Here is a 41479-nt window from a genome sequence, read left to right on the forward strand (position 1 = left end):
ATATATACGCGTATTGGCAATCCTACTCTAGCTGCATTCGAGCAGAAGTTATCAGATTTAGAAGGCGGTGTAGGAGCGGTTGCAACAGCTTCTGGGCAGGCAGCCATTATGCTAGCAGTTTTAAATATTTGTAGTAGTGGAGATCATCTTCTTTGTTCTTCAACAGTTTACGGGGGGACGTTTAATTTATTTGGAGTAAGTTTACGTAAGCTTGGCATTGATGTTACGTTCTTTAATCCAAATTTAGCAGCAGATGAAATTGTGGCACTTGCTAATGATAAGACGAAACTCATCTATGCAGAATCGTTAGGAAATCCAGCAATGAACGTTTTAAATTTCAAAGAATTTTCAGATGCAGCCAAAGAGCTGGAAGTACCTTTTATCGTTGATAACACATTAGCGACTCCTTATTTATGCCAAGCGTTCGAACATGGAGCAAATATTATTGTTCATTCTACGACGAAATATATTGATGGGCATGCAAGCTCTTTAGGTGGCATTGTAATTGACGGAGGAAATTTTGATTGGACAAAAGGGAAATATCCTGAGCTTGTTGAACCAGATCCAAGTTATCACGGCGTAAGCTATGTTCAAAACTTTGGGGCAGCAGCTTATATTGTGAAAGCACGTGTTCAGCTGTTAAGAGACTATGGAAATTGTATGAGCCCATTCAATGCGTATATTAGCAATATTGGCTTAGAAACACTGCATTTACGAATGGAGCGTCATAGCGAAAATGCTCTCGCAGTTGCCAAGTGGCTTGCTAACCATGAACGTATTGAATGGGTGAGTTATCCGGGGTTAGATAGTAATGAAAATTACTCGTTAGCACAAAAGTATTTGAAAAAAGGTGCTAGTGGAGTTTTAACTTTCGGTATTAAAGGTGGATTAGAAGCAGCAAAAGAATTTATCGCAAATGTAAAACTAGCGACTCTCGTAACGCATGTAGCTGATGCAAGAACTTGTGTTATACATCCTGCTAGTACGACGCATAGACAATTAAGTGCTGAAGATCAGCGTTTAGCTGGTGTTACATCTGATTTAATTCGTTTATCGGTTGGTATAGAAGATGTTTCTGATATTATTGCAGATTTAGAAGCGGCATTAGTCGGAGGCAAACAACATGCCGATCATAATTGATAAAGACTTACCAGCTCGTAAAGTATTGCAAAAAGAAAATATTTTTGTAATGACGAAGGAACGAGCAGAAACACAAGATATTCGGGCATTGAAAATTGCTATATTAAATTTAATGCCAACGAAGCAAGACACAGAGGCACAATTACTTCGATTAATTGGAAATACACCGTTGCAATTAGATGTTCATTTGCTTCATATGGAATCACATCTTTCTCGTAATGTAGCGCAGGACCATTTAACAAGCTTTTATAAAACGTTTCGTGATATTGAAAATGAAAAATTTGATGGGCTCATTATTACAGGAGCACCAGTTGAAACTCTTTCTTTTGAAGAAGTAGATTATTGGGAAGAGCTTAAACGTATTATGGAGTATTCAAAAACGAATGTAACATCCACGCTTCATATTTGCTGGGGGGCACAGGCTGGTTTGTATCATCATTACGGCGTTCCGAAGTATCCCCTTAAGGAAAAAATGTTCGGCGTATTTGAACATGAAGTCTGTGAGCAACATGTGAAACTGTTACAGGGGTTTGATGAGTTGTTTTTTGCCCCGCATTCCCGTCATACAGAAGTACGAGAGAGTGATATTAGAGGGGTGAAAGAATTAACGTTGTTAGCAAACTCTGAAGAAGCTGGTGTTCATCTTGTTATTGGGCAAGAAGGAAGGCAAGTTTTCGCCCTCGGACATAGTGAATATAGTTGTGAGACGTTAAAGCAAGAATATGAACGAGATCGTGACAAAGGGTTAAATATTGACGTGCCAAAAAATTATTTTAAACATAATAATCCAGATGAAAAGCCGCTTGTTAGGTGGAGGAGTCATGGGAATTTATTATTCTCTAATTGGTTGAATTATTACGTGTATCAAGAAACCCCTTATGTATTGTAAAAAAAGATTGTGTAACACGTGGCAACGTTTTCTTTGTAAGGATTACTCTTTATTTTTCCGAATCTTCAAAATGCATTGTTTTTCAGACTTTTTACTCATATAATTTCATCTAAACACAATTTTTGAGGGGTGGACAGTATTATGAAAGAAATTCAGGTTGGTCTATTAGGTCTTGGGACAGTTGGTAGCGGTGTAGTTCGTATTATTACAGATCATCAAGAGCGACTTATACACCAAGTAGGTTGTCCAGTGAAGGTAACGAAAGTATTGGTGCAAAACATTGAGAAAGAGAGAGAGGTAGAGGTACCTTCTACTCTATTAACACAAAATGCAAATGAAATTTTAGATAATCCAAATATTGATGTTGTCATCGAAGTGATGGGTGGCATTGATGATGCAAAGGCATATATTTTACAAGCTTTACAAAGTGGGAAGCACGTTGTGACTGCAAATAAAGATTTAATGGCGTTACACGGAGCGGAACTATTAGCAGTAGCAAAGGATAATAAGGCTGATTTGTTTTATGAAGCAAGTGTAGCTGGAGGAATCCCGATTTTGCGAAGCATCGTAGAAGGACTTTCTTCAGATCTTATTACGAAAGTAATGGGAATTGTAAATGGAACGACAAATTTTATTTTGACGAAAATGTCAGATGAAGGGAGAGCATATAACGACGTGTTAAAAGAAGCCCAACAACTTGGATTTGCAGAAGCAGATCCAACATCAGATGTAGAAGGTTTAGACGCGGCAAGAAAAATGACGATTTTAGCTACTCTCGGTTTCTCTACAAACGTAGAGCTTGGAGATGTGAAAGTAAAAGGAATTACTTCTATTACAGAAGAAGATATTGAATATAGTAAGAGCTTAGGTTATACAATTAAATTAATTGGTCTTGCAAAGAGAGATGGCGAAAAATTAGAGGTTACAGTTGAACCGACTTTACTTCCCAATACACATCCTCTTGCGGCAGTGCAAAATGAATATAATGCTGTGTATGTGTACGGTGAAGCGGTAGGAGAAACGATGTTTTATGGGCCGGGAGCAGGAAGCTTACCGACAGCAACAGCGGTTGTTTCGGATTTGGTTGCTGTGATGCAAAATATTAGACTAGGGGTAACAGGAAATAGTGCTGTAGTCCCGCAATATCAAAAAGTATTAAAAGAGCCAGACGAAATTGTCGTGAAAAAGTTTTTAAGACTGCATGTAAAAGATGAAATTGGTGTATTTGCAAAAATTACTTCATTGTTCTCTGAGCGCGGAGTTAGCTTTGAGAAAATTATTCAAATGCCGCTTGAAGAGAAAGGAAAGGCTGAAATTGTGATTGTAACGCATCGTGCGTCTCTTGCTGATTATGATTATATTCTACATACGTTGCAAGGGTATGAAGAAATAGATTGTTTGAAAGCGAACTATCGAATTGAAGGGGATGCTAAGTAGTATCTCTTACCATAAAACAGAAAGAGCCTATTAAGCAGCTTGCTTAATAGGCTCTTTTTTATTTAAAATCTGCGTACCAATTTGAATAAATGCTTGAATGATCCAACCTGTTGTAAAGGATAAGATAATTGTTCCAAAATAGATGGGTCCATCTAATAAGAAGCTTAATGTTAAAAATAGAAAAGCCAATGAAATCTCTGTTTTTCTAAACGTCCATTTTCTCTTCTCAGCAACTGTTAAAACGAAAGCTTCTTGAGGTGCTGCGCAAAGGTTTGTTGAGACATAAAGGCCAATGCCAGCTCCGACAAATAGATTTCCACAAATAAGTGTTATATATTTTGGAAGAGAGCGGATAGCGTCCATAATAATTGTAATGGAACCAATCCAGTCAACAAAAAGAGAAATAAGAATCATCGTTACAATTGTGCCAATTGTAATTTGTTTTTTATTCCAAAAGAGTACGATAAGTGTAAAAGCAAAGTTAATCATGAAAATCCAAAAACCAATACTTATCCCGAAATTCTGATATAGTGCAATAAAGAAGGAATCGTAAGGGCTAAGTCCAAAGGAAGTAATTGTCGTCATCATATTAATACCGATGGCGAGAATGAGTAAACCGCCAATAAAAAATATATATTCTAACTTGAATCGAAGCATAGTTGCATATCCTTTCTAAATGTATTTGCTAGGAAAGGATATATTGTGGAAAGCTTACCAGGTCAAGTGAGAATTTTTGAGGGGAAGGGGAAAATGAGATGACGAATATAAGAAAGATTGCTGAACTTGCCGGGGTATCGGTTTCAACCGTTTCACGTGTACTAAATAATCATCCATACGTGAATGAACAGAAACGAAAAGAAATTTTAGCGATTATAGAGGAATTGAATTATACGCAAAATGTGAACGCGATTCATTTAGTGAAAGGAAAAACGAATGTAATTGGCGTTTTATTGCCACACGTAAATGATCAATATTATAGTGCTATTATTGAGGGGATATCAAAAGAAACGGCAAAGAATAATTATAATATGATGCTTTGCCAGACAAATTACAGCGAAGAAAGAGAACTAGAAATTTTACATATGTTAAAAATGAAAAAGCTTGATGGGGTTATTATATGTTCCCGTGCCAATAGTAAGGAGAAACTTGAAGAATATACGAAATTCGGACCGATTGTTATGTGTGAAGAAATAGATTCGAAGTGCATTTCAAGTGTGCATATTGATTACTACAAAGTATTTTCGCATGGGATGAAAAGCTTAATAGATGTCGGTCATACACGTATTGGATATTGCATTGGAAGAAGTAATAGCATTAATAGCCAAAGACGAAAAAAGGCGTATGCAGATTCGCTTCAACAGAGTACCGTAACACCGTTAGAGACTTGGAAATTTGAAGAGTGTTTTACGGTGGAAGATGGACGTAACGTAATCAGAGAATGGGCTCGTATGTCTGTAAAACCGACGGCGTTTCTTGTATCTTGTAATCATATTGCAGCGGGAATGGTAACAGAAGCAAAAAAACAAGGAATTCGAATTCCAGAAGATATGACGATTATCGGATGTGACGATCAAGAGGTAGCAGATATATTAGGTATAACAACAATTTCCCATCCTAGTAAAAATGTCGGGATAAAAGCGTTTGAATTATTATATGAAAAGATTAATGCAGAGAAATTAGATGTGAAACATATAGAGTTATTACCAAAGTTAGTAAATAGAGAAACGACGTGATAGGGAAGGTGTGAAAATCGCTTTTCAAAATTTCGTTTGGTATAATTATGGACAATCTAAGAGGGCTAAAAGGGGTTTTGACATGAGATCAAAAGTAGTAAAAGTAATCCTACTCATTACAATTGCATCTTTTTGTTTATTTGCATATGGCTTTGTTTCAGGTGTAAATGATGTATTAAATCCGAAAGCTTCAAGTTTAATTAAGAAAACGGATGTAGTAGCAAAAGAGAAAAAGAAAACGGGAACATTGCAAGTCGTTAGTTTAGGTGATTCGTTAACGCGCGGCGTCGGTGATAAAGAAGGCATTGGCTATATTGGACGAATGAAAGAAGATTTACAAAAAGATTATAAGCAAAAGGTTGCACTAACTAACTTGGCAGTGAGTGGTGCGAGAATGCCCGATTTATTAAAACAAATTGAAAGCAGCGGTGCTCAATATTCAATTAAGCAAGCAGATGTGATCGTTTTAACCATTGGCGGAAATGATTTATTTCCAGGCTGGGAATCGCTTGGAAAGATAGATTTAGAAACATACCGTCCTGATACGGAAACGTTCCAAAATGAAGCTAAGAAAATTATAGAACAAATTCGTAAGTTAAATACAGATAGCCCTATTTTTTGGCTAGGTTTATATAATCCTTTTGAAGATGTAGAAGATTTAAAAGGGTCTTCAAACATTGTTGTGGATTGGAACGCTTCTTTAGAGAAGTTAGCGTTAAATGATAAAAATGTATATATTACACCGACATTTGATTTATTCCAAAACCGTGGAAAAGATTTATTATACTCTGATCATTTTCACCCGAATGAAGTAGGGTACACATATATGGCAGAACGATTAGTTCAAAATGTTGTGAGTAAGTTAAAACTAGAACAAGGAGGGGTAACATGACGACGATACTTTCCGTGCGAGACTTGAAGAAGGTAATTGGAAAGAAGACTCTTGTAGAGAATATTTCCTTTGATGTAAAGCAAGGAGAAGTGTTCGGGTTCCTAGGACCGAATGGTGCTGGAAAGACGACTACCATTCGAATGTTAGTCGGATTGATTAAGGCGACAGAAGGTACGATTTCTATCGGTGGTTATTCAATTAAGGAAAATTTCAGAGAAGCGATGCGTCAAATTGGGAGTATCGTTGAAAACCCAGAACTGTATACATATTTAACAGGATGGGAAAATTTAAAGCAATTTGCTCGTATGTTAGGTGATATATCAGATGAACGTATTATTGAAATTGCTCAAATGGTTCATTTGGATGAAAGAATTCATGACAAGGTAAAAACGTACTCACTCGGTATGAAACAGCGCCTTGGAATTGCGCAGGCGCTCCTTGGGAATCCGAAGTTGCTCATATTAGATGAGCCAACGAATGGTTTAGATCCAGCCGGGATTAGAGAACTTAGAGAATTTGTACATACGCTTGTGAAAGAAGAAAATATGAGCGTGTTTATTTCAAGTCACTTGCTAAGTGAAGTACAAATGATATGTGATCGTGTCGCAATTATTCATAAAGGAAAAATGATAACAGTTGCCAAGGTTGAAGAGTTAATTAAAACAGCAAGTGATCGTGTAGAATGGATTGTTACACCAATTTCTAAGGCGAAAGATATGCTAGAAGCGGCCGAGGAAGTAAGAGAAGTGAGTGTAGAAGGCGAGCGATTACTATGCCGCATGGATATTGCATCTATAAGTAGTTGGAATAAACACTTTGTAGAAAATGAGATAGATGTGCATAGCGTTAAGGAGCTTGTATTTACGCTAGAAGATTTATTTATTGAACTCACAAGGGGTGAGCAGCATGCGTGAATTTGCGAATCTAGTTTTAAATGAATCAGAAAAGATTTACCGTAAGAAACGTATTTTTGTTGTCATGCTTATTTTAGCAATATTGATCCCGCTTTTTGTGTATGCGCAGTATCGTGAAATAGAAACGACACAAAAAAGACTCGGTACAACGGATTGGAAAGTTTCATTACAACAGCAAATTGTTGATTCTCAGAACCGGTTGAACAATTCTAGGTTGCCAGAAGAATGGCGTGATTGGTTAAAAGTAAGAGTTGAGCAACAACAATATTATTTAGATCATGATATTAACCCGATGGCGCCGGGCGCACCGACTTTTGTCAGAGCATTTATTGAACAAGGAATTACATTGTTTATTCCGCTTCTCGTGATGATTGTCGCTATTGATATCGTTTCAGGAGAACGAAGTGATGGGACGATGAAGATGTTACTTACGCGGCCGATTCGGCGCTGGAAAATACTACTTAGTAAATACGTGACGATGTTATTTTTCATTTCGCTCATACTGCTTCTTGTAGGTTTGTTTGCTTACATATTATCAGGGCTTGTATTTGGGTACTCGGGATGGAATTTACCTGTTTTAACTGGATTTGTCATTGATAAGGAAACGTTAAATACGAACTTTGTGCACCTTATTCCGCAGTGGCAATACATCTTAATGGCGTATGGACTGGCCTGGTTTGTTGCTATCGTTGTCGGAACTATATCGTTTATGGTTTCTGTTTTAATTCGCAATACACCAGCTGGTATGGGTGTTATGTTAGCTGCATTAATTGCAGGTGGTATTTTAAGTTCATTTGCAACGTCTTGGGAAGGCGCAAAATATATTTTTAGTGTGAACCTATCATTAACGGATTATTTATCAGGAAAATTACCTGCATTACAAGGTTTATCGATGGGATTTTCTTTGATGAATTTAACTGTTTGGGCAGTTGTTTCCCTTATTATTTCGTTCATAGTATTTACAAAACAGGATATGTTGAATTAATTAGACAGGAAGTGACAGTATGGAAAATGTTTTAAAAAATGATTGGGGGCCGTTATTGGCACCAGAATTTGAGAAAGAATATTATCGCGAATTGACTAATTTTTTGAAAGAAGAATACAGTACACATGTTGTTTATCCAAAGATAGAAGATATTTTTAACGCTCTAGAGTATACAAGTTATGAAAATACAAAGGTCGTTATTTTAGGACAAGATCCATACCATGGACCGGATCAAGCGCATGGTTTAAGCTTTTCTGTGCAACCCGGTATTAAAACGCCACCGTCGTTGTTAAATATGTATAAAGAACTTCGAGATGAATATGGGTATGGCATTCCAAATAACGGTTATTTAGTAAAGTGGGCAGAGCAAGGAGTTTTATTATTAAATACTGTATTAACAGTTCGGCAAGGTGAAGCAAATTCTCATAAAGGAAAAGGATGGGAGCATTTCACTGATCGTGTAATTGAGCTATTAAATGAACGTGAAAAACCAGTTATTTTCATATTGTGGGGACGCCATGCACAGGCGAAGAAGAAGTTAATTACGAATCCAAATCATCATATTATCGAATCTGTACATCCAAGCCCATTGTCAGCAAGACGTGGTTTCTTTGGAAGTAAGCCGTACTCTAAAGTAAATACGATTTTAGCTAATATGGATGAGAGAGAAATTGATTGGGAAATTCCAAATTTGTAAAGTGAAACTTTAATCAGTGGGGGTTTTGTTCACCCCCTACTGATTATCAGCCCTCACCAATCGGGGTAAATAGAAAAGGTAGTTAACAGTCGTTAACTACCTTTTTATTATCATTGTTGCTCGTTTTTTAATTTTGCATCTAGTACAAAAGTACCAAATGGGATAACTGATGAAACGAATGCCCCAAGTGCCCATAAAATTGATTTACGGTGTACGATTGTTACTTGAATGACTGCAAAGATGAATAGAATAAATAGAACACCATGAGCCATGCCTGTAATTTTAACAGCTGTTGCAAATCCTGCGAAGTATTTCAATGGCATTGCTACAAATAATAGTAATAGGAAAGAAATCCCCTCAACTAGTCCAATTGCTCTTAATCGTCCGATTGGTGTAGATAACATGTAAAGTAGCCTCCTTTAACGTATGCTTGTTTATAGTAAATTTGTATTCTTTTTCAAAATAAAATAGTCTATTTTGTTTCATTATATACAAAAAGAAAGTTTACACTACGAGAATAGTGCAAAGTTCAAAATATAGTCACAAAAGCACGAGAATTTAAATAAAAACCTATTTGAAGTGTTTGACTTCAAATAGGTTTTATGAATGAAAATATTAAACAAGTACTTCTGTTTTTAAAACGAATTTCTCTACAACTTTTGCAACGCCATCGTTCATATTTGTATCTGTTACATAGTTTGCAATTTCTTTAATATCATCTGGTGCATTACCCATTGCAACGCCAAGACCTGCGAATTCAATCATCGCTTGGTCGTTATAGCTATCGCCCATTGCGATAACTTCTTCGCGTTTAATACCAAGTTTTTGGATGAGTTGGTTTAGGCTTGTTCCTTTTGTAACACCATATTCAGTAAATTCTAAGAAGAATGGTTTTGAACGCATCACGCTTAATTGGCCTTCTAGTTGTTTTTGTAGTTTCTTTTCTACTTCAACAAGGCGTTCAGCTTCTTTGTTCATTAATACTTTTACTACAGGCTCTGTTACAGCGGCTTTAAAATCATCTACTACAACGATTGGCATACCAGTAATGTCGCCCTCAATTTCAGTATACGGATTATTTTCTTCTGTTACGATATCATCGCCAATGTAAGTATGGATCCATACATCTTCAGTTTTACTAATTTCAAATAGGTTGTGAACGATTTCAGGAGATAGTGTGCTACTAAAGATTTCTTCATTTGTTTTACAGTTAATAATTTTTGCTCCGTTAAAGGATAGAATGAAGCTACCGTATTCTTCTAATCGAAGTTCTTTTGCAACATTGCGCATACCAAACGTTGGGCGCCCAGAAGCAAGTACAACTTTAACGCCGCGCTCCTGTGCTGTCATTAAAGCTTCTTTCGTACGAGGTGAAATTGTATGGTCATCGCGTAATAAAGTATCATCTAAATCTAAAACAATCATTTTATAAGTCATATAGAAAATTCCTTTCTTTAATTGAAATCAAAATACATGTTCATGAAGATGTTGCGGAATAATAGTAAGACATCAAACCTCTTTGAAAAGAAGTAGATAAATTATTATGAGTGTGTTGCTCATAATATTGGTTAATAATCATTGGGGATGAATAAAACCCCAATGATTAAAGTTTGATTTTATCGTAACAACTCTAAAGGTAGAGTGCAATAATGGAAGTTTTCCAATTTACGATAGTTGTTTTGCTGTGGAACGAGAAAATAGTATTTCTAGCAAGATTGCCATTACAGATCCAAGAACGAGACCGTTACTTAAAAAAGATGCTAGAAATGGTGGAAGTGTGGAATATGCTCCTGCTGGAACAAACATAACCCCGACTCCTGTAAAGATGGAAAGACCGGCTACTTTAAATAATCGTTCTTTATCCTGGACAGTTTCGTATTCTCGAAAGGCGAGGCCAATCATGCTTGCGAATACAGGATAAATAGCGGCATAACCAACTGCAACTGGGATTGCTGCAAAGAATGAAGTGATTTTTGGGAATATACTAACGGCAATAATAAAGCTTGATCCTAATATAAATGGAAGGCGTTTATAAATATTAGTCGTTGCAATAAATCCTGCTGATCCAGAAATGGCAACAGGTCCAATAGCTGAAAATAGACCGCCTAGCAATTGATTTATTCCCGTTATAATGCCAGCTTGTTTAAATCGATCTGGAGCTGCATCTGTTTCGTACTTAGAAACAACCTTTTGTACAACACGAATACTTGCTAACATATTTGTTAGAAGTAATAGTGTAACGAAAATGACTGTGATTGCCATGTTCCATTCAACGCGAGGCATTCCGAAAACGAATAGAGATGGAAGACGAATTATATCTGTTACAGGTGTTACAGGATTAGATAATCCGAAGCATGCAAATAAAATCCAGCCGCAGACAATACTGAAGAGAACGGAATATTGTCCAATAATAGGTAGCTTCATAATGAAAAAGGATAGTAAAATAACAATGAGTGAAAGAATAAATACTTTTGGTTGTACTTCTGTATGTTGTCCATCAAGACCAAACATTCCTTTTAAGAAGGAGCCACTGAGTTGCGTGACAAGAAGAAATAAATATGTTCCAATAACTGTCGGTGTAAAGTAGCGAACTAGTTTATCAATGAGTCCAAAAACGCTAAGAATAATGCAAATAATACCGCTTAATAAGAAAGCATATTGAAGAACTTTAAGTGTCTCATTGCTTGATCCAAATAATATGACACCTAAACTTGCGTAAAGGGAGAAAATTCCCCACCAAAGGCCAGCAGGACCTTCTTGAATAGGAAGTTTATGCCCAAATATAGCTTGCAAGAGACCAGCAAAGCCTAGAACAAATAATGTTCTTTGTACGAATGCGATAGCTTCAGCGCCATCAAGACCATAACTAGTTGCGACACTAATTGGTACAATAAGGCTTCCCGCTAAAATAAATAGTGCCCATTGTAAGGCGGAAAGAAATGTCTTCATTATATCAACCTCTTTCATAGATTCCGTATCTAGTATATACGTATTTTATTTCCACTGGCAAAGATTGTAGATAGAGAAAAGAGTTGAAACACGATATGAATGCACGTAAGCAATTATGGATAGCTGTTGTATGTATGACCTTTGTTGTAATTTTAGGAACACTAGGATTTATGACAATTGAAGAGATTAGTTTGTTTCAAGCATTTTGGATGACGATGATTACTGTATTGACTGTTGGATACGGAGATGCCGTTCCTGTAACGCAAGCAGGGAAAGTATTTGCGCTCCTTATTATTCCTGTTGGTGTTGGTATTGTTACATATGCAATTGGAGTAGTGGCAGCTATAATTATTGAAGGGAATTTATTTCATGCAGTGCGGAGGAAGAAGATGGATAAACAAATAGCACAGTTACAAAATCACATTATAGTATGTGGTTGCGGTAGAGTGGGGCTTCAAGTTGTACATGAATTGCAAGAAAAGAAAATTCCATTTGTTGTTGTCGATAAAGATGAAAGCATATTAGAGAAGGAAAAGCTTTTGTATATACATGGAGATGCGACGGAGGATCAAGTTTTACATCATGCTGGAATTTCAAAAGCGGCTGGTTTAGTTGCTATTGTTGCAAATGATGCTGAAAATGTATTTATTACATTAACGGCAAGAGGATTAAACGATGCAATTAAAATTGTAGCAAGAGCGGAAAAGCAAGAAACCGAAGAAAAATTAAGGCGTGCTGGTGCAAATAAGGTTATTAATCCATCTAGTATGGCAGGAATTCATATTGCAAAAGGTATTGCGAATCCGCTAACAGTTCATTATATTGATACAGTACTGTATGGAATAGAGCAATCATTTGTAATTGAAGAAATTTCAGTCGGAAACGATTCTATCTTAGTCAATAAATCGTTACTAGAGAGTGATGTGAGAAATCAATTTGATGTAACAATTTTAGCGATTTTGAGAAGTGGAGATATTATACATAATCCGACGGGGCAGGAAAAATTGCAAGAACATGATATGATAATAGTATTTGGTTCAGTAGAGAAGCTGGGGCAATTTGAGAAAGAACTACAAAGTACGAGGTGATAAGGAATGCAAATATCGAGCGATAAGATTTTAAATAAAATGGCGAATGAAATTGCAAAGGCAAAAAGTAGTGAAGGACAAAAATCAAAAGATCATTTATTAGTTGTGCGTGCTTTATGCGATTTACTATTAGATGAACAGGTTGAATCTTCTACGTATAGAGAGCCGCAAATTCAATCGCAAGTAATTGGATCGCAGCCTATAACAACAGTTCAACCAGTCCAACCAGTTATACCGGTTTCTGGAGAACCTGTGTATATAAAAGAAGAAGGTGCAAATGGTAATTCTTTATTTGATTTTTAAGGATTAAATCGTTTGGCTTATATGAAAAAATTGCTTATGATAAAAGTAAAAAAGGGGAATTAAGATGAAAATTTTCTTTTTACTAGGTTGTATTGCAGCGGGGCTATCTGTTGCGTTAGGAGCCTTTGGGGCACATGGTTTAGAAAATAAAATTTCTGCGAAAATGTTAGAAGTTTGGAAAACAGGCGTTACATATCAAATGTTTCATGCAGGTGGACTATTCGTAGTTGCTCTATTGATGGATAAGATTCAATCATCACTTTTAACTACTGCTGGTTGGCTTATGGTAGCTGGGATTATTATGTTCTCAGGTAGTCTTTACGCACTAAGTACGACAGGTATTAAGTTCTTTGGTCCAATTACACCTCTTGGTGGTGTAGCGTTTATTGTGGCGTGGATTTTAGTAGGAACTGCAGTAGTAAAAGGGTTATAAAAAAACAAAAGCTGGCATTTGCCAGCTTTTTTTTATGGTCTCGGAGCATAAGTTGCTTGTTGACTAGGTAAATACGTAATCTCTTCTGGGAATTCTACATAATCTAAGTAGATCATTAATAGTAAAAAACGTTTCCCTGATTGTGGTTCACTAATAACGATATGATCACGTCCGGCCGCTTCGATAATCCCTGTATAAGATTGTGTACCGAGCGAGCTACCACGCTCATAAGTCATTACAACTGTAGCTTGCTTTCCTTTATTTAAGCGAAGAATGTTTTCAATGTATGATTGCTCGAGCGGTAACATCCCTTGAGAAACTGCAAGTTGAGCCTGAGCAGCTTGTTGTTGCATTGCTTGCTGTTGTTGCTGTTGCTGCGCGGTCATTTGTTGTGGTTGTACGTAAGTGCCTGATGGTTGATAAAAACCTGTTCCATAGTACGGGTTTTGTTGCTGTGCCATTCAAAAATCCCTCCTCATTTTCATTGCCTAATATACGCTTGGACAGTCTCCGGCAGATGGCTGGAAGAAGCAGTGCTTTTTAAAGCGACCAGAATTTTGTTGGTCATACCAAGTTGGCGGACAAGGACCTTCAGGCCTAAAAAACCATAAGGCAAAGTTAGCGGGCCAAAAACGTTGTCCTTGAATGGTCCGTCTTGCTAATGCGATATCTTGCTCCCTCGCTCGCTGATAAAAATATCCTTTTTGAGTTGCCTCAAAACCACCAGGATTTTGATAAACCATTTGACGTAAATTACGTATCTTTTTAAAATCTAAACAATTTCCACGGACACGATTTACCCCAACGTTTCCGACCATTAGCATTCCTTGTTGCCCTTCTCCTTCGGCTTCAGCACGCATCAGTCTAGCTAATAACTTTACATCTTCTTCGTTATAAGCAATAACACCCATTATGTGTCACCTCTCTTTGTGGAATACCTTTTGGAAAGAGGTTTATCCCGCTTTAATGGGCAGTAAGACTCCCACCTTAAAATTTGGCTGGAGCAAAGAAGGTGGGTGGGAGATCAAACTGCCCCTAAACGCCCGATTGGTGAAGGCTAATAATCAGTGGGGGATGAACAAAACCCCCACTGATTAAAGTTTCACTTTATCTCTAGATGAAGTGTGGAACAATTACTAGTTCATACGTATGAGGAAAAGGACTCAGATATGACAACCAAACGAAGTTTTACATTGAGAGAGGAAAATAAAAAAGCTAGCGTGTGCTAGCTTTTTATCATTAAAATATTTTGGACCATAAGTTTGAGAAGAAATCACCAACGGAACGCATTGTTAATACGAACCAATTTGCTTTTTCTACTTCTTCTGTCGTTTTTGCAGCAACCTTCATGCTCTTATTTCCATCTAAGAAACCATATTTATCAGTTGATTCTAAAACGATGGAACCCACCTTTGTATCTTTCTTAATAGGAGCAATTAAATGTCCATCTTCAGCGAGTGACTTATCTGCTTCAGTAGAAATTTTGTAAGGTGATTTGTCACCCTTTTTCGCAATTACTGTTATTTCTTTTTCAGGTGCAACAGTTACTTGATCTGCTTTCCCTTTTACTACAGAGATTGTATTATTTTTATCAATTTTCAGCTTTTGTTTTTCGAAGCTATTAAATCCATATTCAATTAATGCACGAGATTCTGTGAAACGCTCGTCCATTGATTTTGTCTTAATAATAACGGAAATAAGACGTAAATCACCACGTTTTGCTGTAATAGTGAATCCATATCCAGCCGTATCAGAACTTCCTGTTTTCAAACCATCTGACCCTTCATAAGCGAAAGCAGCACCTGGTAGCATCCAGTTCCAGTTTTCCATACGAATTGGCTTCGGATGATTATCCGGGAAGTTTCTAAATCTTTGTTTTGTATCCTCTAGCATTTCTGGATACTTTGTAATAATTGTTTTTGAAAGAATACCCATATCGCGAGCTGACATGGAGTTTTCTCCATTCGGATCAGTTCCTTCAGGATGTTTCCCTTTTAAATCAGCGTTATTTAACCCAGTAGCGTTTACAAATTTATATTTCTTTAACCCTAGTTTTTTTGCATGGTCATTTGCAAGATTTAAGAAGTTTTTTTCGCTTCCTGCAAGAAGTTCTGCTAAAGCAATACTAGATCCATTCGCAGAGAAGATAACGATAGAATGATATAATTCTTTTACAGTATATTGACGTCCTTTTTCAAACGGTACGTTAGAGAATTCGTTATTACGAGAGACTTCATAAGCATAATCAGAAATATTTACTTTTGTATCCCAAGTAATTTTCCCTTCTTTAATTGCCTCTAAAATAGCATAAACAACAATTAATTTTGACATACTAGCGATAGCTAGTAATTCATCTGGATTTTGCTCATGCAGTATTTTTCCTGTAGCTGCATCAAATAGAAGTGCAGCGGCTGCCTCAATATGTATTTTTTCTTCCGCATGGGATGTTGTTACTGCTAAGGAAGAAATTGACAATACGAGCAATAGTAAAATAGACAAGATTTTCTTCATATAGATTATCACCTTCGCATCGTTATTTAGCATATAGCTCGTATCATTTTAGCATAATTTTATATATAAAAAGGTTACAATTTTACAAGAAATTTGAAAAGAATTTGTCGATTTTTGTTCAAATTTGCGGAGAAAAGGAGTTTTTTGAGGAGAAATATAGAGGGAAATAAAAAAAGGAACGAATTTCGTTCCTTTTTTACTATTTATCCAGCTATTGGCCAGGCAGCCCGATTGATGAGGGCTGATTAAAGTTTCACTTTATATGTGTAAAAATTTCTCTATTTTTTCGTTCGGTAAAATGTTTCCAACGAAAAATGTTCCGAATTCACCATAACGAGCACTTACTTCATCGAAGCGCATTTCATATATAAGTTTCTTAAATTGAAGAACATCATCAGCGAATAATGTTACGCCCCACTCGAAATCGTCGAATCCGACTGATCCTGAAATAACTTGGCGTACTTTACCTGCGTACTGGCGCCCAATTTTACTATGACTGTACATCATTTTTTTACGTTCTTCCATAGGAAGCATGTACCAGTTGTCATCACCTTGGCGACGCTTGTCCATTGGATAGAAGCAAATGTGATTTGCTTTTGGTAGGTCTGGATATAAGCGAGCTAAGATTTGTGGGTTTTGGTATGGATCTTCATCAGCTGGAAGATAGTTGCTTAGTTCAACAACAGATACGTAAGAATATGCAGGAACCATATATTCAGCTAATGTTGTTTTATTTAATTCTGTTTCAATTTCATTTAACTCTTCCATTGTTGGACGTAAAATCATAAGCATAATATCAGCTTTTTGACCAACAACTGTATACATTGCGTGACTACCTTTTTTTGCAGTAGCTACTTCGTTCCATTTTTCAACGACATTTAAAAATTCAGACACAGCTTGTCCGCGTTCGTCGCTAGATAATGTTTTCCATGCAGCCCAATCAATAGAACGTAAATCATGTAGACAATACCAGCCATCTAACGTTGTTGTTGCTTCACTCATTCTATTCACCTCAGTTAATGATAGTTTTACACGTTAACTATAGCATATATAGTTTTAAAATCATCTATATAAAATTTCGGCACATAAAATTGTCACATTTATATTTATTAGAAAACGGGAGAAAATAAGGCTTAAGTAGGACATATTTTTCGGCTGAATTTTATGAAAATATAATCATTTTCATTTTATCTATTTTTTGGGAGCTATAAGTTTAAAATATAGAGGAAAAGCAGTATTCTTAAAGATAGAGTTTTTTAACATATGTAGGAGGGTTTATTCGTGAGCAACTTATTTACAACAGTAAAAGAAAAAGTTCAAGGAAAAGGCATTTCTATCGTACTTCCTGAAGGAACTGATGAAAGAATTTTAGGCGCTGCAGAGCGTTTAGCAAAAGAAGAGTTAGTAAAACCAATTTTAGTTGGTAATAAAGAAGAAATTAGCGCAAAAGCTGCTAGCATGAATTTAACATTAGCAGGCGTTGATATTTATGACCCAGCTACATACGAAGAAATGGATGCAATGGTAGCATCTTTCGTTGAACGCCGTAAAGGTAAAGCAACTGAAGAAGACGCTCGTAAAATCCTTAAAGACGAAAACTACTTCGGTACAATGCTTGTATACATGGGCAAAGCACATGGTTTAGTAAGTGGTGCAGCTCACTCTACAGCTGATACAGTTCGTCCAGCACTTCAAATTATTAAAACAAAACCAGGCGTTACAAAAACTTCTGGCGTATTCATCATGGTACGCGAAGAAGAGAAATATGTATTCGCTGATTGCGCAATTAACATTGCACCAAACAGTCAAGATTTAGCTGAAATTGGTATTGAAAGTGCGAAAACTGCTGAACTATTTGGCATTGACCCACGAGTTGCTATGTTAAGCTTCTCTACAAAAGGTTCTGCAAAATCTCCAGAAACAGAAAAAGTTGTAGAAGCAACTCGCATTGCAAAAGAAATGGCTCCAGAATTAACTTTAGATGGAGAATTCCAATTCGATGCTGCATTCGTACCATCTGTAGCTGAGAAAAAAGCTCCAGGTTCTACAATTAAAGGTGATGCTAACGTATTCGTATTCCCAAGCTTAGAAGCTGGTAATATTGGCTACAAAATCGCTCAACGCTTAGGTAACTTCGAAGCAGTAGGACCGATCTTACAAGGTTTAAACATGCCTGTAAATGATCTATCTCGTGGATGTAACGAAGAAGAAGTGTACAAGTTAGCTTTAATTACAGCAGCTCAAGCACTTTAATTCTATAATGAATTGCTATGAAAAACGACCACCCTTAGGGTGGTCGTTTTTATTTTTCTAAGCCAAGTGCTTTATTATTACGATCAATAATACGCTGTAAACTCGTCTCATATAAAGGAACTTCATCTACTGTTAATTGAGATGGTGTTAACTTTGGAGCGAATTGCTGTAATGTTTTTAAAAGACGCATCATTAAATCTTGTACTGTAATTGTTTCACCAAGTAATTCTGAGAGTGAGGCCATTGTACTCGGTACAATTTCAGGATACGTGAAGCGTGTTTCTTCTCCTTGAATTGCTACATTGTAAAAGTCGCGAACAAGCGCAGCGCGTTCCGATCCGCTTCCTGTAGCACATAAGTAAATTTGTACAGCAACCCCACCGCGAATACGGCGCTGAGAAATACCTGCGAATTTTTGGTCGCGAATACTTAAATCATAGCTACCAGGACAATAAGAACCAACAATTTCTTTTGCCTCGATTGTAACGTCGTAATCTTTTAACATTTCCTTAATTAAATGCCACATTGTATCGTATCCCAGATCAATATCGATACCTTTTTCTGTTTCTTGGAATAAAAGTGATACGTTTAACACACCTTCATCAAGTACGACCGCAAGTCCACCGGAATTACGAACGATAACATTGAAGTTGTTTTCTTTTAAAAAGGAAATACCTTCTTCTAAGTGTGGTAGGCGTGAATCTTGAATGCCGAGAACGATTGTATTGTGATGAACCCAAGAACGCATTGTTGCAGCGGATGCGCCATTCCCAATACTTGTGCATAATGTGTCATCCATTGCGAATGATTGCAAGGCATGGAATGTCGGTCCTAAACTAGACTGATCTACAATACGCCACTCTGGCTGAGATAAAATTGAACGGGAATTGCTCATATAACTAACCCCTTATCTTTAAAATGACAATCTCTATTATAGCAAAAAATGATGAAAGGAGTTTTCCCATATATAAAGAGAGATTTTAAAGTAAAAGAAGCATGTGTGCTTGAAGTGAAATAATAAAAAGGATGCATTGCATGCATCCTTTTTATTCTGCAATTTTTTCTAAATTACCGTTTCGATCCATTCGGAAAGAAGTTTGTGAACGTTCCTCATCATCCATTACTGCTAATTTACGAGCGCGGTTCATAATATTCATAAGTGTTTCGTAATCCTCTTGTACAGTATGAGATTGTTGTTCTAATTTTTCTAGTTTCTTTTCTAGTTCTTCATTTCGCAAGATTTGTGATTTAATTTCTTGTTTCAATCTCGTATTCTCGTTTTCAAGACCGGTTAATTTAATATTTGAAGATCCAACGGTTTGTAAAAAGTAAATAACATCTTGCATTGTGATAGAGCTTTTTACAGCAGGGATAGTAGGCTCTTGATATAGACTAGCTTCTTTATACTGTACAGTTGTTTCCTCTTGTACTAGTTCTTCATAATCAGCTATCGCTCCTGAAGCTGGTGGTGTATAAAGTAAACGTTTTTTCGCTTGTTCACCGCTCGCAGCACGCATTTTATCTTTACGATGTTTTTTTGCTAGTTGAAGAGCCTGCTCATAACTATAGCGAACAACGGCATTCCAGCGGAAACCACAAGCAGCGGATGTGCGATTTAACTGATCTCCTACCTCCTCAAATGCATTTAATTGCGTACTTCCTTCTCTAACATGGCGAAGTACCGTTTCAGCAAGTAATAAATCATCCTCGTCTGTCCAAGCATCTTGTCTTACTTTCATAGATTCAACTCCCTTTCTTTTTATGAACTTCCTATTTTTATAATGGGCAAAAAAATGTGCTTTTATACAAAGCTTTTAAAAATATGGTAGATTTCGATGAAAGGAATAAAGTGAAACTTTAATCAGTGAAAGTTTTTTCCGTCTCCCGCTGATTATTAGGGGTTTTTACGGGCAGTGGATTTTCTACCTAACTCTCTCACATTCGCCGAATTTTAAGGCGGAAGTCTTACTGCCCGCAAACAGCGGGATAAATTTTGCCAAGAATGATGGAAGCTTCTGTAGGAGAGCATAAAAATATGTAGCTTTATATGAAGGAAAGAGCGTCGCAAGGAAACTTGCAACGAGCTTAAAAGAGCGGTAAAATACCATTTAGTGTTTATTTTTAAATGTACTTGAGAAAAGTTTAAAATAGAGGAAGTGTTATATAATGGGAAACGAATTTCGTGTGTGCGATGATTGTCAGGCAACGAACGTTAAAACGTTAATTCCGAAGTTAAAAAAAGTAGATTCATGTGCAACGATTGAAGTTGCATGCCAGTCTTACTGTGGTCCTGGTCGTAAAAAATCATTCGCATTTGTAAATAATCGTCCAGTTGCAGCTCCAACAGAAGATGAATTAATTGTAAAAATTGAAGCAAAGTTAAATAAGTAAGAAAAAGAAGAGTGAACAGATTACTCTTCTTTTTTTATACCCATAAGAGGAATGAGTTATTCTACGGAAGCTTAATTGGTTATTACTGATAGTCAGTGACAGATGAACATCAACTGTTCATTACATTGTCAATTTATATGAATTTGTATTTCAAAATAATGGTTGACAGCCTTTTGAAGCGGTGGGTAGAATAGAAAGTGTCTGATTCTGATAATCATTATCAAGAATAAGCCAATTCACCTAATTTTTTTATTACTATTTGAGAATAAATTTCATTTTATTAAATATATGTTTTTGGTTAGGATGGTTGAGGGATGGAAGCGAGCGCAAGGAGTATAGAACAACAAGAAGAGAGTGTTAAAGAGATTAAGAGCAGGCCGCTCATCGCTTCTATCATTTTAGTAGCGGGTACAATTTTATTAGCTTTAAGCATGGCAGTTTCTATTTCGTTTGGCGCGGCAGATATTAGTTTAAAGACCGTATGGCAAGCTGTGTTTCAGTTTGATGGTTCTATTACGCATCATAACGTAATTCAAGAACTTCGCATGCCTAGAGCAATAGGGGGCGTAGTTGCAGGTGCCTTTTTAGCGGTATCAGGAGCAATTATGCAAGGTATGACGCGAAATCCACTTGCATCACCATCGTTAATGGGGATTACAGATGGCGCTGTATTCGGGATTGCAATTATGTATGCATTCTTCCCTAATTCACCTTATTTAATGTTTGTTATCGCATCTTTTATTGGAGCTGCGTTTGGCGCAAGTATTGTATATGGAATTGGGTCTTCTTCACCAGGTGGATTAACACCTGTGAAATTAGCTTTAGCAGGTGCAGCAATTAGTGCTTTATTAGGGGCAATTTCATCTGGAATTGCGCTGTATTTCAATCTTGCCCAAGAGGTGAGTATGTGGAATGCAGGCGGAGTTGCTGGAGTGAAATGGCAAAGTATTAATATGTTAGTGCCAATTGGTCTAGTTTGTCTCTTTATTGCAATTATGATGTCGAGGTATATTACAATTTTGAGCTTCGGTGAAGAAATTGCGATTGGACTTGGTCAAAATACGACATTAATTAAATTTATCGGAACAGTACTTGTTCTTGTGTTAACAGGTTCTGCAGTTTCTATGGCAGGGTCAGTTGGGTTTGTTGGTCTTGTAATTCCACATATGACTCGTTTCCTAGTAGGCTCAGACTATAGATGGGTTATTCCATGTTCTGCAGTCTTAGGTGGATTGTTAATTGAGTGTGCAGATATGTTATCTCGCGTTATTAATCCACCATTTGAAACGCCAATTGGAGCAATTACAGCGCTAATTGGGGTTCCATTCTTCCTCTACTTAGCACGTAACGAAGGGAGAGGAAAAATGTGAGGACGAGTATTTTAACAAAAAAGAACGTTTCTGTTTTAACAGTTTTAGTAGGATTAATCATTTCTATATTTCTTATTAGTTTAAATACAGGAACTTTTAAAATACCACCAATGGATGTATTAAAGTCATTGGTTGGACTCGGGGCTGAAGATCAGTCAGTTATTTTATTTGAATTTCGTATGCCGCGTATGGTTATCGCTATATTAGTAGGATCTGCGTTAGCGATGTCAGGTGCAATTCTGCAAGGGCTATCAAGAAATCCACTTGCTGATCCAGGTATTATAGGTATTAACGCTGGAGCGGGATTAACGGTTGTTATATTCGTCTACTTTTTCTTTGGAAAAGTTGGGACGGGTACATTTTTATCTGTATTTATCCTTCCATTTTTCGCCCTAGTTGGTGCGATATTAGCGGCAGTTATTATTTACTTATTAGCATGGAAAGACGGCGTTTCATCGACTCGATTAATACTTGTTGGTATTGCTGTTGCGGCTGGATTTGGTGCCGTTAGTTTAATTTTCTCTATGAAGATGACATCTAACGATTTTCGTTTTGCTACGATTTGGTTAGCGGGAAGTCTCTGGGGTACAGATTGGAAATTCGTATTAAGTGTACTTCCATGGATGGTTATTTTCTTACCGCTTGCTATTAGTAAAGCACACATATTAAATGTAATGAATTTAGGCGACTCTACAGCTGTTGGCCTTGGTGTAAACGTAGAAAAAGAAAGACGTAAATTATTATTTATTGCAGTTTGTTTAGCTGGTGCATCTGTTGCGGTGGCGGGCGGAATAGGTTTTATCGGTTTAATGGCTCCTCATTTAGCGAGACGCCTTGTTGGTGGTAAACATCAAATCATGTTACCAACTGCAGCATTAATAGGAACGTTCTTGCTTTTATTTGCAGATGTAATTTCAAGAAGTGTGTTGCCAACTTCAGAAATACCGGTCGGTCTTGTTATTTCTGTAATTGGTGCACCATATTTCATATATTTACTTATGAGGACAAAATAAAGGGAGGCTTTTTGCATGGCAACTTTAGCAGTTGATTCGGTATCTGTTGGCTATAATGAAGGATTAATTATTGATGGATTAACAGTTGAAATTCCGGAAGGAAAAATTACAACGATTATTGGACCAAATGGTTGTGGGAAATCCACATTATTAAAAACGGCTTCTCGTATTTTGAAGGCGAAAAAAGGTACTGTTTATCTTGATGGAAAAGCAATTGAGAAACAGCCAACGAAAGAAATCGCAAAGAAAATGGCGATCTTACCACAAACTGCAGAAGTGCCAACAGGCCTTACTGTGTTTGAACTTGTTTCATATGGACGTTTTCCTCATCAAAAAGGATTTGGAACATTGAAAGAAGAAGACTATCGCTACATTCATTGGGCACTTGAAGTGACGGGAATGACAGAGTTCGCAAATCGTTCAGCAGAAGCCTTATCAGGTGGTCAACGTCAAAGGGTATGGATTGCGATGGCTCTTGCACAAGGAACAGATTTACTTGTATTAGATGAACCAACGACATATTTAGATATGGCACATCAACTTGAAGTATTAAACTTACTGAAGAAATTGAACCAAGAAGAAGGTAGGACAATTGTGATGGTTATTCACGATTTAAATCATGCTTCTCGTTTCTCTGATCATATGATTGCATTAAAAGCAGGTAAGTTAATGAAACAAGGAACGCCAGATGAGGTTATGACAAGTGAAACACTTCGTAACGTGTTTGAGATTGAAGCGCAAATCGTTCCATGTCCAGTAAACTGTAAACCGATTTGTTTAACATATGATTTAGCGATGATTAGTAATCAATTGCGTAAAAAAGCATAAATAGAACCCCCTCGTAAAGAGGGGGACTTCTAATGGACGTTGAGCTTCTTACTTATAAATGGGAAGTTGAACGCCCATTAGAATGGGTCATTAACAACGGTTAATAAATATATATTGATTAATTGTTATCTTTGTTTCTTATAGTTCATCCTAAATTATAAGATAAATACAGCCAGAAGGAGTGGGAACATGAAGAATTTTAAAATGGCACTATTAGCAATGGTACTAGTGGTTACTTCTGTACTATTTGCAGCTTGTTCTAACAAAGAAGAAGAAAAGAAAGCAGATGCGAAGACTGAAGAGCGCACTGTAAAACATGCAAAAGGGGAAATTAAAATCCCTGCAAATCCAAAGAAAATTGCTGACCTTAGTGGTTCAACAGAAGAATTATTAATCTTTGGTATGAAACCAATTATTACAGCTAATACATCTCAAGAAAAAATTGATGCACATATTGCAAATAAATTAAAAGACGTTAAACCAGTTGGTTCTGCTTGGGGCGATAAAATTAACATCGAAGCAGTAGCTGCTGCAAAACCAGACTTAATTCTTGTAAATAATCGTCAAGAAAAGATTTACGATCAATTATCTAAAATTGCACCAACAGTTATGTTAAACACTCCATTAGATCAATGGCGTCCAAAGTTTGAAGAAGTAGGCCAAATTCTTGGTAAAGAGAAAGAAACAAAAGAATGGTTTAAAAAGTATGATGAAAAAGCAAGCAAATTACATGATAAAATTATCGCTAAAACTGGTGATGCAACATTCATGAAAATGGCTGCATATCCAAATGCATTCCGTGTATATGGTGACTACGGTTACGGTAGCGTAATCTTTAATGATTTAAAATTACCAGCAGTTAAAGGTACACCAACTGATAAACCATTAGTACAAGTACAAAAAGAAGCTTTAATCGATTACAACCCAGATTACTTATTTGTATTTACAACGGGTGACGGTTCTCAGCGTCTAAAAGAATTCCAAGAAGAATCAATTTGGAAAAACATGAATGCTGTTAAAAATAACCACGTATTTACAATTAAAAATGAAGATCTAAACAAAGGTTACTTCCCACTAGGAAAAGAAATGATCTTAGATGAAGTTGCTGAGTTCGTTTTAGGAAAATAATGTATAAAAAGAAATCACTTTTACTTCGGTAAAGGTGATTTTTTCTTTATATAAGGGCAATTAATACAGTCTTTCATTTCTTTCTGTTTCCTATTTCGTTTATAATATATAGTAAGAATGCAGTAAAGAAAGGGGGATGTCGAAAAGTGGTATATTTAAACGACAAACTCAGCGAAACAAAAGTGTTTAAAGACCCAGTACATAAATATGTGCACGTGCGTGATCGTGTTATTTGGGATTTAATCGGAACGAAAGAATTTCAACGCTTGCGCCGTATTAAGCAGCTTGGAACAACATTTTTTACATTTCACGGTGCAGAGCATAGTCGCTTTACTCATTCGTTAGGTGTATATGAAATTATTCGTCGTATGATTGATGATGTGTTTGATGGCAGACCGAACTGGAATGCTGAAGATAGATTGTTATGTTTATGTGCGGCATTACTTCATGATGTCGGTCACGGCCCATTTTCTCATTCGTTTGAAAAAGTATTTTCATTAGATCATGAGAAATTTACGCAAAAGATTATCGTAGGAGATACGGAAATTAATCGTGTATTAAGTCGTGTGGATAAGGACTTCCCGCAAAAAGTGGCAGATGTAATTGCGAAAACATCCACTAATAAATTAGCGATTAGTATGATTTCAAGTCAAATTGATGCAGATCGTATGGATTATTTATTAAGAGATGCTTATTTCACAGGTGTAAAGTACGGGAACTTTGATATGGAACGTATATTGCGTGTCATGCGTCCGTATGGGAATCAAGTAGTTATTAAAAATAGTGGTATGCATGCTGTTGAGCATTATATTATGAGCCGTTATCAAATGTATTGGCAAGTATATTTCCATCCGGTAACGCGCAGTGCAGAAGTTATTTTAACGAAGATTTTACACCGTGCTAAATCATTGCATGAGAAGTATTATGCGTTTAAAAATCATCCTGTTCATTTTTATTCTTTGTTTGAAGAAGAAGTGACAGTAGAGGATTATTTAAAGCTAGACGAGAACGTAATGTATTATTACTTCCAAGTATGGCAAGACGAAGAAGATCCAATTTTAAGTGACTTATGCCGTCGTTTTATGAATCGAAATCTATTTAAATATGTAGAGTTTACAGATAAGCACGGTTTAGATAATTGGATGGAGCTAAGCAGCTTATTTAAAAAGATTGGACTAGATCCAGAGTATTATTTAGTAGTTGATTCAACATCGGATTTACCATATGACTTTTATCGCGCAGGAGAAGAGGAAGAGCGTCTGCCAATCTTACTCCTTATGCCGAACGGGGAACTTAGAGAGCTTTCACGTGAATCGGATATTGTTGAGGCGATTACGGGGAAGAAGAGAACGGACCAAAAGTTATTCTATCCGCATGATTTAATCTATGAAGATGGAAGAAAAGGAAAATATAAAGAGAGAATTATCGAGTTGTTAGAAGGCAAAAAATAAGAAGCAGCTAATGGCTGCTTCTTATGAAAGAACTTGAAATTATTTGTCGCTTAAGCGTTTTCCGCCAACTGCATAATGGTTTTTAGACATTTCTTCGATGAAAACAACGATGTTTTCTTCAGGAGCACCAGTTGTTTCGCTTACTGCTGCTGTTACTTTCTCAGCAAGAGCTTTCTTTTGTTCCTCTGTGCGTCCTTCTAGCATTTTCACTGTTACGTATGGCATGTACAATCGCTCCTTTTATGTAAGTTACACTCTTATTATAGCGGATTATGGGGAAGAACAATCGAAAAAACAAATAATTTCTTTTTTGACATATTGAAGAGGAGATGAAGTATGGATCAGTTATTTAGATATCCATTGCACGAAATTCCGTTAGTAGCAATGGCGATTATTATTGCACTATCCGTTCATGAATTTGCACATGCATATGTTGCATATAAATTTGGGGACGATACAGCGAAAAAACAAGGACGTTTAACGTTATCACCGATGGCCCATTTAGATCCTATCGGGATGATTGCAGTATTAATTCTTGGATTCGGTTGGGCAAGACCGGTGCCTGTTAACCCCTATAACTTTAAAAGACCACGTCTTGCAGGCATATTAGTTTCTATTGCAGGACCGATTAGTAACTTAATTTTAAGTGCGATTGGTTTAATTATTTGGTATAGCTTATTAACATTTGGCGTACTAGACTCAATTCCATTTGCAGTAGCAGATACATTAGGTCGATTCTTCCAAATTTTTATTATGCTTAATATCGTTTTACTTGTATTTAACTTATTACCGATTCCGCCACTTGATGGATATCGCGTTGTGGAAGATTTAGCACCAGCAAATATTCGCGCGAAAATGACACAGTATGAAAAATATGGAGCAATTGCGTTATTAATTCTTGTTATTACACCGCTTAGCAATTACACAATTCAACCTATTTTCAATGTTGTCATTCCGTATGTATTCGTATTTTTACAAAGTATTATTGCGCCTATTTTTGGGCTTTTATAATTTTTAAGTGAGGAGGAAGTTACATATGACAGAGAAAAAGAAGAAAATCGGTTTTAATATCGTGAAAAATGATTCAACAGATGGACATGGTGGATTTGGTGTTGGGGCATTAAGCTTAGAAAACATTTCACCTGTATTTGTTGATGTACTAGAGAAAACTGCATTCGTTGATATCGGTGCGATGCATGCGCGTAGTACAGTAGAAAAAGGAATTAAGTTTTTAACAAATAAAGATGACGTTCCAAACGGAAAACCATTTTGGCTTGTTTGGGTAACAATTGAAAGAACACCGAACGGTGCTTATTACGCAGGGGTAACAGCTTGTGAAATGACAGTAGACCGTGAAATTCGCCGCGGATATAAATCACTTCCAGAGCATGTAAACAAAATGGATAAATCATTGAAGCGTCACATTATGGTTGAACATATGGATGAATCTTCTAAAAAAGTACTTGGTACGTTCTTGAAAGAACATAATGAAGCGATTTGGAACGAGTCTAGTGAAGAATTGCGTCATGCATTATTAAGTGAATAAAAAATAGCTGACGGATGTCCGTCAGCTATTTTTTTACCAAGGAAGATATTTTTTCCACCAACTTGTTTTTTTCTTTTCTTCACTTGTTTTTTCAAATTCCTCTTTATCATCGACATGATCCATACAATATTCAGTAGGCTCGGTACCTTTGGCGAAATACATTTTAACTGAAATTGGACAGTTCTTTGTAGCAATCTTGCCGTTTTCTGGGTTAATATTAACGGCTACGACATCACTTGGTTGTTTAAAATCCTTTTTAGGTTGTCCATCTAAGCCTTTCTCCATCGTATCGGTCCATATTTTTTTCGCATATCCTTGTTCTGCTACGTTTGAAATAGATTTAGGTTGATCGTATCCAACCCATACACCAGTTACAATTTGCGGAGTGAATCCAATCATCCAACTATCGGTTTCAGTAGAACCAGACTTTCCGGCATATGTTCTTGATAGTTTTGATAACATAGATTGACCAGTTACAGCGGCATAACTGCTTAGTTTTTTATTAAACATACCAGTCATCATTTCTTCCATCACAAACGCTTTGCTCTTATCGAGAACTTGTTTGCTCTCCAAATGAGCATCGTATAACATGTTCCCTTCATGATCCATAATACGGCGAATAAAGATAGGTTTTACTTCTTTTCCACCGTTTGCGAACATACTATAAGCATTCACCATTTCAATTGGTTTTACAGGAGACGTGCCGAGAGCTAGGGAAGGCACATCTTTTAATGCACTCTTAATTCCGAATTGCTTCGCTGTTTTTGCGAGCGTGTCATCACCTAAAAATAAATTTGTTTTCACAGCGTATATGTTATCAGAGACTGCGAGAGCTTGTGCCATCGTTACGAAATCATCTGCGTAATAATCTTTATAGTTTTTCGGTTTATACTTTGAAACACCGTCACCTAAAGTGAATACAGTGTATTCGCTTTTTAAGCGCGTAGCAGGGGTGAATCCTCGTTCCAAAGCTGCGTAATATAGAAAGGGTTTAAATGTAGATCCAGGCTGACGGACGGCTTGTGTAGCCCTGTTAAATTGACTCGTATTATAATCAGTTCCTCCAACAAGAGCAGCCACTTCACCTGTTTTTGGATTCATAGAGACGAGGGCAGTTTGTATGTTTGCTGTTTCAGGTATATGATCTTTGACAGCTTGTTCTGCTACAGATTGTAACTTAGGATCTAAAGTTGTATAAATACGTAAGCCACCTCGTTGTAAGGCTTGCTCATCCAGTCCGATATCCCGAAGAAGAGAAGCTTGTACAGCATCTTGGAAATAAGGCGCAACCTCTGCTACTTTTTTCGTATCAAGCGAGGCAAAAGTTAGTGGTTCCTTTTTTGCAGAAGCTGCTTGCTGCTTCGTAATATAACCTTGTTCTACCATTTCATCTAATATGAGAGATTGACGTCCTTTAGCACGTTCTTCTTTTAAAAAGGGAGAGTAGACACTAGGTCCTTTCGGGATTCCTGCAAGCATACTGGCTTCTGCTAATGTTAATTCTTTTGCTGTTTTATCGAAATATAGACGAGACGCAGCTTCGATGCCATAAGCACCATGTCCGTAATAAATTGTATTTAAATAACCTTCTAAAATATGATTTTTATTATAATTCACTTCAAGGCGGACAGTATACATTGCCTCTAATAGTTTCCGTTTCCACGTTTTATCATGATCTAAATATAGATTACGTGCGTATTGTTGTGTAATCGTACTAGCACCTTGTACTTTTGCCATCGCTTTTAAATCAGCAACAATTGCACCTGCAATACGTTTCATATCGAAGCCATGATGCTTATAAAATCTTTGGTCTTCAATAGAAAGTGTCGCTTCTTTTACATAGGGAGAAATTTCATTTAGAGAGACATTGTAACGCTTTTGTATTTCGTTACTTTGTCCAATAACTGTATCATCATTCGCGTAAAAGACGCTTGTTTGCGGGACTGCGACAGGAGGTGGTCCCATAATTTTTGCAACTATAATAATAACAAAAAAGGAAAAAACGAAAAAAAGAACACAAGAAAACATTACGGTGAAGAAAAGACGTTTATATTTTTTAAGTTTTGGATTCATAGTTTGATTCATCTTTTTCAGCCCCTCATTAATACAAACATTATTGTATTAGTATTGAGGATTTTCATTTATTTTAAACAATGAAATTTTGAAAACAAAAAAGCCCCTTCAATTAAGAAAGGAGCTCAAAGGCACGTGCTGGCCAATCGGTGATGATGACATCTACACCATAATCAATCATCGTTTGTAAATCTTTGTATTCGTTAATTGTATAAGGGCGGAAAACGTACCCTTGTTTTTGTGCTAACTGTACGAATTCTTTAGTTAGTAGCTGAAAGTTTGGATGTAAACCAGTTGCTTCTCTAATTTTTGCTTCAGCAATAGGATCAGCAAGTGGCGTATCATATAAAATTGCCCTTGGGATTTCAGGAGCTATTTCTGCTAATAATGAAACAGAGTCATGGTTAAATGATGAGAATACAATTTGATTAGAAAGATGATATTCACGAACAAGTGCAACAACTTTCTCTTCAATATTTGGGTAGTGAATCACATCTGTTTTTAATTCGATATTTAGTTGTAAGTTCGTTGTGGAAAGCCAGATGAAAACTTCGCGTAACGTTGGGATTTTTGCTTCATGGAAAGAAGGGTCTTTATGGCTACCAGCGTCCAATGATTGTAGTTCCTCTACTGTTTTTTCAGAAACAATCCCTACGCCATTTGTTGTGCGATCCACTGTTTCATCGTGGATTACGACAAGTTCGCCATCTTTTGATAGATGAACATCAAGTTCAATCCCATGAGCGCCAATGCGTTCAGCTTCTTGGAAGGCGATCATCGTATTTTCTGGATGTGTTCCTTTTACCCCGCGGTGAGCGAAAATAAGTGGTTTATTCATGTGAAAATCTCCTTATCATCTCTTTTCCTTCATTATGAAACCGCTATGAGAAAAATACAATTTATATGAAAAAAATTTACAAAAGTCTAACAGTTGCACAAAAGTTAACGTTAACGTAAAATGTAATAATTGAGTGAAGGGAGGAATAAACATGTATAAAATTGATGAAGTAACAAAGCAAGTTGGTTTAACAAAGCGTACACTTCGTTATTATGAGGAAATTGGTTTAATTCATCCCCCGGAGCGTAGTGAGGGGAACATTCGGCTTTATACGGATGAGGATATTGCAAGAATTAAAAGGATCGTGGAGGCGAAAGAAGTATTAGGAATCACGCTTCAAGAAATGCAACATTTCTTATCGTTAAAAGAAAGAATGGAACAAAGAAGAAATAGCGAGAATCCTCGCGACCGCGAAGTGATTCAAGAAATTAAAGATATGCTTGAGAAACAAGTGCAAACGCTGGATGAAAAAATGGAGCAAATGCAGCGTGTAAAGGCAGAACTTGAAGATAGTTTACATCGTGCAGTGACATTTTTAGAGAGCACAAAAGGAGAATGATCGAAATGGAGAGCAAACAAAAACTAGGGAGATTGATTACAGTGGTGGCTACTTTCCTTGCCTTTTCTGGTATAGGGGTAGTCGATCCAATCTTGCCGATTATTGCTGAGAAAATTGGTGCAACGCATTGGCAAGTTGAAATGTTATTTACCGCATATATTTTAACGATGGCAATTATGATGTTACCAGCTGGTATATTCGCATCAAGATTTGGTGATAAGCGGATGATGACAATCGGTCTTGCAATTGTAACTGTATTTGCGTTTATATGCGGTATATCGCAAACGATTGCTCAATTATCTCTTTTCCGTGCTGGATGGGGATTAGGAAATGCGATGTTTTTTGCTACAGCAATGACACTTTTAATAGCATTAAGTAAGGAGGTTCATGAAGCAGTAGGATTATATGAAGCAGCTATCGGTTTAGGAATGGCAGGTGGCCCATTGTTAGGTGGTATATTAGGTGGACATTCTTGGCGTTACCCATTTTTCGCAACGAGTATTTTAATTTTCTTAGCATTTATTTTAGTATTCTTTTTTGTAAAAGAACCGGAGCGAAAAGTGAAGCGTAAAGCAGCGGGCGTAGGTGAATTACTTAACCTAGTGAAATATAAACCGTTTATGCAAGGTGCGATTTCAGGGATGTTGTACTACTACGGATTTTTCGTCGTGCTAGCATATTCACCACTTATTATGCATTTATCCGCTATTCAATTAGGTTTTGTATTTTGTGGATGGGGATTAGCGTTAGCTTACGGTTCCGCAATTTTAGCACATAAGCTAGAAGGGAAATATGAACCGAAAACATTGTTAAAAGGTAGTTTACTCGTATTTGCGATTTTCTTAATTGCATTATTCTTTGTGAAAATTATGTGGTTACAAATCGTATTAATCGTTCTATCAGGATTAGCATCTGGTTTAAATAATGCATTATATACAAGCTATGTAATGGATATTTCACCTTATGAAAGATCTGTTACGTCAGGTGTTTATAACTTCGTTCGTTGGTTAGGAGGAGCGATTGCTCCCATTTTATCAGGAGTTATCGGACACACTGTTTCACCACAAAGTCCATTTTTAGTCGGTGGAGTTGTTGTATTAGTTGGTTGCGTTATGATCTTAATTCCGATTCGTAAACCGGTAGAAATAGAGACAAAAGCCCTTTCTTAAGAAAGGGTTTTCTTTCCTATTACAAGGCAAACCCTTTCCACATATATGTTAGAACCCTCTGACTAAAATATATTTTCGGTATTTTTGTACTTTTAACTATACATTTTGGATGTTTTGTTTTATTTTTGTTAGGGGACATTAATGATGTCCCTATTATAAATTTGCATTGAAAGGCGTGATTGTACGATGGAACTATGGTTCACTGAAAAACAAACAAAACATTTTGGGATTACGGCACGTATTAACCGCACATTACATACGGAGCAAACAGAATTCCAAAAACTTGATATGGTTGAAACGGAAGAGTTCGGAAACATGCTTATTTTAGATGGCATGGTTATGACAACAGAAAAAGATGAGTTCGTTTATCATGAAATGGTAGCGCACGTACCTTTATTTACACATCCAAACCCTGAAAACGTATTAGTTGTCGGTGGTGGTGATGGCGGTGTTATTCGTGAAGTGTTAAAACACCCAAGCGTAAAAAAAGCAACTCTTGTTGAAATTGACGGAAAAGTAATTGAGTACTCTAAACAGTACTTACCATCAATTGCAGGCGCATTAGATGATGAGCGTGTAGAGGTGAAAGTAGGAGACGGTTTCCTACACATCGCAGAAAGCGAAAATGAATATGACGTAATTATGGTAGATTCTACTGAGCCGGTAGGACCAGCAGTAAACTTATTTACGAAAGGTTTCTACGCTGGAATCTCTAAAGCGTTAAAAGAAGATGGTATTTTCGTTGCACAAACGGACAACCCTTGGTTCACACCAGAACTAATTACAACTGTGTTCAAAGACGTAAAAGAGATCTTCCCAATTACTCGTTTATACACAGCAAACATTCCAACGTATCCAAGTGGACTTTGGACATTCACAATCGGATCTAAAAAACATGATCCACTAGAAGTAAGTGAAGAGCGTTTCCACGAAATCGAAACGAAATACTACACAAAAGAATTACACAATGCAGCATTCGCATTACCGAAATTTGTTGGCGATTTAATTAAGTAAGAGCGTTAAATTGAAATAAATAAAGTGTAAGTAACTCATTTAAGGTGTTTGTCTAGAAGGCTTGAACATGCTAGTTACTTACACTGCTACAAATGAAGTAGTCTTCTTGTGATAACAAGAAGGCCCAGGTAAATCGAGAAAGAGGAGCAGTACGCTCCAAATTTGAGAAATAATGAAAGGTTGGGATACCTTAAGTTCCACATAAGGAGGAAAAGAATATGCGTTTTGATGAAGCTTATTCAGGTAAAGTATTTATTAAAAGTCATCCAAGTTTTGAAGAGTCAAAGGCGGTTATTTATGGGATGCCTATGGATTGGACAGTAAGTTTCCGTCCAGGATCTCGCTTTGGCCCTGCACGTATTCGTGAAGTATCAATCGGTCTTGAAGAATATAGTCCGTATTTAGATCGTGAACTAGAAGAGGTAAAATATTTTGATGCGGGTGATATCCCATTACCATTCGGAAATGCACAACGCAGCTTAGACATGATTGAAGAGTATGTATCAAAACTTTTAGATGCCGGTAAGTTTCCACTAGGTCTCGGCGGTGAGCACTTAGTGTCTTGGCCAATTTTTAAGGCAATGGCAAAAAAATATCCGGATTTAGCAATCATCCACATGGATGCTCATACTGATTTACGTGAATCGTATGAAGGGGAGCCTTTATCCCACTCTACACCAATTCGTAAAGTGTGTGATTTAATTGGTCCGGAAAACGTATATTCTTTCGGAATTCGTTCTGGAATGAAGGAAGAATTTGAATGGGCGAAAGAAGTAGGTATGAACTTATACAAATTTGACGTATTAGAGCCGTTAAAAGAAGTATTACCGAAACTTGCAGGACGTCCAGTCTATGTCACAATCGACATTGATGTATTAGACCCAGCTCATGCTCCTGGAACAGGAACGTTAGAGGCTGGAGGTATCACATCTAAAGAACTATTAGATTCCATCATGGCAATTGCAAATTCAAATATAAATGTAGTTGGAGCAGACTTAGTAGAAGTAGCTCCTGTCTACGACCATAGTGATCAAACACCAGTCGCAGCAAGCAAATTCGTGCGGGAAATGCTGCTCGGTTGGGTAAAGTAAAAGTGAAGCCGACTGTTTAGACCCGGTGACTAAGGTTCTTTCCTGCAAAAGGTGCTTTTTACCTTTTGGTAGGGAAGGTTCTTAGACGCAAGGGGTTAGGAGGCGTAACTGGATAGAAATAAAAGCGGAAGCGAAGCGACCGACCATTCTAGCCGCTGTAGCTGGATAAAGTAAGAGTCCCCTATGAATAGGGGCTTTTATTTTATCCGTTATGTGTCGGTAAGTCGATATATTAAAAAAATCGTCGATATAATCCCATTTACCATAGCAAGACATGAAAAAAAGAGTTATTCTCAAAAGGTGAGAATAACTCTTTTTCTTATGCAACCTTTTCTTCTGAAGCAATGCCGCGAATTTCATCAGCAGAGCGGATCGGATATTTGCGGAACACAATAGATCCGATGTATCCGACAATAGTGGTAACGATTCCACATAGTACAGCAGCGATCGTTACTTTTATAACGTCATTAAATCCAAACAAGACGAGAAGCCCTGGAATTGGTGATGCTGTTCCTGGCGCATTATTAACGAGCTGGAATAGCGATGTAATAATACCGGCAAGCGCGCCGCCAACGAAGTTTGTCATATAGATAGGAATTGGATTTGCTGAGACAACATCGGCTTGTGTTAAAGGCTCGATTGCTACAGCAATTGTATCTTTCTTTGAACAAATTTTTAGTCGTTTAAAGAAAATAAAGTTCATCGGGGCTGAGGCCGCAACGGCAAGACTGCCAATTGCCATTGGTAAACCTGTTAATCCAAGCATTGCAGTTAATGCCATAGAACTTAATGGAGAGGTAGAAATAACTGTTATTAATCCACCAAGCATAATACCCATAATGATAGGACTTTCTGTAGTTGCAACTGAAATCATAGAACCGATTTTACCAAGTGTTGCGTTAACGAGTGGATCCATAAGCATGGCCATTCCACGTGAGATTGGTGCAGCAATAAATAGGATTGCTAAAAACTCTACACCAGCTGGTAATTTCTTTTCGAGAAATTTCACGACGAAGGCACAAACGTATCCAGCAAAAAATCCTGGTAAAATACCGAATCCACTAGTAGCGATACCGATTAAAACAGCGTATACGGGTGAAACGCCGATTGCTAATGCTACTAAAATTGCTGCTGCAACACCGCTCATACTACCAGAAGCTTCTCCTACTGATTGTAAAAAGTCATTATGAAACATTTCTCCACCTATATAACGGTGAAATGCTTCAATAAGAAAACTTGCGATTGCTGCATTAGCTAAAGCACCCATCGCCTTCATTCCGTAAGGCGCACGGTAACTAAAAAGTGTAAATAGACAAAGTACAACAAGTAATAGTGCTAAACCTTGCAAGATAGCCATTTGAAAACTGTCTCCTTTGATTTTTGTAATAAAAATTTGTATCATTCAATAATAATATAAAAGTTTGTGAAACGGAAAAATTTTTTATTGGGAAATTGCTGTAAGGTGAAAAACCCTTACAATAATGTAAGGAAAGTGTAAGGCATTTCGATAGAGTATAGTATGCTTTTTTTCGTATAATACAGGTATAGACATACGGTTAGTGAGAAAGTAGTGCAAACAGGAGGCGCATTTATGAAATTGGTAATTAAAGTTTTAGCTGTGTTCGCCATTATTTTAGGAGGAACAGCATATTATTTAAACACGAAAACAGAAGGTGTGCATGCTTTTGTAGACAACTTCTTTTCAAATAAAGAAATACAAGATTATTATGCTGTTATAGATAAAAGCGAGAAAAAAGACGATGAATATTTGTATACATTTAAAGGATATACAGAAGATGGAAAGTTACAAGTTATTAAAAGAATGGTGAACCGTGAATTGCATACGGGTGCTTTTATAAAAATTTATGCAAAAGGTATGCAGGGAAAAGGATGGGCTGAAATCCCGAAAGAATCAATCCCACAAAAAGCGTTGCAAAAAATAGAAAAACCATAAAAGGAGCGAAACGTTCGCTCCTTTTTTAGTGCGTTAAAATGGTGATAGCTGAACTTTCTTTATTAGAAATGATTTTTGCACGTCCGCCAATTGGGAAAGTGAAGATCGGAGTTGTATGTCCGAAACTTGCATTCGCAATAATAGGGATATGTGCAAGTTCAGGCTTTGAAGTAATCATTTCTTGAATGTCCTCTATCATACATTCTGCTCCTTTTTGCATTCTTCCTATAACGATACCTTTTACGTATTCAAAATCAGTTTGTTGCATAAGAGAATGTAAGTATCGATCGAAAGTTTTAAGTGTAGCTTTTCCCGTTAAACTATCTTCTTCAAGAAATAAAACTTTATCTCGTAAGCTTGGCATATACGGTGTACCTTGTAGTAAATGTAAAGTGCTCATATTTCCGCCGATAATATCCCCTGTAGCTTCTCCTTCTTGAATCGAAATATATCCTTCATTTTTAATAAATTCTCGATTTTCCTGATCTATATACCAAGAATCATCACTCCACGTTTCAGATGGTAGGATTTCAATAGAATCATTAGAAGTTAAGCATTTAAAAAAGTAATCGGTTGTATACGCGAGACCTTTCTCCATTCCAAATGAAGAGAAGTGAGGACCTGAATATGTAACAAGACCTGTTTTTGTATAAAGTGCGTTATGTAAAGCAGTAATGTCAGAATAGCCGCAGAAAAACTTTGGATTTTCGCGAATTAAATCGTAATCGAGATGTTTCAATAAGCCGTTAGAGTTATATCCGCCAAGTGTCGTCAAAATTGCTTTTACATTAGGGTCTCTAAATGCTTCATGGAGGTCTTGAACACGTAAAGAAATAGAAGAGGAAGCGAATCGATCTATCTCATCAGCATATTTTGAGAATGTAACTTGAAAGCCCATGTCGGTTAATCTTTTTATAGCAAGGTTTCTGTTTTCATTTGAGACAATACTTAAACTACAAGATGGTGAAATAACTCTTATTTCATCCCCTTTTTTTAATTTTGTTGGTATCACGACATTCACCCCTTTAATTAAAAGAATATTTAGATTTAAAAAATATTTTATCATATGAAATAAAGTGAGGGTGAATTATTTTTTGAAAAGGAGTTTTCCTGATTTTTCAGCAGACAGACAGCATCTTTTTTTGATATGATAGGAAAAGTGATTTATTATAAGTAGTATTTAATATCTATAACATTTGAAAGGTGTGCAAGACGTGAAGAAACAACTTGCAGGCTTGCCGGTACACGTTCATTTCGTAACAGAAATCCGTGAAGGGGCGAGGAAGGAAACCGTTGCTTTTGAAGCAAATGGTCAATACTATGTAAAAGGTCAAGGTACATACGTAACATTCCAAGAGCCGAACGAACAAGGCGAAGTGAAGACAATTATAAAAATTCAAGATGAACAAGTTCTCATTATGCGTTCAGGTGCTATTTCTATGCGTCAGACGCATGTGAAAGGTGAATGGACAACTGGTACGTACACGAGTGAACTTGGTACGTTTGCATTGCAAACGAAAACTGATAACGTTCTTTTTAAATGGTCGGATGAAAAGAAAAAAGGACAACTCTTCTTAACGTACGCATTGCTTCTAAGTGAACAAGAAGCTGGCAGATATACAATTACAATTAACTTGAAGGAGGCAAAATAATGAATTCTTTAGAACAGGTAAAAGGATTGATTAAAGAAGAAATTCAAGCTGCTGTATTAAAGGCAGAATTAGCAAAAGAAGAACAAATTCCAAACGTTGTATTAGAATCTCCAAAAGATAAAACAAATGGTGATTTCTCTACAAATATGGCAATGCAACTTGCACGTGTTGCGAAAAAAGCACCTCGTATGATTGCAGAAGAATTAGTTGCAAACTTTGATAAAGCAAAAGCTTCTATTGAAAAAATTGAAATCGCTGGTCCTGGTTTTATTAACTTCTATATGGATAATAGTTACTTAACAGACTTAATTCCAACAATCGTTAATGCTGGTGAAGCTTACGGTGAAACGAACACTGGTAAAGGTGAAAAAGTACAAATTGAGTTCGTATCTGCGAATCCAACAGGTGACCTTCACTTAGGACATGCACGCGGTGCTGCGGTAGGCGACACTTTATGTAACGTATTAGCAAAAGCAGGATACGATGTATCTCGTGAGTACTACATTAATGACGCGGGTAACCAAATTCATAATTTAGCTCTTTCTGTTGAAGCTCGTTACATGCAAGCGTTAGGTTTAGATAAAGAAATGCCAGAAGACGGTTACCACGGTGCAGATATTATCGGTATCGGTAAACGTTTAGCTGAAGAGTTTGGCGATCGTTATGCGAAAGCTGATGCAGAAGAAAGCTATGAGTTCTATCGTTCATACGGTTTGAAATATGAGTTAGCAAAACTTCAAAAAGACTTAGAGAGCTTCCGTGTTAAATTCGATGTATGGTTCTCAGAAACATCATTATACAAAAACGGAAAAATTGATCAGGCTCTTGCTGTATTAAAAGAGCGTGACGAAATCTTTGAAGAAGGCGGCGCAACTTGGTTCCGTTCAATGACTTACGGTGACGACAAAAACCGTGTATTAATTAAAAACGACGGTTCTTACACATACTTAACGCCAGATATCGCTTACCATCGCGACAAATTAGAGCGTGGTTTCGATAAATTAATCAACATTTGGGGTGCTGACCACCACGGTTACATTCCTCGTATGAAAGCTGCGATACAAGCACTTGGTTACGATAAAGACACATTAGAAGTAGAAATCATCCAAATGGTACAACTATACCAAAACGGTGAAAAAATGAAGATGAGTAAGCGTACGGGTAAAGCAGTTACACTTCGTGAGCTTATGGAAGAAGTAGGCGTGGACGCAATGCGTTACTTCTTTGCAATGCGTAGCGGTGATTCTCATTTAGACTTCGATATGGACTTAGCTGTATCAAAATCTAATGAAAATCCAGTATACTATGCGCAATATGCACATGCTCGTGTATGCAGTATCCTTCGTCAAGGTGAAGAGTTAGGATTAGCTACAGGCGGAGACGTGAACTATAAACTTGTTACTTCTGAGAAAGAAGTAGAATTACTGAAAAAACTTGGTGAATTCCCAGCTGTAGTTGCGGATGCAGCGCAAAAACGTCTGCCACACCGCATTACAAACTATGCATTTGAATTAGCTGCAGCGCTACACAGCTTCTACAATGCAGAGAAAGTATTAAACCAAGATAACTTAGAGTTAAGTAAAGCTCGTTACGAATTAATGAAAGCAGTACGCACTACACTTCAAAACGCACTAGCAATCGTAGGAGTATCTGCACCAGAAAAAATGTAATGAAGAAAAGCGGAAGCGGCTCGTTTAGAATAGGAGGGGGATGGAGCTCCTGACAGAGAGGCGTACTTTGCCTCGGAGGAAGGCGCGAAGCCACCGAGTATTCTAGCCGCTGGAGCTGGACAATGAAGAAAAGCGGAAGCGGACTTTCGCTTTAAGTAAAAGGCAATCACACGATGGTGTGGTTGCCTTTTTGTATGGAGATAATAAAAAAATATAATTTTTATCAAACAAATATATGAAAGAGTTCGCTAATCCATTTGTGATATTTGAGGTGGCAGGAGTTACAATGTTTTTTGCTTTTATAGCACTTTTAGTATGTATAGCATCATGGGTATATACAGATGCAAAAACGCATGGAATAAGTAAGTGGTGGAGTGTGGTATCGATTCTATTACCATTCTTTATTGGAGTTTTGTTATATATGATGCGAAGAAGTAAAAAGAGAGTAGAAGGAGAACATATGATGAAGGGTATGAAAAAACAAAAAATAACGTTAGTTGCCATATTTGCAAGTGTAATGTTTGTATTACTCAGTGGCTTTGCTTTTGTCCAAACGTTAGATGATACGTGGAGAGCCGGAGATATATATTTAGAAAGCGATAAGCAAGGAGAGGCAAGTTACGAGGCCAAGTTCTCATCATGGGATACTGCGGGGAAAGACATTGAGCTTGAGTACGAAAAAGATACAGAAGTAACATTTTTTTATGAAACAGATGCAAGACGTGGTAACTTATGCTTTAGATTGTATGAAAGACAAGCGGAAAGTATTAAAGAGTTAAAAGAAATCTGTGAATCAAAAAAAGGTAATTTTACAGTTACATTGAAGGCAAACGAAAAGTACGTATTTAATATAAGTGGTTTCATGGTGAAAGATGGATTTGTAAAAGTGAATTGGAAAGAGCAATAAGAGAGGCCCTATAAAGGGCCTCTTTTTTATTGAATTGTATAAGTAACAGAAAAACTAACAGGACTATAGTACACGTAAGGTGCATGAAATTGGACATACATATTTCCATCTGTTTTTGCAGCGAAAATTCTGCCGTAACCATCAGAATAACGCCCAATAAGGTTATGATTTGAGTCATAAACACTGTAACTAGGAGTTTTGCTGTTAGGATGAATTGTTAGTTCTTGTCCCTTTTGAAGGAAAATAGGTTCTTGTTCGGAACTACTTCCAGTTTGCAAAGAATAAAATTTTGTAAAGCTTTGTTCTTGAGCGGCGGCAGCCTTTGTTTCTGGAATAAAGGCGGTAGCTCCAGTAATTCCTGCTAAAGTTAACGCACCTGCTAAAATCATTTTTTTCATAGTAGAAAAAGCCTCCTTATTAGTTGTAATCATTTTTGTTACAGTTAATATTGTATACGATAATACATAGGAGAAAATATGCTTTTATGCATATATGTTTTTTCTCAATAAAAGACCACCGATAAATGAAGTGCACCCCAATTGTTAGACACATAATTAACAATTGGAGGTGCATTTTTTATGGCTAAATTTTCTTCAAAAGA

General features: G+C 36.8%; 44 protein-coding genes. 28 read left to right on the forward strand and 16 right to left on the reverse strand.

Translation table 11 applies throughout. From position 1 onward, the window contains the following. From JDS92_RS19825 to JDS92_RS19835, 3 genes are all read left to right on the forward strand, one after another. Positions 1–1140: bifunctional O-acetylhomoserine aminocarboxypropyltransferase/cysteine synthase (locus tag JDS92_RS19825; protein ID WP_199632413.1), on the forward strand; the 1140-nt coding region annotated here is incomplete at its 5' end. Then, positions 1124–2029 carry a homoserine O-acetyltransferase MetA gene (metA, locus tag JDS92_RS19830; protein ID WP_001121528.1) on the forward strand — a complete coding sequence of 302 codons (906 nt, stop codon included), beginning with the start codon at positions 1124–1126 and terminating at the stop codon, positions 2027–2029. The genes JDS92_RS19825 and metA, both read left to right, overlap by 17 nt. Before the next feature lie 141 nt (positions 2030–2170). Next, on the forward strand, positions 2171–3466 hold the full coding sequence (locus JDS92_RS19835) for a homoserine dehydrogenase (RefSeq protein ID WP_000659112.1): 1296 nt from the start codon (positions 2171–2173) through the stop codon (positions 3464–3466). A gap of 30 nt (positions 3467–3496) precedes the next feature. Here the strand turns inward: JDS92_RS19835 and JDS92_RS19840 are convergent, their stop codons facing one another. Further along, on the reverse strand, positions 3497–4123 hold the full coding sequence (locus JDS92_RS19840) for a YczE/YyaS/YitT family protein (RefSeq protein ID WP_000943407.1): 627 nt from the start codon (positions 4121–4123) through the stop codon (positions 3497–3499). A gap of 98 nt (positions 4124–4221) precedes the next feature. Between JDS92_RS19840 and JDS92_RS19845 the strand changes: the two genes are divergently transcribed. Genes JDS92_RS19845 through JDS92_RS19865 form a run of 5 tightly spaced genes read left to right on the forward strand, consistent with a single transcriptional unit; the run spans position 4222 to position 8687 of the window. Next, positions 4222–5199, forward strand: a complete 978-nt coding sequence (locus JDS92_RS19845; RefSeq protein ID WP_000181952.1) for a LacI family DNA-binding transcriptional regulator — start codon at positions 4222–4224, stop codon at positions 5197–5199. Between the two features lie 10 nt (positions 5200–5209). Then, on the forward strand, positions 5210–6091 hold the full coding sequence (locus JDS92_RS19850) for an SGNH/GDSL hydrolase family protein (RefSeq protein WP_199632414.1): 882 nt from the start codon (positions 5210–5212) through the stop codon (positions 6089–6091). Then, positions 6088–7005: an ABC transporter ATP-binding protein gene (locus tag JDS92_RS19855; RefSeq protein ID WP_199632415.1), complete on the forward strand. Its 918-nt coding sequence runs from the start codon at positions 6088–6090 to the stop codon at positions 7003–7005. Before JDS92_RS19850 ends, JDS92_RS19855 begins: the two co-directional genes overlap by 4 nt. Further along, the gene (locus tag JDS92_RS19860; RefSeq protein ID WP_087968790.1) at positions 6998–7990 is read left to right on the forward strand and encodes an ABC transporter permease subunit; all 993 of its coding nucleotides are present in this window, start codon (positions 6998–7000) and stop codon (positions 7988–7990) included. Before JDS92_RS19855 ends, JDS92_RS19860 begins: the two co-directional genes overlap by 8 nt. Before the next feature lie 19 nt (positions 7991–8009). Next, on the forward strand, positions 8010–8687 hold the full coding sequence (locus tag JDS92_RS19865) for a uracil-DNA glycosylase (protein ID WP_199632416.1): 678 nt from the start codon (positions 8010–8012) through the stop codon (positions 8685–8687). A gap of 110 nt (positions 8688–8797) precedes the next feature. On the opposite strand, the gene JDS92_RS19870 is transcribed toward JDS92_RS19865, so the two are convergent. From JDS92_RS19870 to JDS92_RS19880, 3 genes are all read right to left on the reverse strand, one after another. After that, positions 8798–9091 carry a DUF3817 domain-containing protein gene (locus JDS92_RS19870; protein ID WP_000953396.1) on the reverse strand — a complete coding sequence of 98 codons (294 nt, stop codon included), beginning with the start codon at positions 9089–9091 and terminating at the stop codon, positions 8798–8800. 211 nt (positions 9092–9302) lie between these two features. Continuing rightward, positions 9303–10124, reverse strand: coding sequence for a Cof-type HAD-IIB family hydrolase (locus tag JDS92_RS19875; protein ID WP_000221403.1), 822 nt, complete (start codon positions 10122–10124; stop codon positions 9303–9305). A 228-nt stretch (positions 10125–10352) separates the two neighbouring features. Then, a complete protein-coding gene (locus JDS92_RS19880) occupies positions 10353–11636 on the reverse strand; it encodes a purine/pyrimidine permease (protein ID WP_070174007.1) in 1284 nt (427 codons plus the stop codon). 95 nt (positions 11637–11731) lie between these two features. Here JDS92_RS19880 and JDS92_RS19885 point away from each other — a divergent pair, with 95 nt between their 5' ends. From JDS92_RS19885 to JDS92_RS19895, 3 genes are all read left to right on the forward strand, one after another. Continuing rightward, complete coding sequence (locus JDS92_RS19885) at positions 11732–12724, forward strand: potassium channel family protein (RefSeq protein WP_000994012.1); 993 nt, start codon at positions 11732–11734, stop codon at positions 12722–12724. A 6-nt stretch (positions 12725–12730) separates the two neighbouring features. Next, a complete protein-coding gene (locus JDS92_RS19890) occupies positions 12731–13027 on the forward strand; it encodes a YwdI family protein (protein ID WP_001167340.1) in 297 nt (98 codons plus the stop codon). Positions 13028–13091: 64 nt separating this feature from the next. Then, entirely contained in the window at positions 13092–13460 is a 369-nt protein-coding gene (locus JDS92_RS19895; protein ID WP_000688311.1) for a DUF423 domain-containing protein, read from the forward strand. 32 nt (positions 13461–13492) lie between these two features. Here JDS92_RS19895 and gerQ read toward each other — a convergent pair whose 3' ends face one another. The 4 genes from gerQ to hemQ all read right to left on the reverse strand — a co-directional run bounded on the left by gerQ (position 13493) and on the right by hemQ (position 16973). Further along, entirely contained in the window at positions 13493–13921 is a 429-nt protein-coding gene (gene gerQ, locus JDS92_RS19900; RefSeq protein ID WP_000068641.1) for a spore coat protein GerQ, read from the reverse strand. Positions 13922–13948: 27 nt separating this feature from the next. Then, positions 13949–14371 (reverse strand): cell wall hydrolase CwlJ, encoded by a 423-nt coding sequence (gene cwlJ, locus JDS92_RS19905; RefSeq protein ID WP_000538157.1) that lies wholly within the window; start codon positions 14369–14371, stop codon positions 13949–13951. A gap of 328 nt (positions 14372–14699) precedes the next feature. Further along, positions 14700–15971, reverse strand: coding sequence for a serine hydrolase (locus JDS92_RS19910; RefSeq protein ID WP_199632417.1), 1272 nt, complete (start codon positions 15969–15971; stop codon positions 14700–14702). 258 nt (positions 15972–16229) lie between these two features. Beyond that, positions 16230–16973 (reverse strand): hydrogen peroxide-dependent heme synthase, encoded by a 744-nt coding sequence (hemQ, locus tag JDS92_RS19915; protein WP_097958182.1) that lies wholly within the window; start codon positions 16971–16973, stop codon positions 16230–16232. Positions 16974–17252: 279 nt separating this feature from the next. On the opposite strand from hemQ, the gene pta reads away from it, so the two are divergent. After that, the gene (gene pta, locus JDS92_RS19920; protein ID WP_000067215.1) at positions 17253–18224 is read left to right on the forward strand and encodes a phosphate acetyltransferase; all 972 of its coding nucleotides are present in this window, start codon (positions 17253–17255) and stop codon (positions 18222–18224) included. Positions 18225–18273: 49 nt separating this feature from the next. On the opposite strand, the gene lipL is transcribed toward pta, so the two are convergent. Together lipL and JDS92_RS19930 are read right to left on the reverse strand one after the other, a co-directional pair. After that, a complete protein-coding gene (lipL, locus tag JDS92_RS19925) occupies positions 18274–19119 on the reverse strand; it encodes an octanoyl-[GcvH]:protein N-octanoyltransferase (RefSeq protein ID WP_097958183.1) in 846 nt (281 codons plus the stop codon). Positions 19120–19270: 151 nt separating this feature from the next. After that, a complete protein-coding gene (locus tag JDS92_RS19930) occupies positions 19271–19963 on the reverse strand; it encodes an RsfA family transcriptional regulator (protein ID WP_097958185.1) in 693 nt (230 codons plus the stop codon). 427 nt (positions 19964–20390) lie between these two features. On the opposite strand from JDS92_RS19930, the gene JDS92_RS19935 reads away from it, so the two are divergent. The 6 genes from JDS92_RS19935 to JDS92_RS19960 all read left to right on the forward strand — a co-directional run bounded on the left by JDS92_RS19935 (position 20391) and on the right by JDS92_RS19960 (position 26405). Next, complete coding sequence (locus JDS92_RS19935) at positions 20391–20615, forward strand: YuzB family protein (RefSeq protein ID WP_000526075.1); 225 nt, start codon at positions 20391–20393, stop codon at positions 20613–20615. Between the two features lie 314 nt (positions 20616–20929). Beyond that, entirely contained in the window at positions 20930–21985 is a 1056-nt protein-coding gene (locus JDS92_RS19940) for a FecCD family ABC transporter permease (protein WP_000388286.1), read from the forward strand. Then, positions 21982–22998 (forward strand): FecCD family ABC transporter permease, encoded by a 1017-nt coding sequence (locus JDS92_RS19945; RefSeq protein WP_087950815.1) that lies wholly within the window; start codon positions 21982–21984, stop codon positions 22996–22998. The genes JDS92_RS19940 and JDS92_RS19945 overlap by 4 nt, the downstream gene beginning before the upstream one ends. A gap of 15 nt (positions 22999–23013) precedes the next feature. Further along, positions 23014–23826 carry an ABC transporter ATP-binding protein gene (locus JDS92_RS19950; RefSeq protein WP_000212075.1) on the forward strand — a complete coding sequence of 271 codons (813 nt, stop codon included), beginning with the start codon at positions 23014–23016 and terminating at the stop codon, positions 23824–23826. A gap of 189 nt (positions 23827–24015) precedes the next feature. Next, positions 24016–24954, forward strand: a complete 939-nt coding sequence (locus JDS92_RS19955; RefSeq protein WP_000787722.1) for an ABC transporter substrate-binding protein — start codon at positions 24016–24018, stop codon at positions 24952–24954. Between the two features lie 146 nt (positions 24955–25100). Continuing rightward, complete coding sequence (locus JDS92_RS19960; RefSeq protein ID WP_000262735.1) at positions 25101–26405, forward strand: HD domain-containing protein; 1305 nt, start codon at positions 25101–25103, stop codon at positions 26403–26405. Positions 26406–26444: 39 nt separating this feature from the next. On the opposite strand, the gene JDS92_RS19965 is transcribed toward JDS92_RS19960, so the two are convergent. Next, on the reverse strand, positions 26445–26630 hold the full coding sequence (locus JDS92_RS19965; protein ID WP_001147171.1) for a 2-hydroxymuconate tautomerase: 186 nt from the start codon (positions 26628–26630) through the stop codon (positions 26445–26447). Positions 26631–26741: 111 nt separating this feature from the next. Between JDS92_RS19965 and JDS92_RS19970 the strand changes: the two genes are divergently transcribed. Next, positions 26742–27416, forward strand: coding sequence for a site-2 protease family protein (locus JDS92_RS19970; protein WP_000372440.1), 675 nt, complete (start codon positions 26742–26744; stop codon positions 27414–27416). A 25-nt stretch (positions 27417–27441) separates the two neighbouring features. Continuing rightward, complete coding sequence (locus JDS92_RS19975; RefSeq protein ID WP_000136676.1) at positions 27442–27951, forward strand: YwhD family protein; 510 nt, start codon at positions 27442–27444, stop codon at positions 27949–27951. A 33-nt stretch (positions 27952–27984) separates the two neighbouring features. Here the strand turns inward: JDS92_RS19975 and JDS92_RS19980 are convergent, their stop codons facing one another. After that, positions 27985–30036: a transglycosylase domain-containing protein gene (locus tag JDS92_RS19980; protein WP_001077069.1), complete on the reverse strand. Its 2052-nt coding sequence runs from the start codon at positions 30034–30036 to the stop codon at positions 27985–27987. Positions 30037–30136: 100 nt separating this feature from the next. Then, positions 30137–30862: a glycerophosphodiester phosphodiesterase gene (locus JDS92_RS19985; RefSeq protein WP_001039761.1), complete on the reverse strand. Its 726-nt coding sequence runs from the start codon at positions 30860–30862 to the stop codon at positions 30137–30139. 151 nt (positions 30863–31013) lie between these two features. Between JDS92_RS19985 and JDS92_RS19990 the strand changes: the two genes are divergently transcribed. The 4 genes from JDS92_RS19990 to speB all read left to right on the forward strand — a co-directional run bounded on the left by JDS92_RS19990 (position 31014) and on the right by speB (position 34695). Beyond that, positions 31014–31421: a MerR family transcriptional regulator gene (locus tag JDS92_RS19990; protein ID WP_000276560.1), complete on the forward strand. Its 408-nt coding sequence runs from the start codon at positions 31014–31016 to the stop codon at positions 31419–31421. Between the two features lie 5 nt (positions 31422–31426). Beyond that, positions 31427–32590, forward strand: a complete 1164-nt coding sequence (locus tag JDS92_RS19995; protein WP_097927419.1) for an MFS transporter — start codon at positions 31427–31429, stop codon at positions 32588–32590. 186 nt (positions 32591–32776) lie between these two features. After that, a complete protein-coding gene (speE, locus tag JDS92_RS20000; protein WP_000424693.1) occupies positions 32777–33604 on the forward strand; it encodes a polyamine aminopropyltransferase in 828 nt (275 codons plus the stop codon). Between the two features lie 218 nt (positions 33605–33822). Further along, positions 33823–34695: an agmatinase gene (gene speB, locus JDS92_RS20005; protein WP_001209829.1), complete on the forward strand. Its 873-nt coding sequence runs from the start codon at positions 33823–33825 to the stop codon at positions 34693–34695. A gap of 319 nt (positions 34696–35014) precedes the next feature. Here speB and JDS92_RS20010 read toward each other — a convergent pair whose 3' ends face one another. Continuing rightward, a complete protein-coding gene (locus JDS92_RS20010) occupies positions 35015–36052 on the reverse strand; it encodes a PTS sugar transporter subunit IIC (protein WP_000996326.1) in 1038 nt (345 codons plus the stop codon). A 234-nt stretch (positions 36053–36286) separates the two neighbouring features. Between JDS92_RS20010 and JDS92_RS20015 the strand changes: the two genes are divergently transcribed. After that, positions 36287–36649, forward strand: a complete 363-nt coding sequence (locus tag JDS92_RS20015; protein WP_000779925.1) for a YxeA family protein — start codon at positions 36287–36289, stop codon at positions 36647–36649. A gap of 25 nt (positions 36650–36674) precedes the next feature. Here JDS92_RS20015 and JDS92_RS20020 read toward each other — a convergent pair whose 3' ends face one another. Then, entirely contained in the window at positions 36675–37715 is a 1041-nt protein-coding gene (locus JDS92_RS20020) for a S66 family peptidase (protein ID WP_142307030.1), read from the reverse strand. A gap of 148 nt (positions 37716–37863) precedes the next feature. On the opposite strand from JDS92_RS20020, the gene JDS92_RS20025 reads away from it, so the two are divergent. The 3 genes from JDS92_RS20025 (at position 37864) to JDS92_RS20035 (ending at position 40878) form a co-directional block, all read left to right on the forward strand. Further along, positions 37864–38301, forward strand: a complete 438-nt coding sequence (locus JDS92_RS20025; RefSeq protein WP_000744343.1) for a YwiB family protein — start codon at positions 37864–37866, stop codon at positions 38299–38301. After that, on the forward strand, positions 38301–39971 hold the full coding sequence (gene argS / locus JDS92_RS20030; protein ID WP_097958193.1) for an arginine--tRNA ligase: 1671 nt from the start codon (positions 38301–38303) through the stop codon (positions 39969–39971). The genes JDS92_RS20025 and argS overlap by 1 nt, the downstream gene beginning before the upstream one ends. A gap of 235 nt (positions 39972–40206) precedes the next feature. Next, positions 40207–40878 (forward strand): anti-sigma factor, encoded by a 672-nt coding sequence (locus tag JDS92_RS20035; protein WP_097958194.1) that lies wholly within the window; start codon positions 40207–40209, stop codon positions 40876–40878. A 26-nt stretch (positions 40879–40904) separates the two neighbouring features. On the opposite strand, the gene JDS92_RS20040 is transcribed toward JDS92_RS20035, so the two are convergent. Beyond that, entirely contained in the window at positions 40905–41276 is a 372-nt protein-coding gene (locus JDS92_RS20040; protein ID WP_000738215.1) for a hypothetical protein, read from the reverse strand. Between the last annotated feature and the right edge of the window lie 203 nt (positions 41277–41479).

Source organism: Bacillus cereus group sp. N12, from assembly GCF_016483575.1.
GTDB classification, from domain to species: domain Bacteria; phylum Bacillota; class Bacilli; order Bacillales; family Bacillaceae_G; genus Bacillus_A; species Bacillus_A toyonensis.

Coding starts and splice junctions, on each gene's coding strand:
- metA (WP_001121528.1), top strand. CDS start 1,124: ATGCCGATCATAATTGATAAAGACTTACCAGCTCGTAAAGTATTGCAA.
- JDS92_RS19835 (WP_000659112.1), top strand. CDS start 2,171: ATGAAAGAAATTCAGGTTGGTCTATTAGGTCTTGGGACAGTTGGTAGC.
- JDS92_RS19840 (WP_000943407.1), bottom strand. CDS start 4,123: ATGCTTCGATTCAAGTTAGAATATATATTTTTTATTGGCGGTTTACTC.
- JDS92_RS19845 (WP_000181952.1), top strand. CDS start 4,222: ATGACGAATATAAGAAAGATTGCTGAACTTGCCGGGGTATCGGTTTCA.
- JDS92_RS19855 (WP_199632415.1), top strand. CDS start 6,088: ATGACGACGATACTTTCCGTGCGAGACTTGAAGAAGGTAATTGGAAAG.
- JDS92_RS19860 (WP_087968790.1), top strand. CDS start 6,998: ATGCGTGAATTTGCGAATCTAGTTTTAAATGAATCAGAAAAGATTTAC.
- JDS92_RS19865 (WP_199632416.1), top strand. CDS start 8,010: ATGGAAAATGTTTTAAAAAATGATTGGGGGCCGTTATTGGCACCAGAA.
- JDS92_RS19870 (WP_000953396.1), bottom strand. CDS start 9,091: ATGTTATCTACACCAATCGGACGATTAAGAGCAATTGGACTAGTTGAG.
- JDS92_RS19875 (WP_000221403.1), bottom strand. CDS start 10,124: ATGACTTATAAAATGATTGTTTTAGATTTAGATGATACTTTATTACGC.
- JDS92_RS19880 (WP_070174007.1), bottom strand. CDS start 11,636: ATGAAGACATTTCTTTCCGCCTTACAATGGGCACTATTTATTTTAGCG.
- JDS92_RS19885 (WP_000994012.1), top strand. CDS start 11,732: ATGAATGCACGTAAGCAATTATGGATAGCTGTTGTATGTATGACCTTT.
- JDS92_RS19890 (WP_001167340.1), top strand. CDS start 12,731: ATGCAAATATCGAGCGATAAGATTTTAAATAAAATGGCGAATGAAATT.
- JDS92_RS19895 (WP_000688311.1), top strand. CDS start 13,092: ATGAAAATTTTCTTTTTACTAGGTTGTATTGCAGCGGGGCTATCTGTT.
- gerQ (WP_000068641.1), bottom strand. CDS start 13,921: ATGGCACAGCAACAAAACCCGTACTATGGAACAGGTTTTTATCAACCA.
- cwlJ (WP_000538157.1), bottom strand. CDS start 14,371: ATGGGTGTTATTGCTTATAACGAAGAAGATGTAAAGTTATTAGCTAGA.
- JDS92_RS19910 (WP_199632417.1), bottom strand. CDS start 15,971: ATGAAGAAAATCTTGTCTATTTTACTATTGCTCGTATTGTCAATTTCT.
- hemQ (WP_097958182.1), bottom strand. CDS start 16,973: ATGAGTGAAGCAACAACAACGTTAGATGGCTGGTATTGTCTACATGAT.
- lipL (WP_097958183.1), bottom strand. CDS start 19,119: ATGAGCAATTCCCGTTCAATTTTATCTCAGCCAGAGTGGCGTATTGTA.
- JDS92_RS19930 (WP_097958185.1), bottom strand. CDS start 19,963: ATGAAAGTAAGACAAGATGCTTGGACAGACGAGGATGATTTATTACTT.
- JDS92_RS19935 (WP_000526075.1), top strand. CDS start 20,391: ATGGGAAACGAATTTCGTGTGTGCGATGATTGTCAGGCAACGAACGTT.
- JDS92_RS19940 (WP_000388286.1), top strand. CDS start 20,930: ATGGAAGCGAGCGCAAGGAGTATAGAACAACAAGAAGAGAGTGTTAAA.
- JDS92_RS19950 (WP_000212075.1), top strand. CDS start 23,014: ATGGCAACTTTAGCAGTTGATTCGGTATCTGTTGGCTATAATGAAGGA.
- JDS92_RS19955 (WP_000787722.1), top strand. CDS start 24,016: ATGAAGAATTTTAAAATGGCACTATTAGCAATGGTACTAGTGGTTACT.
- JDS92_RS19965 (WP_001147171.1), bottom strand. CDS start 26,630: ATGCCATACGTAACAGTGAAAATGCTAGAAGGACGCACAGAGGAACAA.
- JDS92_RS19970 (WP_000372440.1), top strand. CDS start 26,742: ATGGATCAGTTATTTAGATATCCATTGCACGAAATTCCGTTAGTAGCA.
- JDS92_RS19975 (WP_000136676.1), top strand. CDS start 27,442: ATGACAGAGAAAAAGAAGAAAATCGGTTTTAATATCGTGAAAAATGAT.
- JDS92_RS19980 (WP_001077069.1), bottom strand. CDS start 30,036: ATGAATCAAACTATGAATCCAAAACTTAAAAAATATAAACGTCTTTTC.
- JDS92_RS19985 (WP_001039761.1), bottom strand. CDS start 30,862: ATGAATAAACCACTTATTTTCGCTCACCGCGGGGTAAAAGGAACACAT.
- JDS92_RS19990 (WP_000276560.1), top strand. CDS start 31,014: ATGTATAAAATTGATGAAGTAACAAAGCAAGTTGGTTTAACAAAGCGT.
- JDS92_RS19995 (WP_097927419.1), top strand. CDS start 31,427: ATGGAGAGCAAACAAAAACTAGGGAGATTGATTACAGTGGTGGCTACT.
- speE (WP_000424693.1), top strand. CDS start 32,777: ATGGAACTATGGTTCACTGAAAAACAAACAAAACATTTTGGGATTACG.
- speB (WP_001209829.1), top strand. CDS start 33,823: ATGCGTTTTGATGAAGCTTATTCAGGTAAAGTATTTATTAAAAGTCAT.
- JDS92_RS20010 (WP_000996326.1), bottom strand. CDS start 36,052: ATGGCTATCTTGCAAGGTTTAGCACTATTACTTGTTGTACTTTGTCTA.
- JDS92_RS20015 (WP_000779925.1), top strand. CDS start 36,287: ATGAAATTGGTAATTAAAGTTTTAGCTGTGTTCGCCATTATTTTAGGA.
- JDS92_RS20020 (WP_142307030.1), bottom strand. CDS start 37,715: ATGATAAAATATTTTTTAAATCTAAATATTCTTTTAATTAAAGGGGTG.
- argS (WP_097958193.1), top strand. CDS start 38,301: ATGAATTCTTTAGAACAGGTAAAAGGATTGATTAAAGAAGAAATTCAA.
- JDS92_RS20035 (WP_097958194.1), top strand. CDS start 40,207: ATGAAAGAGTTCGCTAATCCATTTGTGATATTTGAGGTGGCAGGAGTT.
- JDS92_RS20040 (WP_000738215.1), bottom strand. CDS start 41,276: ATGAAAAAAATGATTTTAGCAGGTGCGTTAACTTTAGCAGGAATTACT.